General features: G+C 70.2%; 45 protein-coding genes and 1 riboswitch (1 of these 46 only partly in view). Of the genes, 9 read left to right on the forward strand and 36 right to left on the reverse strand.

The window, feature by feature from the left end; translation table 11 throughout:
- Positions 1–113: 113 nt before the first annotated feature.
- Positions 114–1301 carry a DUF6801 domain-containing protein gene (locus tag ACFW0G_RS29905; protein WP_378328763.1) on the reverse strand — a complete coding sequence of 396 codons (1188 nt, stop codon included), beginning with the start codon at positions 1299–1301 and terminating at the stop codon, positions 114–116.
- A gap of 493 nt (positions 1302–1794) precedes the next feature.
- On the opposite strand from ACFW0G_RS29905, the gene ACFW0G_RS29910 reads away from it, so the two are divergent.
- Both ACFW0G_RS29910 and ACFW0G_RS29915 read left to right on the forward strand, forming a co-directional pair.
- Positions 1795–3075, forward strand: a complete 1281-nt coding sequence (locus ACFW0G_RS29910; RefSeq protein WP_378328764.1) for a helix-turn-helix domain-containing protein — start codon at positions 1795–1797, stop codon at positions 3073–3075.
- Positions 3076–3908: 833 nt separating this feature from the next.
- Complete coding sequence (locus tag ACFW0G_RS29915; protein WP_378328765.1) at positions 3909–5090, forward strand: Fic family protein; 1182 nt, start codon at positions 3909–3911, stop codon at positions 5088–5090.
- 180 nt (positions 5091–5270) lie between these two features.
- Here ACFW0G_RS29915 and ACFW0G_RS29920 read toward each other — a convergent pair whose 3' ends face one another.
- The 4 genes from ACFW0G_RS29920 to ACFW0G_RS29935 form a co-directional block, all read right to left on the reverse strand.
- Positions 5271–6008 (reverse strand): hypothetical protein, encoded by a 738-nt coding sequence (locus ACFW0G_RS29920; protein WP_378328766.1) that lies wholly within the window; start codon positions 6006–6008, stop codon positions 5271–5273.
- Between the two features lie 912 nt (positions 6009–6920).
- Positions 6921–8279: an NAD-dependent succinate-semialdehyde dehydrogenase gene (locus tag ACFW0G_RS29925; RefSeq protein WP_378328767.1), complete on the reverse strand. Its 1359-nt coding sequence runs from the start codon at positions 8277–8279 to the stop codon at positions 6921–6923.
- A 123-nt stretch (positions 8280–8402) separates the two neighbouring features.
- On the reverse strand, positions 8403–9605 hold the full coding sequence (fahA, locus tag ACFW0G_RS29930) for a fumarylacetoacetase (protein WP_378328768.1): 1203 nt from the start codon (positions 9603–9605) through the stop codon (positions 8403–8405).
- Positions 9606–9829: 224 nt separating this feature from the next.
- Positions 9830–13147, reverse strand: a complete 3318-nt coding sequence (locus tag ACFW0G_RS29935; RefSeq protein ID WP_378328769.1) for a DUF885 domain-containing protein — start codon at positions 13145–13147, stop codon at positions 9830–9832.
- A gap of 299 nt (positions 13148–13446) precedes the next feature.
- Between ACFW0G_RS29935 and ACFW0G_RS29940 the strand changes: the two genes are divergently transcribed.
- Entirely contained in the window at positions 13447–14499 is a 1053-nt protein-coding gene (locus ACFW0G_RS29940) for an AsnC family protein (RefSeq protein ID WP_378328770.1), read from the forward strand.
- Between the two features lie 416 nt (positions 14500–14915).
- On the opposite strand, the gene ACFW0G_RS29945 is transcribed toward ACFW0G_RS29940, so the two are convergent.
- From ACFW0G_RS29945 to ileS, 16 genes are all read right to left on the reverse strand, one after another.
- The gene (locus ACFW0G_RS29945; RefSeq protein WP_378328771.1) at positions 14916–15095 is read right to left on the reverse strand and encodes a DUF397 domain-containing protein; all 180 of its coding nucleotides are present in this window, start codon (positions 15093–15095) and stop codon (positions 14916–14918) included.
- Complete coding sequence (locus ACFW0G_RS29950; RefSeq protein ID WP_378328772.1) at positions 15061–15960, reverse strand: helix-turn-helix domain-containing protein; 900 nt, start codon at positions 15958–15960, stop codon at positions 15061–15063. Before ACFW0G_RS29950 ends, ACFW0G_RS29945 begins: the two co-directional genes overlap by 35 nt.
- Before the next feature lie 102 nt (positions 15961–16062).
- A complete protein-coding gene (locus ACFW0G_RS29955) occupies positions 16063–16989 on the reverse strand; it encodes an RluA family pseudouridine synthase (RefSeq protein WP_378328773.1) in 927 nt (308 codons plus the stop codon).
- Positions 16986–17651: a signal peptidase II gene (gene lspA / locus ACFW0G_RS29960; RefSeq protein WP_378328774.1), complete on the reverse strand. Its 666-nt coding sequence runs from the start codon at positions 17649–17651 to the stop codon at positions 16986–16988. The genes ACFW0G_RS29955 and lspA overlap by 4 nt, the downstream gene beginning before the upstream one ends.
- Before the next feature lie 24 nt (positions 17652–17675).
- Entirely contained in the window at positions 17676–18278 is a 603-nt protein-coding gene (locus ACFW0G_RS29965) for a hypothetical protein (protein WP_378328775.1), read from the reverse strand.
- A gap of 76 nt (positions 18279–18354) precedes the next feature.
- Entirely contained in the window at positions 18355–19716 is a 1362-nt protein-coding gene (locus ACFW0G_RS29970) for an aminotransferase class V-fold PLP-dependent enzyme (protein WP_378328776.1), read from the reverse strand.
- A gap of 39 nt (positions 19717–19755) precedes the next feature.
- Positions 19756–19870: riboswitch (SAM riboswitch) on the reverse strand.
- A gap of 85 nt (positions 19871–19955) precedes the next feature.
- Positions 19956–20645: a M23 family metallopeptidase gene (locus ACFW0G_RS29975; RefSeq protein ID WP_378328777.1), complete on the reverse strand. Its 690-nt coding sequence runs from the start codon at positions 20643–20645 to the stop codon at positions 19956–19958.
- A 144-nt stretch (positions 20646–20789) separates the two neighbouring features.
- Positions 20790–22268 carry a potassium/proton antiporter gene (locus tag ACFW0G_RS29980; RefSeq protein WP_378328778.1) on the reverse strand — a complete coding sequence of 493 codons (1479 nt, stop codon included), beginning with the start codon at positions 22266–22268 and terminating at the stop codon, positions 20790–20792.
- 107 nt (positions 22269–22375) lie between these two features.
- A complete protein-coding gene (locus ACFW0G_RS29985; RefSeq protein ID WP_378328779.1) occupies positions 22376–23071 on the reverse strand; it encodes an ArsR/SmtB family transcription factor in 696 nt (231 codons plus the stop codon).
- A 158-nt stretch (positions 23072–23229) separates the two neighbouring features.
- Complete coding sequence (locus ACFW0G_RS29990) at positions 23230–24861, reverse strand: penicillin-binding transpeptidase domain-containing protein (RefSeq protein WP_378328780.1); 1632 nt, start codon at positions 24859–24861, stop codon at positions 23230–23232.
- A gap of 116 nt (positions 24862–24977) precedes the next feature.
- The gene (locus ACFW0G_RS29995) at positions 24978–26150 is read right to left on the reverse strand and encodes a glycerate kinase (RefSeq protein ID WP_378328781.1); all 1173 of its coding nucleotides are present in this window, start codon (positions 26148–26150) and stop codon (positions 24978–24980) included.
- A gap of 32 nt (positions 26151–26182) precedes the next feature.
- Complete coding sequence (locus tag ACFW0G_RS30000; RefSeq protein ID WP_378328782.1) at positions 26183–27607, reverse strand: SLC13 family permease; 1425 nt, start codon at positions 27605–27607, stop codon at positions 26183–26185.
- A gap of 184 nt (positions 27608–27791) precedes the next feature.
- On the reverse strand, positions 27792–28451 hold the full coding sequence (locus ACFW0G_RS30005; RefSeq protein ID WP_378328783.1) for a response regulator transcription factor: 660 nt from the start codon (positions 28449–28451) through the stop codon (positions 27792–27794).
- A complete protein-coding gene (locus tag ACFW0G_RS30010; protein WP_378328784.1) occupies positions 28451–29890 on the reverse strand; it encodes an ATP-binding protein in 1440 nt (479 codons plus the stop codon). Before ACFW0G_RS30010 ends, ACFW0G_RS30005 begins: the two co-directional genes overlap by 1 nt.
- Complete coding sequence (locus tag ACFW0G_RS30015; protein WP_378328785.1) at positions 29883–30191, reverse strand: hypothetical protein; 309 nt, start codon at positions 30189–30191, stop codon at positions 29883–29885. Before ACFW0G_RS30015 ends, ACFW0G_RS30010 begins: the two co-directional genes overlap by 8 nt.
- 81 nt (positions 30192–30272) lie before the next feature.
- Positions 30273–33443, reverse strand: a complete 3171-nt coding sequence (gene ileS / locus ACFW0G_RS30020) for an isoleucine--tRNA ligase (RefSeq protein ID WP_378328786.1) — start codon at positions 33441–33443, stop codon at positions 30273–30275.
- 764 nt (positions 33444–34207) lie between these two features.
- Here ileS and ACFW0G_RS30025 point away from each other — a divergent pair.
- From ACFW0G_RS30025 to ACFW0G_RS30040, 4 genes are all read left to right on the forward strand, one after another.
- The gene (locus ACFW0G_RS30025; protein ID WP_378328787.1) at positions 34208–34732 is read left to right on the forward strand and encodes a DUF2165 domain-containing protein; all 525 of its coding nucleotides are present in this window, start codon (positions 34208–34210) and stop codon (positions 34730–34732) included.
- A 134-nt stretch (positions 34733–34866) separates the two neighbouring features.
- The gene (locus ACFW0G_RS30030; protein WP_378328788.1) at positions 34867–38850 is read left to right on the forward strand and encodes an AAA family ATPase; all 3984 of its coding nucleotides are present in this window, start codon (positions 34867–34869) and stop codon (positions 38848–38850) included.
- 214 nt (positions 38851–39064) lie between these two features.
- Positions 39065–40834 (forward strand): HSP90 family protein, encoded by a 1770-nt coding sequence (locus ACFW0G_RS30035; protein ID WP_378328789.1) that lies wholly within the window; start codon positions 39065–39067, stop codon positions 40832–40834.
- Positions 40834–43602, forward strand: a complete 2769-nt coding sequence (locus ACFW0G_RS30040) for a tetratricopeptide repeat protein (RefSeq protein WP_378328790.1) — start codon at positions 40834–40836, stop codon at positions 43600–43602. The genes ACFW0G_RS30035 and ACFW0G_RS30040 overlap by 1 nt, the downstream gene beginning before the upstream one ends.
- On the opposite strand, the gene ACFW0G_RS30045 is transcribed toward ACFW0G_RS30040, so the two are convergent.
- Positions 43574–44911, reverse strand: coding sequence for an MFS transporter (locus ACFW0G_RS30045; RefSeq protein ID WP_378328791.1), 1338 nt, complete (start codon positions 44909–44911; stop codon positions 43574–43576). The genes ACFW0G_RS30040 and ACFW0G_RS30045 overlap by 29 nt on opposite strands.
- A 64-nt stretch (positions 44912–44975) precedes the next feature.
- On the opposite strand from ACFW0G_RS30045, the gene ACFW0G_RS30050 reads away from it, so the two are divergent.
- Positions 44976–45725: an ArsR/SmtB family transcription factor gene (locus ACFW0G_RS30050; protein ID WP_378328792.1), complete on the forward strand. Its 750-nt coding sequence runs from the start codon at positions 44976–44978 to the stop codon at positions 45723–45725.
- 15 nt (positions 45726–45740) lie between these two features.
- Here ACFW0G_RS30050 and ACFW0G_RS30055 read toward each other — a convergent pair whose 3' ends face one another.
- The 11 genes from ACFW0G_RS30055 to ACFW0G_RS30105 form a co-directional block, all read right to left on the reverse strand.
- On the reverse strand, positions 45741–46373 hold the full coding sequence (locus ACFW0G_RS30055) for a hypothetical protein (protein ID WP_378328793.1): 633 nt from the start codon (positions 46371–46373) through the stop codon (positions 45741–45743).
- Between the two features lie 392 nt (positions 46374–46765).
- The gene (locus tag ACFW0G_RS30060) at positions 46766–47626 is read right to left on the reverse strand and encodes a DivIVA domain-containing protein (RefSeq protein ID WP_378328794.1); all 861 of its coding nucleotides are present in this window, start codon (positions 47624–47626) and stop codon (positions 46766–46768) included.
- 51 nt (positions 47627–47677) lie between these two features.
- A complete protein-coding gene (locus ACFW0G_RS30065) occupies positions 47678–47953 on the reverse strand; it encodes a YggT family protein (protein ID WP_345402452.1) in 276 nt (91 codons plus the stop codon).
- Between the two features lie 116 nt (positions 47954–48069).
- Positions 48070–48663: a cell division protein SepF gene (locus ACFW0G_RS30070; RefSeq protein ID WP_378328795.1), complete on the reverse strand. Its 594-nt coding sequence runs from the start codon at positions 48661–48663 to the stop codon at positions 48070–48072.
- 79 nt (positions 48664–48742) lie between these two features.
- On the reverse strand, positions 48743–49483 hold the full coding sequence (locus ACFW0G_RS30075) for a YggS family pyridoxal phosphate-dependent enzyme (protein ID WP_378328796.1): 741 nt from the start codon (positions 49481–49483) through the stop codon (positions 48743–48745).
- A gap of 76 nt (positions 49484–49559) precedes the next feature.
- Entirely contained in the window at positions 49560–50267 is a 708-nt protein-coding gene (gene pgeF / locus ACFW0G_RS30080) for a peptidoglycan editing factor PgeF (protein ID WP_378328797.1), read from the reverse strand.
- Positions 50268–50442: 175 nt separating this feature from the next.
- Positions 50443–51795, reverse strand: coding sequence for a cell division protein FtsZ (gene ftsZ / locus ACFW0G_RS30085; RefSeq protein ID WP_378328798.1), 1353 nt, complete (start codon positions 51793–51795; stop codon positions 50443–50445).
- Positions 51796–52012: 217 nt separating this feature from the next.
- Positions 52013–52780, reverse strand: coding sequence for an anti-sigma factor domain-containing protein (locus ACFW0G_RS30090; protein ID WP_378328799.1), 768 nt, complete (start codon positions 52778–52780; stop codon positions 52013–52015).
- The gene (sigK, locus tag ACFW0G_RS30095) at positions 52777–53373 is read right to left on the reverse strand and encodes an ECF RNA polymerase sigma factor SigK (RefSeq protein WP_378328800.1); all 597 of its coding nucleotides are present in this window, start codon (positions 53371–53373) and stop codon (positions 52777–52779) included. Before sigK ends, ACFW0G_RS30090 begins: the two co-directional genes overlap by 4 nt.
- Complete coding sequence (locus ACFW0G_RS30100; RefSeq protein ID WP_378328801.1) at positions 53366–54061, reverse strand: DUF1365 domain-containing protein; 696 nt, start codon at positions 54059–54061, stop codon at positions 53366–53368. The genes sigK and ACFW0G_RS30100 overlap by 8 nt, the downstream gene beginning before the upstream one ends.
- Before the next feature lie 50 nt (positions 54062–54111).
- Complete coding sequence (locus ACFW0G_RS30105; protein ID WP_378328802.1) at positions 54112–54621, reverse strand: DinB family protein; 510 nt, start codon at positions 54619–54621, stop codon at positions 54112–54114.
- 92 nt (positions 54622–54713) lie between these two features.
- Here ACFW0G_RS30105 and ACFW0G_RS30110 point away from each other — a divergent pair, with 92 nt between their 5' ends.
- The gene (locus tag ACFW0G_RS30110) at positions 54714–55421 is read left to right on the forward strand and encodes a heparin lyase I family protein (RefSeq protein ID WP_378328803.1); all 708 of its coding nucleotides are present in this window, start codon (positions 54714–54716) and stop codon (positions 55419–55421) included.
- Positions 55422–55485: 64 nt separating this feature from the next.
- Here the strand turns inward: ACFW0G_RS30110 and ACFW0G_RS30115 are convergent, their stop codons facing one another.
- From ACFW0G_RS30115 to murC, 3 genes are all read right to left on the reverse strand, one after another.
- A complete protein-coding gene (locus ACFW0G_RS30115) occupies positions 55486–56316 on the reverse strand; it encodes an NAD(P)H-binding protein (protein ID WP_378328804.1) in 831 nt (276 codons plus the stop codon).
- A 174-nt stretch (positions 56317–56490) separates the two neighbouring features.
- Positions 56491–57294 carry a cell division protein FtsQ/DivIB gene (locus tag ACFW0G_RS30120; RefSeq protein WP_378328805.1) on the reverse strand — a complete coding sequence of 268 codons (804 nt, stop codon included), beginning with the start codon at positions 57292–57294 and terminating at the stop codon, positions 56491–56493.
- On the reverse strand, positions 57291–57671 hold the 3' portion of the coding sequence (gene murC, locus ACFW0G_RS30125; RefSeq protein WP_378328806.1) for a UDP-N-acetylmuramate--L-alanine ligase. The gene runs 1035 nt beyond the window's last position; only the last 381 of its 1416 coding nucleotides appear in the window; its start codon lies off the right edge, out of view; the stop codon is at positions 57291–57293. The genes ACFW0G_RS30120 and murC overlap by 4 nt, the downstream gene beginning before the upstream one ends.

A 57671-nucleotide genomic window follows, 5' to 3' on the forward strand; every position in this document is an offset into this window, starting at 1 on the left:
ATCTACACCTTTGTATTGGTGGGCTGCGTCTTTTTTTTTTAAGACACAGCCGCGGGGTTTGTGGTTGGTGGGCCCACCGGCGCTTGGTGGCCACACCACCCGGTTCCGGGGAGTTACGCCGTGATGGGCACGGTCGCGATGTGCTGGTCCTGGCCCGGATCCACGGTGCACGGCAGGGCGAAGGTGCCGAGCGCGGTCGCGGTTCCGTCGGACTTACGCGGGGTGACCGTCCCGTTCAGCTGCTGGCCCGCGGCGACGTCGAGGGTGCCTGCCTGGTAGAAGATCAGGCTCGGGACGTCCGGGGTGATCGATCCGCTCGCCGGGTCGGTCGGCGGGACGGGCGTCTGCGGGATCGAGCCGGGAATGCCGATCGTGATCCTGGTGGTGTCCAGGGTCGCGTCCACATCGGCGTACGCCCTGCCCTCGACCGTCGCCGCCTGGTTGCTCCGCAGCAGATTCGCCGTCGCCGGGTTGAACTGGGCGCCGATCACCAGGTTGCTGATCTGGGCACGCTGGCCGACCGCGACCGTGTCGGGAATCGTGGCCTTGACATTGCCCTGGATCTGCTGGTTTCCGATCTGCGGGAACGTACAGGTGTAGGTGAGGTTCTTGTTCACGTCACCCAGCGGCCGCACCACGGATTCGGCTGTGGACGGGCCGGAAACGGGAATGTTCGCGAACAGCGTGTCCTGCGGCGGGTCGGTCGTCTTGATCGTGCACGGCACGTCCAGAATGCCGAGCGGTGTCGGTGTCCCGTCGGCTTTCCGAGTGTCGACCTTCGCGTTGAACTGCTGACCCGCCCGAAGCGTGATCGTGCCCGCCTTGTACACGACAAGATTCGGCATCGGGCCGGAAATAGTAGTGGTCAATGGACCACTCGGCGGAATATCGGCACGCGCGATGTTCAATCCGGGAATGCCGAGTGTCAGCTGTTTGCCGTCATAGTTCGCATCGACGTCCGCGGCGCCGGTACCCTGCGCGTAGGCGGTACCGAAAGCCCTGAGCGCGCCGACGATGTTGTCCTGCAGTGTGACGCTGATGTTCAGGTCGCCCGGCGCGATGCGCTGCCCGGCCGTACCCGAATCCGGGAGGGTGATCGCGACCTTCCCGGTCACGTCCTGCGGGCCCACCAGCGGAAAAGTGCAGCTGTAGGTGAGATTTTTCGTGACCTGTCCGAACGCGCCCAGTTCGTGCGCGGACGCGGATCCGGCGACGCCTGCCCCGAGCAGGGCCGCTGCCACACTCGCGACGACTGCCACGACCCGGCGGCGTCCCGAGGAAGAACTTATGCGACCTGACATCACGCAACCTCCTCCGCCACTCGTCGTTTGTCCGGCGAGGGCATGATTTTATTTCGCCACAAGAGCGCGATCGCATAATCAGCGGACGGCACCGGATTTCGTTAGCCGAATCCGGCCCGGCCGCAATACCTACCACGGAGTAGGTTACTTCCGCGCAACATGTGGGACAAGCCTGAATTATTCAGGAATCGGTCCAGAACAATTCTCGGAGGAACTTGTCACCGGCCTGACAAGTTCCGCTTCGGATGTTATCGTCGGAACGCGTCGTCGCGATTCGGGGAACTCGCACGCCGACTGGCCAATAAATCACCTGAAAGCGCAGCGGTTGGCAATAGTCCAACAGATTGGCCACGCTCGGCGTCGCTCCGAGCCCTCGCGTTGATCATTGACACTTCCCGAGATCTCGCAATATAGTGATCGACATCACAAATTGCTCAACCGACGACGTGCGGTCCGACGAATTCTTGTCACCGCCAGTAGGGGAAGAGCACCGGTGACTGACACGGACACCTCCGGGAACCCGCTGAACACCTTCGTGCCCGCGACACGGTTCGTGCCTTCGGCCGAACGGTCCGGTCTGCCCGCCATCGACAACCCGTGGCTGGCGCTCCCCCACAATCTGGCGAACAAGTTCCGGCCGGGCGCACACGATGTGGCGCAAGAGATCCTCGCGGCGATACAGCGGGCGATCCCGGCGTACGCGCGTCCGCTGGAAGGCGCGTTCGGCAAGGTCATCACCGAAGGAATCGACCGCGCGGTCGTCCAGTTCATCGAGCGCGTCGCCAATCCCGCGAACCCGCACGAAAACGACGCCGACCTGTTCCGCAGGCTCGGCGAACTGCAGACCGTCGAGGGCGACGGCGTGGAAGCCCTGCAGAACGCCTACCACGTCGGCGCCAGAGTGGCGTGGCAGCGCATCGCCGATTTCGGGCAGGCCGCGAATCTGTCGCTTCCCACCGTCTGTTTGCTCGGCGACATGCTGTTCGCCTACGTGGAAGAAATGTCGGCTCTGTCGGTCCAGGGTTTCGCCGCGGCCAAGGCGCGCACAGCCGGCGTGCTGGAACGGCGCCGAAGACGGCTGCTCAACCTGCTCCTCGACGGGCCTTCGGTATCGAGACGGGAACTGGCCGACCTCGCCGAACTCGCGCGCTGGAAACTACCCGCGCAGGTGATCGCCGTGGCGCTGGCCCGCGACGGCGCGCAGCCGGACCTGCCGGTGCTGGCCATGGACGACCGCGTTCTCGCCGACCTCGACGGCGACGAGCCGTGCCTGGTCGTCGCCGCCCACGAAGACCGGCTGCCCGACCTCGAAACGGGACTGGCCAGTGGCAAGGCCGCGGTCGGCCCGCGGGTACGGCCCGCCGACGTCGCGGTCTCCCTGCGGCACGCGCGCCGTGCGCTCGACCTGGTCCAGCGGGGCATTCTCCCGGACGCCCCGCTGACCTGGTCCGATGACCATCTCACGACGTTCTGGCTGCTCGCCGACGAATTCCTGGCCCGCGCGCTCGTCGCCCGCAGCCTCGCCCCGCTGGCCCGGCTGACCACCAAGCAACGGGCCAGGTTGAGCGAAACCCTGCTGGCCTGGCTGGAAACCCGGGGTGGCGCCCCGGAAATCGCCCAGCGGCTCGACATCCATCCGCAGACCGTCCGCTATCGCCTGCGGCGGATCAAAAGCCTCTTCGGTGACCGACTCGACGATCCCGACGAGCACTTCGAGCTGGAGGTCGCGCTGCGCGCCCAGCGGCTACTCGACACCGCTGCCCACACCGGCTGACGGGCCGAACGGGCGAGGCTCGGCGCGTGCGGCGGACCTGGGCCCCAAGATCACGACGTCGCCGGGGGTGGGGTCCGATCCGGAAGCGGGTGGTCTCGAACTTCGGGGACTTCGGCAGCGCGGTCATCGTGTCGACGGTGATCTGGTCCTCCGCCGAGAACACGTCCCCGTTCCGTCAGAAAATACGGTTCGCCACCAATCATGTCACGCTTGCGTGAATAGCCCGATACCGCACAATTCTTCACCAGGAGAATGATTCCCTGCCGCCTGAAGCCTTATGCGGTTCGCCGATCACGCGGACCTCGGGGCCCGTTCAGCCCGCCGCCGAGCGCCCCCTGTCCTCGCCGACGCGTTCGTGGGCCATCCGGGGAATCCTCCGAGCGCACCCCTCGCTACCATTCGAAGAAGATCGACTCCGCGACTTCATTGCTACCGGCGAGTTCATCTGGCTCCGGCAACACCAGCGTGGCACCCTTTCGAGCAGACGCCACCGCGTCAACGCTTTAACCGCGAACCAGAAGACCATCCCAGCCACCCATTCCGGTGAATTTCGCACGCTTCAGAGTGACTCGAGCTGCGTCAGTGTCTCGAGCGTGCTGATCCCGAAAACCCGAATCCGCTTGCACTGCCACATATCGACGCCCTCGCACAGCAAGGGAGATCTCGACCCACCCGGTCGTGAGCTGGGCAAACAGTGGCTTCCGGCACCTTCGGCCCGCGACCACCATGATCCCCGGCACGCCACGGAGAAGACCCCAGGACCCAAAGTTGATCTTGATCAGATCAATTTCACCATTTGCCGCCTTCCAGTGACTTCGTAGAGGCTCTGCGCCATGAAAGACAGCAAGGCCACCACCGGGATGTGGATCCGACTGGAAGACCCGGAGGGCTTTCCCGCACGGATCCACCGGGAAGGGGGTTGGGTACCACGTCCATTACCTTCGGAGCTGGCCCTGACACCGCTTACCTATCAAATACTGGCCGCTTCCGAGCAGGCGCTGGGACGACTGGACGAAGCCGCGGAACGGCTTCCGGATCGAGAGTATCTCGTTTACTACACGATGCTGCGCGAGGCGCAGAGTTCGGCGGCACTGGAGAACGCGCATGTGTCGCTTCGCGAAGTACTGCGTGCCAATCTGCCGGGCGTCAAGGCCGGACCGGACGTCGAGCCGATCTTGCGCTACCTCGAGGCGAGCCGCGCCGCGTTCACCAACGTGCGCGGCGGCGCGGAGATCGACCTGCCGTTGCTGGGCCGGATCAGTAGTCAGCTCGCGCCCGAACCCCCGGCAGCCGAACGATTCTGGCGCGCGGGTACGAGCTGGGTGGGTGGCCGTACCCGCGGCGAGGCCGTCCTCGTGCACACCCCGCCCGGCCCGCACCTGCAGGCCGCCGCGCAGCAATGGCAGGAATGGGTCGGCGCGCCGTGCGATCTGCCCTTGGTCGGCAAGCTCGCCATGGGACACCAGCAGCTGGAACTGATTCATCCCTTCGCGGGCGGCAATGGTTACGTCGCCCGTCTCTATGTCAGCCTGGAGCTGGTCCGCGCCGGTGTGCTGCGCGACCAGATCCTGCCCCTGTCCCTCTGGCTGGACCGCAACCGCACCGAGTATCACCAAAGGCTCCGGGAAGTCGTGGACACGGGCGACTTCGAGAAGTTCGTGGTGTTCTTCGCCGACGGCATCCGTCACTTGTGCGGGGAACAGATCGATTTGATCAAACGCATGGAGCAGCTGCGCGCGCGACATCTGGAGAAGGTCAACCGAAGCGGCAATGTCCGCAAGGTCGCGAGTGGGCTGATCGGCATGCCGTTCAGTAACCACCACTCGATCGCCGAACGCTTCGGCATGTCCCGCAAAGGTGCCAACGACGTGGCGAGAGAACTGGAACGCGCGGGACTGCTCAAGGTCGAGGCCAACAAACGATACAAGAAGATCTTCATCTGCGAGGAGGTGCTGGATCTTCTCAGCACACACGACCCGGTGGCCCCCGCCGAAGACCGCGAAGTCTTCGGCTAGCCTCCGCCCGGCCGATCGGCCCCGTTCCCGAGCACACCCACCACCTCTTTCCTGCCCAGGAAGTTCCCATGGAAGCTCCGCTGTCCCGGCATCGGCGTTCGTGCCACGGCCGCCACCGAGTGTCCCCTCGACCCCACTCACCACAACACCGGTTCGCCGTCATCGCGTTGCTCGCCTTGGCTATCGTTCTCGCGGTGACCTGTCTGCGACGTCGCCGCGTTCCGCTACGGGCAACACAGCGCCCTCCTCGGTGGCCAGCAGAGCCCGGACATACTCGGCGCCTTGGTCGTCGACGTCGACAAGACGAGCCAGCGCCCTGCTGAACGTGCGGCGGGCCGGTCCCGTCCGGCCCGCACCCCATTGGGCGCGCCCCAGCATGATCAACAGTTCGGCATGAGCGCTGTCGTCGATCCGGTCGTCATCCGCCGCGTAGAGGTCCGCCCGGCTGAGGTACTCCACCGCCGCCGCGGGTCGTTCGGCCAGCATCAGCACCGCGCCCAGCCGCTGCGAGGTCATCAGCACACCATGCCCGTCCTGCGTTTTCTCGTACACCGCAAGCAAGTCGAGATAAGCGTCCATCGCCCGATGCAGCCGGGCCCACCTGGTGTAGAGCGAGCCGAGCGCCTCCAGGACAGCGACCGCGCCGTGCGCGTCACCCCTATCCCGCTGAATCTTCAACGCCCGCACCCATTGCGCCTCGGCCCGCGGCAAGTCCTCGGCCTGCTCCGCGTGCCGAGCACTCAGCACCAGCAACTCGGCCAGTGCCGCCGGGTCGCGCGCCGTGATCGCCGCCCGCTCCCCCGCCGAAGCCAAGGCCGTGCTCCATCGCTGATCGGCTACCCGCCCCGCGGAGCCCCACCAGCTGCGGGCGAGTTCGACACCGTGCCCGGCCAGGTCGGTTCCGGCCAGCCATCGCACCACTCCGACCGCCGGCCACGCTGTCTGCGCGAGCCAACCTTGTGTCTCCGTCAGGGTTTCCGCGCCCAGGCGAACCGCGAGACGACGCGCGACCGCAAGTCTCTGTTCCGTGACAGCCGCGGAGGCGGATCCGTCGCGCAACGACGCTCGCGCGTGGTCACCGAGAACGAACCCGCCGGACGAACCCCGTGCCAGCCACCCGTCACGCGCCAACCGCTCGCAACGCGCTGCCGCGTTCGCCTCATCGAGACCCGCGCCGACGGCCACCAACGTGACGGGCAGTTCCCCCACACCACAGACAACGAACGAATTCAGGATCGCGGCGTCCTCTTCTCCCCACGACTCGAATGACCGCGCGGCCCTTTCGCTCACTAGCCAGCAACCTCCTCGGCAACCAACAAGCCCTGCCGTTGTCCAGTTTTGTTGCTTGCCTTGGCCGACTTCCCGAGGCAGCTGTCAGCGACCCGCCGGCTACCAGTCAGCTGTAACGCCACCTCCGCAGACTCACTCAAGCACCTCGGGAGCCGTCGACGCGACCGCTCCGGAGGTGAACCCGCCACTCCCGGAACCACAGTCACATCCCGGACACCCTAGACCAGCACATGCCGATGCGCGTGCATTCACCCGTGTGTTACCCGAGCACAACACCGGGGTGCGCCGCTGCGCGGACCTGCCCGCGCCCGTTTCCCGCCATTTCACCCATGCCGGACACACCGCCCCAAGCCGTCGCCGAGCCACCGGCAGCACAGTGTCCACATTGGATGCTTGCGCTGCTTCCGGCCCGGATGCCATGGGGGCGGCCAAAAATCGAAGTTCTCCTACGCGATTCAAGACGGGCAGCTCGCGTTGACAAGTTTCGGAGAACGGAACTCGACGGTTGTTTCCGCCCGGCCCCACACCGCTCGGCGGCCGCTACAGGCGGATGGATTTCTTGTTCATGAACTCTTCGATGCCCAGTGCGCCGAGTTCGCGGCCCATGCCGGAGCGTTTGATCCCGCCGAAGGGCAGGTCGGCCTGCGAGCCGCCCGCCCTGTTCAGGTAGACCATGCCCGATTCGATCCGCCCGGCCACTCGCCGCATCCGCTCCGGATCGGTGCCGAAGACGCTGGCGCCGAGCCCGAACGGCGAGTCGTTGGCGATCGCGACGGCGTCGTCCTCGGACGCCGCGCGGAAGATCAGCGCGACCGGGCCGAAGATCTCCTCGTAGTAGGCGTTCATGTCGCGGGTGACGTCCGTGAGCACGGTGGCTTCGAGGTAGGCGCCGGGACCGACGCGGTTCCCGCCGGTGCGCAGCGTCGCGCCCTGGTCGACCGCGGTGCGGACCTGCGCGGCCACCTCGTCGGCGGCGGAGATCGAGGCCAGCGGCGGGAGGGTCGTCGCCGGGTCGGCGGGGTCGCCTGCCACGTAGTACTCGGCGACTCGCTTGGTGAAGCCGCTGACGAACTCGTCGTAGATCTCGTCCAGCACGATGATCCGCTTGGGGGCGTTGCAGGACTGGCCGCAGTTGCGCATCCGCGCCGTCGCGGTGGCCTTCACGGTTTCGTCCATGTCGGCGGTGTCCAGCACGATCAGCGGGTCGGAACCGCCCAGTTCCAGGACGCACCGCTTCAGGTTCCGGCCCGCGTCGGCGGCCACCGCGACCCCCGCCTGCTCGCTTCCGGTCAGGGACACACCCTGGATGCGCGGGTCGGCGAGGATGCCGGGAACCTGCCTGCTGGACGCGAACGTGTTGACGTACGCGTCTTCGGGCACGCCCGCCTCGCGCAGGATCTCCTCGATCGCCTTCGCGGAACGCGGGCAGATCGAGGCGTGCTTGAGCAGGATCGTGTTGCCCAGCACGAGATTCGGCGCCACGAAGCGGGCCACCTGGTAGCAGGGGAAGTTCCACGGCATCACCCCGAGCAGCGCGCCGATCGGCTCCTTGGTGATGACCGCCTTCCCGCCCTTGATCGTCAGCGGCTCGTCGGCCAGGAGCGCGGGCCCGTGCTCGCCGTAGTAGGTGAAGATGTCGACGACGATGCCGATCTCGCCACGACCCTCGTTGATCCGCTTGCCCATCTCCAGGGTCATGATCGCGGCCAGCTCGTCGGCACGTTCGGCGAAAAGGTTCGCGGCGCGCAGCACGATGGCCGCGCGTTCGGCGACCGGGCGGCGCCGCCACGACGAGTAGCCGCGGTGCACCTGCCCGATGGCCGCCTGTACCTGCTCGTCGGTCGCGTTGGGAATCTCTTCGACCAGCGCGCCCGTGGCCGGGTTGGTGACTGAGTACATGGCGTACCGACCTCCGTGTGCTTGCTCCGGCGATGCTCGACCTCGTCTACGAAGACTGTATACCGGATACAAACTACCGCGAAATCAGCGTGTGCAGTGCCACACCTCCGGTACCGATGTGCCTCAGACGGCGGGAAGGACTCGCCCGCGCACCTCGCCGAAGCCGATCCGGGTGCCGCCGCGGCCGGGCGCCGTCCCGCTGATGACCACCTCGTCCCCGTCCAGCAGGAACTTCCGCGTCTCGCCGCCGGCCAGGTCGAACGGCTCGCGACCGCCCCAGCTCAGCTCCAGCAGCGACCCGCGCTGCTCCCGCTCGGGCCCGGTGACCGTGCCCGACGCGTACAGGTCACCGGTGCGCAGGCTCGCGCCGTTGACGGTCAGATGTGCGAGCTGCTGCGCGCCGGTCCAGTACTGCGTCGCGAACGGCGGGCTGGACACCAGGTGCCCGTTGAGCCGGACCTCCAGCGCGAGGTCGATCCCCCACGGCTCGCGGCCGCGCAGGTACTCGAACGGCTCCGGATCCTGCGCGGGCGGGGCGACCCTGGCGTGGCTGAGCGCGTCGAGCGGCACGATCCACGCCGACATCGACGTCGCGAAGGACTTGCCGAGGAACGGGCCGAGGGGTTGCGATTCCCAGCCCTGGATGTCCCGCGCCGACCAGTCGTTGACCAGGCACAGGCCGAACACGTGCGCGGCGAAGTCGTCGACGGGAACCGGAGTGCCCCAAGTGGACGGTGTGCCGACGACGAACCCGACCTCGGCCTCGATGTCGAGCAGCCGCGACGGGCCGAAGCTCGGTTCGGCCGCACTGCGCGGCTTGCGCTGGCCACTCGGCCGGACGATCGGCGTTCCGGACACCACCACCGTGCCCGCCCTGCCGTGGTAGCCGACCGGGAGCCGTTTCCAGTTCGGCGCCAGCTCGTCGTCGGTGATCCCGAGGATCCGCCCGGCGTTGAGCGCGTGCTGCTCGCTCGAATAGAAGTCGACGTAGTCCGCGACCTCGATCGGCAGGTGCGTGGTCACCTCCTCGCGCGCCACCAGGTGCGGGGCGGTCCGATCCGCGTGACGCGGCTCGGTGAGCCACTCCCGCACCAGCACCCGCACGTCCCGCCAGGTCGCGGGCCCCGCTGCCAGGAACGGGTTGAGCACTTCGGCGTCGAACAACGACGCGAACGCGGTGTCCGCCATCGCCGCCGACAGGTCCAGAACCTGGTCGCCGACGGCCACTCCGACGCGGCGACGAGTGTCGCCAGGCCGGGAGAACACGCCGTAGGGCAGGTTGTCCAGACCGAAGAGGGTGTCTTCGGCCAGGTCGAGCCAGGTCACGCGGTACTCCTTCGGTAGGGGTGGAGATGCGACCTTGCTGGTGGGGTGATGCCGTGAAGGACTCCTTACCGGCGCTCAGCGCTGTAAAGGAGGCCTTCACGGCCTTCGGTGGGGTCTGGTTTGGCGGGCTTGGATGTCGCGAACGCTCCGTTCGGGACGTTCATCGTCGGCAACGGAGCGTTCGCGACATCAGGCGATGCCATCGGCGCTGGGGCGGCGCCGGGTCAGGACGTGCGGGCGGCGATCCAGTCGGTGACGACGGTTTCCAGGACGGTGAGCGGCAGCGTCCCGTGGCCCAGCACGACCTCGTGGAACTCGCGGATGTCGAACCGGTCCCCGAGCGCCCGCTCGGCCTCGGCGCGGAGCCGCTGGATCTCCAGCCGTCCCACCATGTATCCCAGCGCCTGCCCCGGAATCGAGGCGTACCGGTCGACCTCGGCCTCGACCTCCAGCAGCGCCACCGGCGTGTGCTCCCGCAGGTAGTCCACCGCCTGCTGCCTGCTCCAGCCGAGCGCGTGCAACCCGGTGTCGACCACCAATCGCGCCGCGCGCAGGGAGTCCTGCATCAGCATCCCGAGCCGGGTCACGTCGCTGGAGTACAGCCCCATTTCGTCGGCCAGCCGCTCGGCGTAGAGACCCCAGCCCTCGCTGTAGGCGTTGACGTGCGCGATGCGCCGCAGCAGCGGCAGTTCGGTGAGATTCTGCCCGATACTCAGCTGGAAGTGGTGCCCTGGAACGGCTTCGTGGAAGGCGATCGCCTCGCTCGTGCACTTCGGCCTGCTGCTCGCCTCGTGGGTGTTCGCGAAGTACGTTCCCGGCCGCGAACCGTCCAAGGCGGCCTCGAGGTAGTACGCGGTCGTGCCGCCCGCCCCCTCGGCTTCGGGGACCGGCGCGACCACGCACTCGGCCGCCGGAACCGTCGAAAACCATTGCGGTGCAACGGCTTCTGCGCGTTTGATGGTGGCGCGAGCCGCGTCGAGCAGCTCCTCGCCGTCGCGCCAGCGCAGCTCCGGATCGGTGCGCAGCCGCTCGAAGATCTCCGCGAGATCGGTCGTGCCGAACACCCGCGAGCCCAGCTCGCGGTACTCGTCGGCCAGCTTCGCGATCACCTCGAGGCCGGTGTCGTGCAGTTCGCGCGGGGTCCTCGACGTGGTGGTCTCCACGCGGATCATGCCCTCGTACTTCTCCCGCCCACCGGGCACGTACCCGAGGCCCGGTTCGGTTTCGGGCCTGGCGTGTTCGGTGACCTCGTTCGCCAGGAAGTCGCGATACCGCTGGTAAGCGGGCCGCACGACCTCGGTGAGCAGCCGATCCCGTTCGGCCTCGAACCCTTCGACGGTCACGCTCGGGGTGACCCGCAGCGGGTCGTTGTCCGGGGCGCCGAGATAGCGGTCGACGTAGCCGACGCCGATCCGCACCAGGAAGTCCGCCGGGACGAAGCCCTCCTTCAGCGCCGCCAGCTGCCGCGCGATCACCGCGTCGAGGTACGGCCCGAGCGCGGCAAGCCGGGCGAGATAACCGCGGGCCTTCGCCTCGTCGTCCAGCACGATGCTGGGCAGGAACACCAGCGGGGTCAGCGCGGGTGAGCTGAGCCCGTCGCTGACCGAGAACTCGAACAGCCGCGCGTCGTGCGCGTCGATGACGTTGCGCGCCTGGGAGATCACGACGTCGCGCGTGAGCGCTTCCTCGGTGGGGAACGAGCCACGATCGAGCGCCTCGGCCCGCGTCACGATGTCGAGGCAGGCCTCGCGGTGCCGCGCCGCGGCTTCCGCGCTCGGATCGCCCAGCCGGTCGTGGTCACCCGGCAGCCCGAGCTGGGAAGGCCACAGCGGATCGGCCTCGAACAGCAACGCGGTCAGGTCCTCGGCGAGCCCGTTGGGAGTGTCGCCGTGCCCGGCGACCCAGTCGGACACCACGGTGTCCAGCACCGACAACGGCAGCGCGCCGCCGGAGAGCACGACGTCGTGGAACGCGCGAATGTCGAACCGCGATCCGAGCCTGCGCTCGGCCGCGGCGCGGATCCGCTGGATCTCCAGCCGCCCCACCATGTACGACAGTGCCTGGCCCGGGTAGGCGATGTACCGGTCGACCTCGGACTCGATCTCGACCTGCGCCATCGGCGTGTGCTCGACGAGGTAGTCCACCGCCTGCTGCCTGCTCCAGCCGAGCGCGTGCAACCCGGTGTCGACCACCAGCCGGCCGGCCCGCATCGACTCCACGGTCAGCAGCCCCAGCAGTGAGACGTCGTCGGAGTACAGCCCCATTTCCTCGGCGAGCCGCTCGGTGTAGAGGCCCCAGCCTTCGACGTAGGCGTTGAAGTCGCCGATGCGGCGCAGCAGGGGCAGTTCGGTGAGGTTCTGCGCGATGCTCAGCTGGAAGTGGTGGCCGGGGATGGCCTCGTGGAACGCCGTGGCCTCGGACGCCTGACGGAACCGGTCGGTCGCCTTGTGGGTGTTCGCGAAGTACGTGCCGGCGCGGGATCCGTCGATGGCGGGCGGCATGTAGTACGCGGGCGGCGCGCCCGGCGCCACCTCCTCGGGGATCGGTTCGAGGACCCAGGGCTGCTCGGGAATCGTGCCGAACCACTTCGGCGCCTCCGCCTCCGCGCGGGTGATCGCGTCGCGAGCGCTCTGCAGCAGCTCCTCCGCGCCCGACCAGCGCAGCGACGGATCCGTCCGCAGTTTGGCGAAGATCTCCGGGAGTTCGCGGGTGCCGAAGACCCGCTCCCCCAGCGTCCGGTACTCCTCGGCCTGCGCGGCGATCAGCGCCAGGCCGGTCTCGTGCAGCTCACGCGGGCAGCGGTCGGTGGTGGTGTGCTTGCGCGCGAACCGGGCGTAGATCTCCTCGCCGCCGGGCAGCCAGCACACGCCGGGCTTGTCATCGGGACGCCCGTGTGGCGCGATCTCGGCAGCGAGCACGTCGCGGTATTCGGCGAACGCGGGCCGCACGACGTCACGCAGCAGTTCCTCGCGCTTGGCGGCGAACTCCTCGTCCGGAGCGGGCTGACGCCGCAGCGGATCCGCCGACGGGTCGGCCAGGTAGCGATCCAGATGCGCCACGGCACTCTGTACCAGCCGCGCCACCGGGACCCGGCCGGCGGCGATGCCGTCACGATGCCGTTGCGCGGCCTGCCGGAGGTACTCGGGGACGGCGGCCAGCCTGCCCAGCTGCGCCTCGGCCGCGGGGCCGGCGGTCACCGAGACCATCGGCAACGCGGTGAGCAGCCCCGAGGCCGGTGCGATGAACAGGTCGCTCACGGTGAACTCGGCGGACCGGCTGTCGATCAGGTCGATCCGCCCCTGGGCGGAGCTGATCAGGACGTCACGGGTGACCCTGTCCTGGTTGTCGAGAGCGGCGTCGTCGAATGCCTGTGCCCGCTCGACGAACTCGACGAGCTTCGCCCGGTGTGCCTGCTCGGCGGCGTCGGTGAAATCGCCCAGCCCCGCCGCGTCCGAACGCAGGCCGAGCAGGGCGGGCGTCAGCGGATCGACGGTGAACAACTCCTCGACGAACTCGTCGGCGAGCGCGGCGACTGCGGTCATGGCGTGGGCCCCCAAAGGTGCGCGGATGGTGTTGTCTCCGACCCTAACCACAACTCCGGCGCCACCGCCGCTCTCCGGTACGAACGGTCCGCTCGTACCGGGTTTTGTCCACAGCGAGCGTCCCGGGCGGCTGGAACCGAGGGACGCCCTGGGTGCGTTGGCCGCACCGAGGGAGGCCCCCGGTGCGTCCAGCGCACCCAGGGACGCCCTTGTCGCAACCGGGCCTGGCTCCGTTGGGACCCGCCGGGCGCGGGCGGCCTTCGACGCGGCCGCGGGGGCGAGACGGTAGCGTTCCGGGAGTGGCTGTGACAGATCCCGTCGATACCCGCTTGCTCGCCGCGCTCGCCGACCTGGGCAAGGCCGCCGTGCACGAGCTCGCGGCGAAGGTCGGCATGGATCCGCGCGAGGTCGCCTACCGGCTGGTCGCGTTGTCGGGCAGCGGCCTGCCACTGCTGGTGGGCGTGGAAAGCGATCCGCAGGGCCTGCGTGCCGCCATCGCGGGAGCGCCGCCGTCGTGGGCGAACCGCCCGGTCCAGCCGCCCTCGCAGCAGACCCCGGCCCAGCAAGCCCCTGTTCAGCAGCGGCCGCCGCAGGTTCCGCACCCACCGCATCCGGTGCAGGGCGCGCCATCGGGCGCCTACACCGTGCAGGGTGCGCCTTCGGGGGCGTACACAGTGCAAGGCGCGCCGTCCGGCCCGTACGCGGTCCAGGGCGCGCCATCGGGCGCGTACACGGTGCAAGGGACGCCCTCGGCCCGCTACCCGGGGCCGCCGCCCGTGGCCCCGCCCCAGCAGCGTCCGCCCGCGCCGCAGCAGTTCGCTCCCGGACCCCCGCCCGCCGCGGTCGACCCGGCGTTCAGCACCTGGGGCCTGCCGCAGTCGTCGTCATGGGCACGCGGGGACGAACCGGCGCCGGCCCCGCAGGCGGCCGGGAAGCAGGGCCGGACCGGGGACGTGCTGGAGACGCAGGGGCTGGAGGGCGAGCAGCTCACGGTGCAGCTCCTGGAGGTCCAGGACCCGGCGGACTACCTGTTCGGCGCCGCGGGCTACCGGCTCGAGGACGGGGAACGCTCGGTCGTCGTGCACACCGAGATCACCAACCGCGGGAACATCCCGTTCGCCTCGCTGCCGGACAACTACCTCGAACTGCTCACCGCGGACGGCACGGCGATCGGCAAGGCACCGGTGTCGCTGACTTCGCGACCGCCGCACAAGATCGGCGTGCGCCCCGGCGAGACGCTGGGCGGCCACACGGTTTACGTGCTGCCGGACGCGACGCGCGTGGTGTCAGTGCGCTGGAGCCCGCGGCCGGAGCCGGACGAACGCAGCATCACCTGGTCCATCGAGGACTGATCACCCGGGACGACGGTGTGGTCCGTGGGGGCCATGGGCGGCGGGTGATGTCGCGAACGCTCGTTCGGGACGTTCAGCCTGGAGCCACCGGAGGACGAGGCCGAGGCGCCTTTCCTCGCGTAGCGAGACGAAAGCCCCTCCTCGGCCCGTGAATTTCGATCACAGGCTCCGTGCCCGACGCCGTGAAGGACTCCTTACCGGCGCTCAGTGCCGGTAAGGAGTCCTTCACGGCAGCGGACTTCCGGAGCTGTTTGGCCGAGGTGGTCCCGCGCGGGAGGGGCCGTGGTCTGTGAATGCCACATCGAGGGAATCTGACTCCCTCGATGTGGCATTCACGGACTTGAGGATACAGACAAAGGGGGACCAATCGGGCAGGACGGCGACGGAGGTGTCCTGTGTGGACAGTGGCGCGGGTGTCAGAGGCTGTGGAGCAGGGCGTACAGGGCGGCGGTGGAGAGGTGGAGGGTGCCGCCTTCGGGGGCCTTCGAGTCGCGGACCAGTACGTCCGGGCCGGGGAACGCCAGCTCGACGCAGTTCTCGTTTGTTCCGCTGTAGCTGCTCTTAACCCAGGTCAGCGTGGTGCGATGGGTCTTCACGCGGCTCTCCCGTATCCAGCAGGTTCGCCTGTCCGGCGATGTACTCCGTCGATTCTGCCGGATCGAGCGCACGGAGGAGCAACTGACGCGTCACCTCCTCGTACTGCTGGATTTCCGGACGTTCCTCCAGAAAGAGACTGGAGGTGTGGTTCCCCAGGAACACCACCGGGCCGCCCTCGGGCCGCCGGATGACGGCAAAGCCAGCGTCGTCGATCGCGGCGTGACCGCGGTCGTCGTTCGGGACAACATGGATGACGATGTTGGGTCGCTGCGCCATGGCGACCAAATGTTCCAGCTGGCGGCGTTGAACCGCGCGACCGCCGATCACCCGGCGCAGCGCGAATTCATCGATGATCGCCACCAAACCCGGAGGCTGGCGCCGCATCAGCACGGACTGACGCTGCAACCTGGTCACCATCCGGTTCTCGACATCACTGTCGTCGATCAAACCCGCCTCGACCATGATCGCCCGGGTGTACTCACCGGTCTGAAGCAGTCCGGGAATCACGATCGCCTCGAAGTTGGTGATCATCAGAGCGCGGGATTCCAGCGAGACCAAGGTCTCCACTCGCTCCGCGTAGGTCGGTGCGCTGCGTTGCCACCAACCGCGTTGGTCAGCCTCCCTCGCGAGGGCGATGAGCTTCGCGCGCCTCGGGCCGGTCACCTCGTAGACCGCCAGCAGCGCGGCGATTTCCTCGACCGCGATGGCGTTCTTACCGGTCTCGATGCGGCTGATCTTGCTCGCGGACACATCGATGCGCTCCCCGGCGGCACGCACGGTGAAACCGGCTTCTTCACGTAGTTCGCGCATCGCCGCGCCCAGTTCCTGCGCGCGGACTGTCGGATCCGAATCGGCCATCGCCATGGGAGTCATCATCACTCACGGAGAGTGGCGATGAACCGGTTTTCCGTGCGCGTCGGCACAATCCGCCCGAACGCGGGAGCTGTTTCAGCTAGTGCAACAAAATCAGGTTTCGTCGCGGAGGATCTTGAGCGCGCCCGACAAATCGTCCGGGTACTCGGCCTCGAACTCGACCCACCGGCCGTCCGCGGGATGCGCGAAGGCGAGCGTCCTGGCGTGCAGCCATTGGCGCGAGAGGCCCAGTTTCCGCGCGAGCACCGGGTCCGCGCCGTAGGTCAGGTCGCCGACACACGGGTGCCGCAGCGCGGAGAAGTGCACGCGGATCTGGTGGGTCCGGCCCGTCTCCAGCTTGATCTGCGCGAACGACGCCGCGCGGAAGGCCTCGGTGACCTCGTAGTGCGTGACGCTCGGACGGCCGCCCGTGACGACGGCGAACTTGTAGTCGTGGCGCGGATGCCGGTCGATCGGGGCGTCGATCGTGCCGCGCGTGGGATCCGGGTGGCCCTGGACGACCGCGTGGTAGCCCTTGTCGACGGTCCGTTCCTTGAACGCCCGCTTCAGCACCGTGTAGGCGTGTTCGCTCTTGGCCACCACCATCACGCCGCTGGTGCCCGCGTCGAGGCGGTGCACGACGCCCTGACGCTCGGCGGAGCCCGAGGTCGAGATCCGCAGGCCCGCCGCGGCCAGACCGCCGATCACGGTCGGGCCTGCCCAGCCGGGGCTCGGGTGCGCGGCGACGCCGACGGGCTTCGCGACGACGACGATGTCCTCGTCGTCGTGCAGGATCAGCATGCCCTCGACCGGTTCGGCGACGACCTCGATCGGCCGTTCCGGATCGGGCAGCGTCACTTCGAGGAGCCCGCCCGCGGTGAGGCGGTCCGACTTGCCGGCGGGACGTCCGTCGAGCAGCACGTCGCCCGACGCGGCGAGTTCCGCGACCACCGTGCGGGACAGTCCCAGCAGTTTCGCGAGCCCGGCGTCGACGCGCATGCCGTCGAGCCCGTCCGGGACGGGCAGCATCCGCGCGCTCACGCCTGTTCCCCGGCGCTTTCGGCGGCTGCCTTCTTCTTGTCCTTCGTCGAGGTCCCGTCGTAGTCCTTGCCCAGCAACGACAACAGCACGATCAGCACGCCGCCGACGCAGATCGCGGAGTCGGCGATGTTGAAGATGGCCCAGCCCTGGCCGTTCGGGGCGAAGGCGGAGATGAAGTCGACGACGTGGCCCTGCAGCGGGCCGGGCGCGCGGAAGATGCGGTCGGTCAGGTTGCCCAGCGCACCGGCGAGCACCAGGCCGAGCCCGATCGCCCAGCCCACAGAGCGCAGCCGGCGCGACAGCCACACGATCGCGACGACGACCGCCGCCGCGACCAGCGCGAGCACCCACGTCATGCCGGTGGCCATGGAGAACGCCGCGCCGGGGTTGCGCACCAGCTGCAGGTAGACGAGGCCGCCGAGGACCCGGACCGGTTCCTTGCCCTCCAGGTTCGCCGCGGCGAGGTTCTTGGTGACCAGGTCGATCACCCAGATCACGACCGCGACGGCGAACACGATGGCCACCGTGCGCCTCGGCAGCGCCTTCGACGGGCTCGCCTCTTCCGGCTCGGAAACCGCGGATTCGCTGGTCACGGCCGGATTCGGCGGTAGGTCCGCGGCCGGGGTCGTCTCGGGTTCGGACGGGGAGGACTCGGTGCTCACCGGTCCATTGTCCACGTCACGCGTTCAGTCCGTGTCGGCGGCAGGCTCCGGACGTCCCCGCCGCGGCCCGGCGAGCGCCACGAACGCCCCGGCCAGCAGCGCCACGGCCGAGACCAGGACCCCGGCGATGCCGGGCAGGAGCACCACCGCGGCCAGCACGAACACCGCCGTCACCACCAGCACGAGCACGCTCCGCTCGAACCAGGCGAGCAGGACGAGGCCGAGCGTCGCGATCATCGGGCCCCGCACGTCGGCGTCCAGGCGGAACTGCCAGTATCCGACGAGGTCGAGCAGCGGCACGGCCACCAGCGCGCCGAGCGTGAGCAGTGCGAACCGGCCGGTGCGCGGCGGGCTGCCCGCACGCCGGGCCAGGACGAAGTACCAGATCGCGACGCCGAGGACGGCCGCCGCCAGCACCCACAACCAGCCCGTGCCCGCGCCGGACCAGCCGTAGGGCGCTGAGACGCGCACCGCGACCGCGGTGGACTCGGTCATCGGGTACTCACGCACATTCGCGAAGTAGCCGAAAGATCCATTCGCCCTCGGCATCTCGGCCGCGACCAGGATCAGCTGCGCGAATCCCAGCAGCGCCAAGGGAAACCAGTACCGTGGCCGCGAATTTCCCATCGCGCCACGATAGCGGATCGCCCATGAGCTGAAGGGGACTTTCCGTGCATGGGATGCGACGAAAGTCCCCTTCAGCTCAGGCGCAGAACGGGGGCAGTGCGCGCGGATCGCCGACCGGCGCCCAGCGGCCGTCCTGCTTCGTGTACTCCCAGCGGGCGCCACGGGCGACGATCTGGCGCAGTGCGAGCACGAGCCGGTCGACGTGTTCGGTGGTGCTGCCGAGGCCGAGGCTGACCCGTACCGCCTGCTGCCCCGCTCCCCCGGCGACGCCGATGAGCCGCTTGGTCGCGACGTGCGCGCAGAAGGCGCCGTCGCGGACGCCGATGCCGTACTCGGCCGAAAGGACGGCCGCCAGCCAGCCGGGCTCGAAGCCGTCGACCACGAAGCTCACCGTGCCGACGCGGTCCACCGGCGCGTCGAACAGCCGCAGTTCGGCGCAGCCCGGGATCGCGGCGAGGCCCTTGCGCAGCCGGGCCAGCAGGACCTCCTCGTGTGCGCCGACGGCGTCCCAGTGCGCGGCGAGCTGCTCGCACGCGACGCCGAGGGCATACACGCCAACGGTGTTGGGCGAACCCGCCTCGTGCCGTTCCGGTCCGGCGTTCCAGACGACACCGAGGTCGTCGGCCTCGCCCGTGACTAGCTTGGTCGCGCCGCCACCGGCGAGGTAGGGCTGGGCGGCACGGAGCCAGTCCGCGCGGCCGACGAGCGCACCGGCACCGAACGGCGCGTACAGCTTGTGACCGGACAGCGCGACGTAGTCGACATCCAGTTCCCGCAAGGAAATCCGGCGATGCGGGGCGAGCTGGGCGGCGTCGAGCGCGATCCGGGCGCCGTGGCGGCGGGCCACCGCCGCGATCTCCGCGACGGGCAGCAGCTCACCGGTCACATTGGACGCTCCGGTGACGACCACCAATCGGGGCCCCTGCGGGCATTCCGCGAGCGCTTCGTCCACAGCGGACACCGCGGCGAGCCGGGTGCGCGGGGTGGGGATCCGGCGGACGTTCGGCCCCCTCCACGGCAACAGCGCGGCGTGGTGTTCGGTGTCGAAGACGACGACCGAGGTGTGCCGGGGCAGGCTGCGGGCGAGCAGGTTGAAGGAATCGGTGGTGTTGCGGGTGAACACCACGGTGTCGGTCGAACGCGCGTCGACGAACCGGCGCAGGATGTCGCGTGTGCGCTCGTAAAGCCGCGTCGAGACCTGCGAGGCGAACCCGGCGCCGCGGTGCACGCTCGCGTACCAGGGCAGGAACTCGTCGACCGCGCGGCGCACGGCGTCCAGACAAGGCGCGCTCGCGGCGTGGTCGAGATTCGCGTAGCCGATCTCGCCGCCGGTGACGAGCGGAACGCTCAGCCCGGCACCCGCGACCGCAGGAATTCCTTGCGGCGCAACGGTAACCGTGGTTTCGGTGGTGTTCTGACGATCGACGGCGAGTGTCATCGGGTGCCTCCTCGGCGGTCCGGGGGACCCCCGGCGAGGGGCCCGCGCTTGCCCGCCGCACCTCGCGACAGGCCCGGTCCTCACCCGGGGCACCCCACCGCGGTTGGAGGGTTGCCGGCCAGCAAGCCGGGGCTTAGCGCTGGCACTCATGACCTGACGACGAAGATAGCCGACACCGCGCGCGCCGATCCAGCCCCTTCCGGGTGACTGAGACGGCCGTCACTCTCCGGAATTGCGGTCTACGCCGTCACCCGGAAGCGGCCCGGCAGCCGCGCGACGGACTGGTCGCTCAGGTGCGTCGCGGTCCCCTGGTACTGGCCGGCGCCCGCCGCGAACCGCCATCCGCCCAGCTCCTTGCCGTCGATCGGCTCACCGAGCGCGGCGGCCAGCTCGCCGGAGACCTCGGCGTAGGACAGCCCGCTCCAGTTCCCGCGAGCGCGCCAATCCCTTGCGTCGCCGGAGTTCCCGGACGCCGTCGTGGCGGGCAGCGTCCAGAGCGTGAAGTGAACATGGGCACCGGTGGTGCTGCCGCCGCAGGGCAGAGCATTGCCGGTGGAGCCGAGGACGGCGCCGGGCACGACCCGCTGTCCGTCGGCGACCTGGATGTTCTCCATGTGGTAGTACCCGGTGCGCCAGCCGCCGTCGTGGTCGATGGTCACCCAGTCGCCTTCGGCGCAGTGCTGCAGGTGCACGATCCCGGCCAGCGGGGCGCGGACGGTCTTGTCGGCCGGGCTGAAGTCGATGGCGTTCTTGACGCCGCTGCCGCCGTCGTCGGAGTGGATCCCGGCCGAATACACGAGCTGGCCCGAGGCGAACGGCAGGGCGAAGGCGGGAAACGTGTCCGCGGCGGAGGCCGTGGGGGCCAGGAACAACGCTCCTGCCGTCGTCGCGGCGGCCAGACCGGCCCAGCGTGCGCGCATTTTCAGCATCACCGTGTGTACTCCTTAGCCCGAGAAGCTCACCCATTCGAGGTAGACGATGCGAGCGCACGTTAGCCCGAAAGGATGCGTCAAGGGAACACACGGTGGAGATTTCTACGGAAAACCACCAACCATCGAGGCCGGTTTTGTGAGCTAGCGCCCGGATTCGCCCTTCCAGCGGGCCAGGCGGCCTGCCCGGTCCACGGCCCGCAACCGGCGTTCCGTGGCACTCCGGGCCCGTTCGGTGGTCACCACCAGTAACTGGTCGTGCTCCTGAAGACGGCTGGTCTTCTCGGGCGTGAACCCGGCGCCGTCGCGCACCACGAGGCTGACCGTCGCCCCCACCGGCAGCCGCAGCTCCGAGAGGTACACGCCGTGCAGCCGCGATCCGGCCTGGATGCGGACCTGCAACAGCTCGGCGCCCAGCTCGTCGAGCGGCGCGGAGTCGACCTCGACCTCGTGCGGTTCGGCGTGCCGGGCAAGGCCGAGCACCCGCGCGAGCGGGCTCAGCGTCGCGCCCTGCACCAGGGTCAGCACGATGACCAGCACGAACACCGCGTCGACCAGCCGCTGCGCGCCCGGCACGCCCTGGGACAGCGGGATCATCGCGAGCACGATCGGCACCGCGCCGCGCAGGCCGGCCCACGACAGGAACACCTGTTCCCGCCACGGCACGCGGAACGGGAGCATCGACAGCAGGACGGAGAGCGGACGCGCGAGCAGCAGGACGACGGCGCCCGCCACGAGGCCCGGCACCAGCGTCTCCAGCAGCCTGTTCGGCGAGGCGAACAGGCCGAGCAGCACGAACAGCCCGATCTGGGCGAGCCAGCCGAGGCCTTCGGCGAAGGACAGTGTGTCGGATCGGTGCGGCAGCCGGGAATTGCCCAGCACCAGCCCGGCGACGTACGTCGCGAGCAGGCCGGAAGCGTGCGCCAGCTGACCGCTGGAGAACGCCAGGACGCACACCGACACCGTGGCGAGCGGATACAGACCGGTGGCGGGCAGCGCCGCTCTTCGCAGCGCCAGTGCCCCGAGCCAGCCGAGCAACAGGCCGATCACCAGCCCGGCGGCCAGCTCGTAGACCACCAGCAGCGGCAGCGTCCAGTCCACTGTGGACCCGGTGGCCAGCACGACGACGGCGATGTAGGCGGGCGCGTCGTTGAGGCCGGATTCCAGCTCCAGCATGCCGACCAGCCGCTTGCCGACCCCGGCGTTGCGCAGCACGGAAAACACCGCGGCCGCGTCGGTGGAGGCAAGCACCGAGCCCCACAGCAGCGCGAGCCGCCAGTCGAGGCCGAGCAGCCAGTGCAGCGCGCTGCCGGTGACCGCCACGCTCGCCACGACGGCCAAAGTGGACAGTGCGATTCCAGGCCCCAGCGCGGGTTTCACCGCCTGCCACCGCGTGGTGAGCCCGCCCTCGGTGAGGATCAGGACCAGCGCGGCGATGCCGAGCGACTGCGTCAGCTCGGGATTCTCGAAGCGGACGCCGAACCCGGCTTCGCCCAGCAGGACGCCGATTCCCAGGTACAGCAGGAGCGAGGGCAGCCCGAGCCGGACGGACAGGCGCACGGCCACCACCGAGGCGAGCAGCACGATCCCGCCGACTCCGAGCAGCACGGGAAGCTGATCCATGTCGCCTCCCTTCCCGGTCGCCGTGGGCTCTCAGGATAAGGAGGCGGGGTGCTCACACGATCGTGTACCGACGCCCAGTGACGCTCACCCGGTGTGTTAAAGAAACATCAAAATGCGGGCTCTTCCAGCGTGTCGAGGTCGACACCGAGCGTTGCGAACGGTTCCGCCGCGGCGGGCAGCACCCGCATCGCGCGCGCCTGGTGACCCCGCTCGACCCAGCCCGCCGCCAGCGCTCGCTCCAGCAACGCCGCGGGCGCGCCGCCGCCGAGGTGCTCGCGGCGCTCCGTCCAATCCAGACAGTCGCGCAGCAGCGGCCGCCGCCCACCGTTCGGGAGGTCCACGCCCAGCTCAACCAGCACGTCGTGGCCGCGAGCCGTGAGAGTGAGCCCCGAGCCGACGTCGACCAGCCCGCGCGCGATCATCCCGTCGCGCAGCGCGACGCCGAGCTTCCCTGCCAGGTGGTCGTAGCAGGTGCGGGCGAACCCGAGCTTGCGGACGCGGACCGAGGACCGCAGGCCGGTGACCGGGCGGCGGTCGGCGTGCTGCGCGAGGTGCTCGATCAGCTCGGCCACCCGCGGGTCCGCGATGCGGACGTAGGCGTGCCGTCCCTGTTTCACCCGCGCGACGAACCCGGTTTCCTCCAGCCGGGTGACATGCTCACTCGCCGTCGACACCGCGATCCGCGCGGCCGCGGCCAGCTCGCCGACGGTCCACGCACGGCCGTCCAGCAACGCCAGGCACATCGTCGCCCTGCTCGGGCCGGCGAGCACCGCGGCCACCTCGGCCAGTGCGATGGTCTCCATGTCCTCCACCGTAGAAGCCGGACCGTTCGGCCGTGGCCGAACCGTGGGCCCCGGTGCGAACGAGCTGAAGGACGCTTTCAGTGCGTTGGCCGCACTGAAGGACGCTTTCAGTGCATCGAGCGCACCGAAGGCGTCCTTCAGCACATCCGACCAGCGGATCAGTGGACGGCGTTGAGGAAGGTCGCGGCGAGGGAGACAGCGGGATTCGAGTCGTTCGCGCCCTCCAGCAGGACAGCGAAGGCGACGTCGCCGCGGTAGCCGACGAACCAGCCGTTGGCCTGGCCGTCGGCGCCGAACTCCGCCGTGCCGGTCTTGCCGTGGACCTGCCCCGCCCCGCCCGCCGCCTTTCCGGTGCCGGTGGTGACGACCTCCCGCATCATCGACCGCACCGCGTTCAGCACCCCGGCGGACGGCGGCGAGTACGGCTTGGCGACCGTGGTGTCCAGCCCGTGCCACAGCTTCGGCGTCACGGCCTTGCCCGACGCCGCCGTCGCGGCCATCAGCGCCGCGCCGAACGGGCTGACCTGCACGTCCCCCTGCCCGATGCCGTCCTCGACCAGCCGGTCGTTGCCGGTCGCGGGCACGACCTTCCCGGCCTCGGTCTGCAGGCCGGGGATCTCGAAGTCGGCGTTGAGCCCGTACTGGTCGGCGGCCTTGACGAGCCCGTCCGCGGGCAGCCGCGAGGCCAGCCTGCCGAACGTCGTGTTGCACGAGAACGCGAACGCCTGGTGCAGCGGGACCGTGCCCTTGTCGAAGTGGTTCTCGTTGGGGATCGTCCGGGTCCCGATCTGGTCGCTACCCGGGCACGGCAACGCCGTATCGGCCGTCGCGAGGCCCTGTTCGAGCGCGGCGGTGGCCGTCACGATCTTGAAGGTCGACCCCGGCGCGTACAGCCCGCTGAACGCCTTCGGCTCGGTGCCCGCCGCCGCGTTCTGCGCCACCGCGAGGATGTCACCGGTGGACGGCTGGAGCACGACCATGATCGCCCTGCCCCGGTAACCGTCCACAGCGGACTGTGCGGCGTTCTGCGTCGCGACGCTCAGCGACGCGGTGAGCGGCTTGCCCTCACCGTCCTCGTCCTGGCCGTACAGCGTTTCGAGGTTCTTTCCCGACGCGTCGACCCGCTGGACGGCGAACCCGTCCGACTTCGCCGTCGTGGCCTGCGCGGCGAACACACTCTGCAGCAGCGGCGCCGGGTTTCCCTCCGCGGGCTTGTTCCCCGCCTGCCCCGCCATCACCAGCGGCTTGCCGTCCCGGTCGACCACCGCGGGCCGATCCACGGGAGCGGTCGCGGCGACGAGCCGCTGCCCCGGCTCCAGCTTCGGGTGCAGCAACGCGGGGACCCAGTGCAGCCGCCAGCCCTGCGCGGCCTTCGTCAGCTCGAACGGGACGTCGTAGGTCCAGGTCTTCCCCGGCCGCAGTGTCCACGTCATGGCGAACGTGCCGCTGGTCTTCGCCGCACCGGCAGGTGTCGGATCGAGCCTGCTCAACGTCGCCGTGGTCTTGGTCGGCATCAGCGCGTTGCGCGCGTCCCGCAATGCGACCGCGGCCGCCGCGGGATCGTCGGTCAGCGCGCCCGCGGCGTCGGGATTGGCCTCGGCGAGGTCCTGCAGGTACTCCGTCACCAACCCCGTCGGATCCACCGCCACCGGACCCGGCTTCCCCGCCGGCGCCGCGTCGCTCGCCGGCGCTTCGTTCCCACTGGTCAAGACCACTACCGCGGCCGTGACGATCGCGACCACCCCGACCGCGCCGCCGATCAGCACTCCCCGTTTTCTGGCAGGACCCACTTTCCACCCCTCCCCTTTGCGCGCGACCCCCGCGCACGATCGCCCAGCCTGCCCATGGTTGACCAACAGGTCACGATTCCTGGTGGGAAAGCGACCTACCCGAATCCTTTTCGTGATCAGCCGCGCGCCAGCGTGGCGCCGACCAGCACGAGCCGCAGCGCCCGCTCGGTAGCGTCGGTCACCAGTTCCGCCGTCCGGGCGATGGCCTCGGCCAGCGGCAGCGGCGCGGGCAGGATTCCGGCGAACGCGTCGATCCCGGTGTCGTAGGCGTCCCGTGCTCCCGCGCCGATCGTGCCGGCGAGCGCGACGACCGGTTTGCCATGCCGCTTTGCCCGGCGGGCCACCTCGCCGGGGACCTTGCCGAACGACGACTGGGCGTCGATGGCGCCCTCGGCGGTGATCACCAGATCCGCGTCGTCGAGCGCGGCGTCCAAGCCGGTATGGTCGAGCAGGACGTCGAAACGCGGCACGAGCCGGGCCCCGAGCGCACCGGCCAGTCCGGCACCGAGACCGCCCGACGCTCCGCCGCCCGCGACCGTGCGCAGGTCGACGCCGCCCTGGTGTTCCAGCAGCTTCGCCCAGTGCTCCATGGCCACGGCCAGCGAGTCCACCCGCTCCGGTGTCGCACCCTTCTGCGGACCGAAAACCCTTGCCACACCGCGGCTTCCGGTGAGGACGTTGTGCGGATTACAGGCGACCACGACGTCCACATCGGACAGACGTACGTCCAATCCGGACAGATCGAGCTGGACGACGTCCGCGAGCGTCGTCCCGTCCGGCCGCACCGGGTCGCCCGCCGCGTCGACGAACCTCGCCCCCAGAACGTGGAGGGCACCCGCGCCGCCGTCACAGGTCCCGGAATCCCCGCAGCCGACCAGGATCCGCCGGCACCCGGCGTCCAGTGCGGCGGCGATCAGCTCGCCGACGCCGTGGGTCGTCGTCCGGCCTGGGTCCCGCAGCCCCGGCGGCACCAGGCGCAGGCCCGCCGCCGCGGCCATCTCGACGAACGCGGTCCGCGGCCCGGCACCGCCGAGGATCGCGAAATGCGCGGCGACCGGATCACCCACCGGACCACGGACGATCGCCGGCACGAGTTCACCGCCCGTCGCGACCGCCAAGGTGCGCGCCGATCCCTCGCCGCCGTCGACCAGGGGGACGAGGTCGACCAGCGCACCGGGAACGACCCTGCGGATTCCCGCCGCGATGGCGTCGGCGACCGCCTCCGCGGACAGGGACTCCTTGAAGCCGCTCGGGGCGACCAGGAAACGGGTGGGGGTGAACGTGCTCATGACGCGGTCCTTTCAGTCCTCAAGCGACTGTCCTAACGGGATAGTGGGAGACCGAGCAGTGGCCATACCCAGACGGCGAAAGCGAGAACGAGCAGGACGACGAGCGGTCCGAGCACGGCCGAAAGCCGCGCGAGATCCGCCTTGCCGTAGCCGGGGACGCCCGGTACGGCGGCGAAGAGGGCGACCGGCTTCGCCGACGAGGGCAGGGTGTGGCAGAACCCGGCCGCGACGGTCGACGCGAACGCCACCGCCGCCGGGTTCAACCCCGACGCGGCGGCCAGCGGGAGCACCAGCGGCACCAGCACCGACGACCGGGCCGAGCGAGACTGCAGCACCAGATGCGCGGCGGCGCTGAGCACGACAACCGCCGTCAGCAGCCCCATCGGCGACCCGCCCTGGCCGAAGACGAGGCCCGCCAGCCACCGCGCCGCGCCCGACGTCGCCAGCGCGGTACCGAGCACGGCCGTGGTGGCCATGAACACCAGCAGCGACCACGGAACGGAACCGAGCGCGGGGCTCATGCCGATCGTGCCGAGGCGCGGTGCCGTGATCAGCAAAGCGCCGAGCAGCGCGACGAGTGCGGGCGAGAGCCCGTGCCAGGATTCCGTGCACCACAAGGAAATCACCAGTGCCAGCATGGCCAGCGCCCGCCACTGTTCCGCGGTGAGGCGGGTTTTCTCGTGCGGGATCGACAATCGGATCCGGCGGTCCTCGCGCGTGGTGGTCGTCAGGAGCACGACCTCGGCGGCGAGATGGGAAGCGACCACCGCGAACGGCAGACCGAGCAGCAGCCAACGCCCGTAGCCGATCCCCTGCCCGGTAGCGGCCGCGAGCAACTCGCTCGTGATCACGTGCGCGCCCGCGCCGATCAACGTCGCCGACGCCGACAGGAGGATGACCGCGGGAAACAGCAACGCCAACGCGCGGACGAGTTTCCGTTGTCCGGCAAGGACTTTCGCCAGCACCACGAAAACCGGCAACGCCAGCGCGGCACGTCCCGAAGTGGCCGGGACCGCGAGCGCCGTACCGATCAGGGTCAGCGTGACCAGATGGACGAGCTGTCGCGGAGTGCGCGCCTTCGCGGCCAGTGCCATGGCGGCCTTCGCGGGCAGGCCCGTCGCGCCGAGCCCGGCGGCGAGGACGAACGCCGCGACGAGCAGCCAGATCGTCTCACCACCGAGCGCGTCGAACACGGTGGCCGCCTTGACCACCCCGGTGAACGCGAGGACCGTCGCGGCGGCGAGCCCGACGAAGTTGTCATCGAGCCTGCCGGAGACCCAGGCGATCACCGCGACCGCGAACACCGCGAGCGCGATCCGGCCGTGCGTGGCGAGCCCGGCTCCTTGCGGTATCAGGATGATCGCGGTGACGAGCACGGATCCGGCGGCGAACGGCCAGAGCGGAACGCGTCGGTCGGTCGCCGCTCCGGATTTCAGCACGGCGGTCGGGTTGTCCATGCTTCCCAGCGTTCCGCCGGTCGCTGAGCCGCACGTGAAGACCGGATGAGAGGCTCTTCATCTCATCGGACGAACGCCCCAATGTGGCATCGGGTGCGCTCAACGCACCGAACGCCACATTGGGTGCGTTGGACGCAGCGAACGCCACATCGGGGCGCTTTGGCCACTTCGAGAAGCGCGGCTATCAGACCAGGCGGTAGCCCATGCCGCGCACGGTCTCGATCCGCGACTGGCCGAGTTTGCGGCGCAGGGTGCGGACGTAGACGTCGACCACATTGGACCCCGGGTCGAAGTCGTAGCCCCACACGTGCGAGAGGATCTGCTCCCGCGCCAGCACCTGGCCCGGATGCCGCAGGAACAGCTCCAGCAACGCGAACTCCCGCGCCGTCAGGTCCACAGTGGACTCCGGCAGCGACGCACGGCGGGTCCGCAGGTCCAGCGACAGCTCACCGTGCCGCAGGACGCCGGCCTCCGGCTTCGACTCCCCCGATCTCAGCCGCAGCCGGACCCTGGCGAGCAGTTCCTCGAACCGGAACGGCTTGGTCATGTAGTCGTCGGCGCCGCCTTCCAGGCCGGCGACGGTGTCGCGCACCGAGTCCCGCGCCGTCAGGATGATCACCGGTGTCTCGATCTTCGCCGCGCGCATCGCCTGCAGCACCGCGAACCCGTCCCGCAGCGGCAACCCGAGATCGAGGATCACCAGATCGAAACCGCCGACGATCGCGGTGGCGAGGGCGGCGTCACCGTCACCCACGACGGTGGTCGTAAAACCGTTGGCACGCAACCCCTTTTCGACGAAGGAAGCGATACGCTGCTCGTCCTCCGCGATCAGGATCCGCCCCATCACGTCACCTCCGACTGGTCCTCGACGGCTCCCACCGGCAGCGCGACGCCGAATGTCGCGCCCGAGCCCGGTTCCGAGCGGAACCACGCACGGCCGTGGTGGGCCTCGGCGATGGCCTTCACGATGGCCAGCCCGAGACCGGCCCCGCTCCGCTCGCCGCTTTCGCCGCGGACGAACCGTTCGAAGATCCGCTCGGCTTGCTCGCCGGGTACCCCTGGGCCGCTGTCGGCAACCCAGAACGACACCGTATCGCCCTCGATCGACGAGCCGACGCGGATGAGCGTCCCCGCCGCCGTCTGCTGCACCGCGTTCTGCGCCAGTTGCAGTACCGCCTGCGTCACCCGCTGCGGATCGAGTACCGCGTCGCCCTCGCCGACGGATTCCAGCGTCCACCTGCGATCGGCGATCGCGCGGGCCTTCGCGTCGATGTCGCTCGTCAGCTCCGGCACCGAAACCCGTTCCGGGCGCAGGAAATCCGGCTGCTCGGCCTTCGCGAGCAGCAGCAGGTCGTCGACGATCCTGGCCATCCGGTCGAGTTCGTCGGTGCACAGCCGGACGACCTCCGCACGCTCGGCCGGATCGTCGCCCATCACCTCGAGATGCCCGCGGATGATCGTGATCGGCGTGCGCAGCTCGTGCCCGGCGTCGTCGAGGAACTGCCGCCGGGTGCTGAACGCGCGTTCCAGCCGGTCCAGCATCGCGTTGAACTGCTCGGCCAGCGCGGCGATGTCGTCCCGGCCGTGCACCGGGATGCGGTGCGTGAGGTCGTCCTCGGTGAGGTCCGCCGCGGCCTGGCGCACGGTCCGCACCGGTGCCAGGATCCGCCCCGCCACCAGCCACGAAACCCCGGCGGCGAGCACCAGCGCGACCAGGCTCACCCACAGCAGCGTCCGGACCGTGCTCGCCGCGTCCCCGCGCAGGTGATCGACGAAGTACCCGGCGACGAACCACGCGTGCCCGCCCGGCGAACCCGGCGCCACCACGTCCACCCGCAGGAACCGCAGATCCCCGCCCGAGGTGGCGATCGTGCCGGTGCCGCCGGGAGCGTCGATCACCTGACGCAGCAACGGCTGGTCGATCCGGACGTGCTTCACCGACTGGTCGACCTGCTTGAGCGCGTCCAGCTGCGTCCCGGTGTCGACGACGCCGAGCAGCACCTCCGCCTCGTGGATGTACTGCGTACGCAGGTGCCGGTCGAACAGCACCCACGGGTCCCCGATCGCCCGGCCGCCCTGATCGGTCCCGATCGCGGCGAACGTGCGGAACTCGCTCACGTCCTGTTCCAGCGCCCGGTTGATGCGGTTGTCGACGGCCGCGAACTCCGACACCGACACCAGCAACACGACGGTGGCGAGCCCGGCCGTCATCAGCAGGACGAACCAGCCCATGATCCGCACCCTCGCCGGGATCCGGCTGCCGCGCGCGGCACGTTCAGTCATCGAAAGGCCAGATGTCGTCCAGCGGCCCGTCGTCGAAGGGGCCGTCGTCGTGGTCGTGATGGTGGTCGTGGTCGTGGTGATCGGGGCCGTCGTCATCGTCGTCCACCGGCGGCGGGGGCGGCAACTGCCCCGGCACCGGAGTGACCGGGGCCGACGGCGCTGGAGCCGGGGACTCGCCGATACGGACCACGGACGGCACGCGCGGCGGGTCAGGAATGGACGCCGCGAATGCGGCGACACCGGCACCGATCGGCAGGGCGAACACGGCCACGAACGCCGCGATACGAGGAACTCGGCTCATGCCTTGACCCTCGTCAACTGCGGCGAAGGCCGGATGAGACGAAGATGAGGACTTCTTCATCATCCGGCCTTCGCCGGAGAATTACGCTTTCGCCACCGCGACGGTGACCTTCACCCCGTCGCCCACCGCGCCGGTGGACCCGTCGGTCACCGGGCCGTAGGACACGCTCACTGCGAGGGTTTCCGAAGCCACGAACTCCTCGTGCTTCCGTGCCGCCGCCGCAACCTCCTCCGGCGCGTCGACGACCAGGGTGATCCGGTCGGCGACGTCGAGGCCCGCGTCGCGGCGAGCCTGCTGGACGACGCGGATCAGGTCACGCGCGACGCCTTCGTCGGCCAGATCCGGGGTGACCTCGGTGTCGAGCAGCACCAGCCCGGAGCCGCCGGGCAGCTCCGCCGCCGCGCCACCGCCCTTGGCCACCAGCCGCCGCTCGTACTCGCCTTCGACGAGTTCGATCCCGGCGGCCACCACGGCCCCTTCCGGTGTCGTGCTCCAGTCGCCCGCCTTGACGGCCTTGATCACCGCCTGGACGTCCTTGCCCAGCCGGGGCCCGGCGGCCCGCGCGTTGACCGCGACCTCGAACGCGCCGTGCGCGGCGACGTCGGTGGTCAGCTCGACCTCCTTGACGTTCACCTCGTCCCGCAGGATGTCGGCGAACGGCCGCAGCGCCTCGACGTCTTCGGCCGCCACGGTCAGCTTCGCCAGCGGAAGCCGCACGCGCAGCTTGTTCGCCTTGCGCAGCGACAGCGCCGAGGACGCGACCTGGCGGACGCGGTCCATCGCCGTCACGAGCGCCGCGTCGGCGGGCAGGTCGAGCGCGTTCGGCCAGTCGGTCAGGTGCACCGAGCGGCCGCCGGTCAGCCCGCGCCACACCACCTCCGACGTCAGCGGCAGCAGCGGCGCCACGACGCGCGAGGTCACCTCCAGCACGGTGTGCAGGGTGTCGATCGCGTCTCGCTCCCCCGCCCAGAACCGGTCGCGCGAACGCCGCACGTACCAGTTCGTGAGCACCTCAAGAAAGACACGGAGGAGCGCGCAAGCTCCCGCGACGTCGTAGGTGTCCATCGCGTGCTCGACATCGGTCACCAGCTCGTGGGTCTTCGCGAGCACGTACCGGTCGAGGATGTGCCGCGAATCCGTCCGCCACTGGCCGTCCACGCCCTCGGCGTTCGCGTAGAGCGCGAGGAAGTAGTACGAGTTCCACAGCGGCAGCACGGCCTGGCGCACCGCGTCGCGGATGCCCTTGTCGGTGACGACGAGGTTTCCGCCGCGCAGGATCGGGCTCGCCATGAGGTACCAGCGCATGGCGTCCGAGCCGTCGCGCTCGAAGACCTCGTTGACGTCCGGGTAGTTCCGCAGCGACTTCGACATCTTCTGCCCGTCCGAGCCCAGCACGATGCCGTGCGAGACGCACGTCCGGAACGCCGGCCGGTCGAACAGCGCGGTGGCCAGTACGTGCAGCAGGTAGAACCAGCCGCGGGTCTGGCCGATGTACTCGACGATGAAGTCGCTCGGGTAGTGGTGCTCGAACCATTCGGCGTTCTCGAACGGGTAGTGCACCTGGGCGTACGGCATCGAACCCGAGTCGAACCAGACGTCGAACACGTCCTCGATCCGGCGCATCGTCGATTTCCCGGTCGGGTCGTCCGGGTTGGGCCGGGTCAGCTCGTCGATGTAGGGCCGGTGCAGATTGTCCAGCCGCACCCCGAAGTCACGCTCCAGTTCGTCGAGCGAACCGTAGACGTCGGTGCGCGGGTAGGCCGGGTCGTCCGACTGCCACACCGGGATCGGCGAGCCCCAGTACCGGTTGCGGGAGATCGACCAGTCGCGCGCGTTCTCCAGCCACTTGCCGAACTGGCCGTCCTTGACGTTCTCCGGGTACCAGGTGATCTGCTGGTTCAGCTCGACCATCCGGTCCTTGAACTCGGTGACCGCGACGAACCACGAGGACACCGCGCGGTAGATCAGCGGGTTGCGGCAGCGCCAGCAGTGCGGGTACGGGTGCTCGTAGGTCTCGTGCCGCAGCAGCAGCGCGCCCTGCTCCGCCGCCGATCCGGTGCCGTTCCTGAGGTCCCGCACGATGTTCGCGTTCGCGTCGAACACCTGCTGGCCCTGGTAGTCCGGCACGGTGGCGTCGAACTTGCCCCGCGCGTCGACCGGCGTGACCGGGACGATCCCGGCGGCGTCGGTGACGACCTTGTCCTCTTCACCGTAGGCGGGCGCGATGTGCACGACACCGGTGCCGTCCTCGGTGGTGACGTAGTCGGCCGAGAGGACGCGGTGCGCGTTCTCGTGCCCGGTGAAGTACGGGAACGGCGGCGCGTAGCGGGTTCCGAGCAGTTCGGCGCCGGTGTAGTGCGCGACGACCGTCGGCTCCTCGCCGAGCTCACGCGCGTACGCGGCGACGCGGGCTTCGGCGAGCAGGAAACGCTTGCCCGGGAAGCTCTCGCTCTCGACGACGACGTACCGGACCTCGGGATGCACCGCGGTCGCGAGGTTCGACGGCAGCGTCCACGGGGTCGTGGTCCAGATCAGCAGGTACGTGCCGTCGAGGTCGCTGTCGTTGCCCTCCAACCGGAACCCGACCGTGACGGCCGGGTCCTGGCGGCTGGCGTAGACGTCGTCGTCCATCCGCAGCTCGTGGTTGGACAGCGGCGTCTCGTCGCGCCAGCAGTACGGCAGGACGCGGTAGCCCTGGTAGACGAGTCCCTTGTCCCACAGCTGCTTGAACGCCCAGAGGACCGACTCCATGTAGGACAGGTCGAGCGTCTTGTAGTCGTTGTCGAAGTCGACCCAGCGGGCCTGCCGGGTCACGTAGTCCCGCCACTCGTCGGTGTAGCGCAGCACGGAGGCTCGCGAAGCCTCATTGAACTTCGCGATCCCCATCTCCTCGATCTCGGACTTCTCCGTGATCCCGAGCTGGCGCATCGCCTCGAGTTCGGCGGGCAGGCCGTGGGTGTCCCAGCCGAAGCGGCGGTCGACCCGCTTGCCCTTCATCGTCTGGTAGCGCGGGACGAGGTCCTTGACGTACCCGGTGAGCAGGTGGCCGTAGTGCGGCAGGCCGTTGGCGAAGGGCGGGCCGTCGTAGAAGACGTACTCGTTGTTGCCGTTCTCCCCCGCCTCGCGGGCATCGATCGAGGCCTGGAACGTCCGGTCGGTCTCCCAGTAGGCGAGGACCTGCTTCTCCAGCGCCGGGAAGGACGGCTGGGACGGGACGCCTTGCTCACCGTCCAGCTGGGCCTGGGGGTACATCCGATGCTCCTCGGGGCTCGTCGCTCGCGTACGGACCACCGGCACGGACCGGTCGCCCACACGGGGACGAGACGCCACCGGTTCCGGCGCGTTCCGCGGTACCACCCCGCTTGCCCGGCACACGCTCCCGGGCCACTCGTTCGACGGCTGTCACGGGCCGCACCCGTCCGGTTCTACTGGGGACGCGTGGCGCCCTGTTCTTCCGGAGGCTCCCCGGTGATGGCCGGATCGACACCTGCTGTGTCCAGGTTAACCCGGGGACGCAACCGCCTTTGCGCCGACCCGGCGACGCGGCCGCCCGCCGGGGACGAGAAGGGGCACGAAATGCCCCCTCGACATTTCGTGCCCACCACCGCCGCGTCGGCGGATCCGCCCGTTCCCGCATTTCCACGCGCATTCCGGAAACGGTCGCCATTCCATTCAGCGGTACTTCGGCGAAGCCGGGGCTCGCCGAACCGGCGGTCTTCTCGAATCCAGTTTCGACCGGCTCCCCGCGCGACGTCAAGCTACATTCGTAGCACCACGGGACGCGCCAGGATCAAGCTTGCCATCCACGACGCCACACACCGTGACGCCACCACCGCAGGCTGCACAGATCCGCTGGTCAACGACATGATCCGATTTTCCGGTCCGGAGAACGGACACGTCGGGACACTGGCCGGCCGCGGCGGGCCCGCCGCACCCGTCACCCATTTCGCTCAATCGACAGAAAACAGCGTCCCGGCGGCTTTCCCCGCCTGCCCGAATTCCAGTAAGGTCCGGGCATGTCTCTCCTTCGCGGCCTCTCCAGCCTGCGCACCCTGCTCACCGCATTCACCGGGATAACGGCGCTCTACATCGGGCTCGTGGCTTTCGGGAACATCACCGACTTCGACACGAACAAAGCATTCGTGCAGCACGTGTTCGCCATGGACACCACATTCCGGTCGCCGCACGCGATGTGGCGCGCGATCACCAGCCCCGGCCTGGCCACCACCGGCTACGTCGCGATCATCGCCTGGGAGACGCTGACCGCGCTGGTCCTCGCCGCCGGGTTCGTCGCCTGGCTGCGGAAGAGCACCACGGACACCGCGCGGCGGCTCTCCCGGCTCGGCTGGCTCATGCAGGTCGTGCTGTTCACCTGCGGCTTCATCGTGATCGGCGGCGAATGGTTCCAGATGTGGCAGAGCAGCAAGTGGAACGGCATCCAGCCCGCGTTCCAGAACACCGTCATCGCCGCGATCGGCCTCGTCCTCGCCCACCTGCCCCAGCGGCGCGCCGCCGAATCCCCCGTCCCGGCGGCTCCGTGAACCGGCGGACACCGCCCGCCCCGCGCTGATAACCTCGGCTTCCTTGTCCACGCCGGAAGCCGCCGGGGCGGCGGGAGACGAGGTGCCGGTGCGAACACGCACCGGTGGTACCTGGGGGAGGAAGGTACCGATGTATGCGTACGCCCGGTCCGGTATTGGGCCCGCGAGGAGTCTTCGCGGAACGTTTCGCACTGCTCTACGCCGAAGCCGGCGACCCGCCGCTGAAGCGGGTGGCGGAGTCGGTGAACCGGCAGAACCTCGTCGACAAGCGGGGGCAGCCGCTGCGCGCCACGCCCCAGCGGGTCAGTGACTGGCGGCGCGGCCGCAACGTCCCGGCGCGGTTCGCCGTGCTGGCCGCCGTTCTCGATGTCCTCATCGGACAGGCCCGCAAGACCCGGCCGTCCCCGAGCCTGGAGGGTCTCTACGACCTGAAGGCCTGGCGGCGGCTGTGGGAGCGGGCGCTCGCGGCGCCGGTGGACGACGCCGACGGGGCACCGGACGGCGCCGGGGAGAGCCCGCAGGACACCGGCGCCGGTGTCTGCCCCTATCCGGGCCTGTCCTCGTTCACCCGGCAGGACGCTGGCTGGTTCTTCGGCCGGTCCCGCAGCACGACAGCGCTGCTGAAACGGCTGGCCGGCGCGGTCGAGACCGGCGGGATCGTCATGCTGGTCGGCGCTTCCGGGGCGGGGAAGTCCTCGCTGCTGCGGGCGGGACTGCTGCCGGCGCTGGCCGACGGGGCCCTCCCGGTGGACGGCTCCGGGGACTGGCCCTCGATGGTGCTGACGCCTCGCGACCATCCGGTGAAGGAGCTGATCACCCGGATTCCCGGCCTGGCCGACGTCGTGGACGCCCCGCCGGACGACGCCCGGTTCGCCGAACGGGTCCGGAGCGCCGTCGCCGCGCACCTCGCGGAGGAGGCGGGCACCCCGGCGCGGCTGGTGCTCGTGGTGGACCAGTTCGAAGAAGCCTTCACGCTGTGCGCCGACGAGGAACAACGCCGCGCCTTCATCGCAGTCCTGCACGCGGCCTGCACCCCCGGCGACGCGGGCGACCCGGCCCCCGCCCTGGTGGTCCTGGGCCTGCGCGCCGACTTCTACGGTCCTTGCCTCGACTTCACGGAACTCTCGGAAGCCTTGCAGGAGCGGCAGTCCACCCTCGGCGCGATGACCGTGGCGGAACTGCGGGACGCGGTCACCGGCCCGGCGAAGTCCGTCGGCCTGAGCCTGGAACCCGGGCTGGTGGAACTGCTGCTGCGCGACATCGGCGCCAGCCGCAGCGGGCCGGCGCACGGCGCCTACGACGCGGGCGCGCTGCCGCTGCTGTCCCACGCGCTGCTCGCAACGTGGCAGCGACGCCAGACCAGCAGGATGACCATCACCGGCTATCGGGCCGCGGGCGGCATCCACGGCGCGGTGGCGGCGACCGCCGAGCGGGCCTGGGCCCGGCTCTCCCCCGAGGCCCAGCGGATCACGCACTCGATGCTGCTGCGGCTGGTGCGGGTCGGGGACGACATGCGCGACACCCGGCGGCGGTCCACCCGCGAGGAACTCGTCGAGGCGACGGACGATCCCGCCGTCGCGGAGGAGGCCCTGGAGGTGCTCGCCGCGGCCCGGCTCGTGACGCTGGACGTCGATTCCGCCGAGATCAGCCACGAGACGTTGCTGTACGCGTGGCCGCGGCTGCGTGCCTGGCTCGACCAGGACCGGACCGGGAACCTGGTGCGGCAGCGCCTCGACGAGGACGCGGCGGCCTGGCAGGACCACGGCCGCGACGCTTCCCTGCTCTATCGCGGCGCGCGCCTGGAAGCGGCGCGGCAGGCCGCGTCCACCCATCCCGCCCACGTGACCGCGGCCGCGCGGGAGTTCCTGGCGATGTCGGTGCGGCAGCGGCGGCGCAGCAGCTGGACCCGCCGGGCCGCCGTCGCACTGGTGGCGGTGTTCGCCCTGATCGCCGCCTCGACCGCGGTCGTGGCGCTGCGGCAGCGGGACGACGCGGAGTTCGGGCAGCTCGTGGCCGAGGCCGACCGGGTCGCCGACACCGACCCTTCGCTGTCCGCGCAGCTGGCGCTGGTAGCCCACCGGCTGCGTCCCGACGACCAGTCCGTCACCGCGAAACTGCTGTCCACCCAGCAGATCCCGCTCGCCACTCCCCTGCCGGGCCACCGCGGCTCGGTGTACCAGACCTCCTTCAGCCCGGACGGCACGCTGCTCGCCACCGCGGGCTACGACGGCGCGGTCCGGCTCTGGGACCTGCGCGATCCCACCGATCCGAAACCGCTCGGGCAGCCGATCACCGGGCACACCAGCTGGGTCACCTCCGCGATCTTCACCGCGGACGGCCGGACGCTCGTGACCGCGGGCGACGACCACACCCTCCGGCTGTGGAACGTGACCGACCCGGCCCACCCGGTACCGGCCGGCCGGGCGACGTCGAGCGGCGGCACGATCTACTGCGTGGCGCTCAGCCCGGACGGAAAGACCCTCGCGACCGCGGAGGACGACCACACCGTCCAGCTCTGGGACATCACCGATCCCGCCCGGCCCACTCCGCTCGGCTCCCCGTTGAGCGGGCACGGGGATCACGTGCGCACGGTCGCGTTCAGCCCCGACGGCCGCACGCTCGCGTCCGCGGGCAACGACCGCACCGTGCGGCTCTGGGACGTCAGCGACCGTCTCCGTCCCGTCCCGGCCGGCCCGCCGCTGGCCGGTCACGAGGACACCGTCCACTGGGTCGTCTTCAGCCCGGACGGCCACACCCTCGCCACGGGCAGCGACGACAAGACGCTCCGGCTCTGGAACGTCGCCGATCCCGCGCACGTGACGCCGCTCGGCAGGCCGCTCACCGGGCACACCGCCGCGATCTGGCAGGCGGCGTTCAGCCCGGACGGCCGCACGCTCGCCTCGACCGGCGGCGACACCCGCCTCTGGAACGTCACCGATCCGGCGAACGCCCTCCCGATAGGCAAGCCGTTCTCCCAGGACCACGGCGGGTTCACGCTCGCCTTCGCCCCCGGCGGCCGGTCGCTCGCCGTCGGCAGCGAGGACGGCGTGACGCGGCTGTGGTCGCTGCCGGCGGGGATGCTCGCCGGGCACTCCGCCGGGGTGACCGCGGCCGGGTATCGCCCGGACGGGCGAGCGCTGGTCACCGGATCGGCCGACCGGACGGTCCGGCTCTGGACCGTCACGGGGACGGCCCGCCCCGTTCCCGCCGGGCCGCCGCTGACCGGGCACACCGCCACGGTCAACTCGGCGAGGTTCAGCCCGGACGGGAAGATCCTCGCGACCGCCGGCGACGACCAGACCGTGCGGCTGTGGGACGTGACCGACCTGGCGCACCCGCGGCCGCTCGGCGAACCGCTCACCATGACCACGCGGTACGGCAACATGGCGGTGTTCAGCCCCGACGGCCGCCTGCTCGCCACCGGCGGCGAGAACGACCAGACCGTCCGGCTCTGGGACATCACCGACCCGGCCCGCCCCCGGCCGGTCGGGCCACTGCTGCCGGGTCACCCCGCCTATGTCAGCTCGACGGTGTTCAGCCCGGACGGGAAGACCCTCGCGACCAGCAGCGTCGCGAACACCGTGCGGCTGTGGGACATCACCGATCCCGCCAGGCCCGTCCCGCTGGGCGAGCCGCTCGCCGCGCACACCGCCACCGTCCGGTCGATCGCGTTCAGACCGAACGGGACCACCCTGGTGACCGGGGGCGACGACCAGACCGTGCGGCTGTGGAACGTGACCGACCCGGCGCACCCGCGGCCGCTCGGCGACCCGATCACCGGCTACACCAGCGCGCCGATGGCCACGGTGTTCGACCACGACGGCGCCCGGCTCGCCACGGCGGGCGCCGAAACACTGCGGCTGTGGAACATGGCAGATCCGGCGCGTCCGGAGTCGCTGGGACAGCTCACGGTCGCGGCCAAGCTCGGGAACGCGGTCCGCTTCAACCCGGCGGACGGCTCGCTCGCCACCGGCGGGAACGACGGCGTCGTCCTGCTGTGGGACCTGGACGTGGACCACGTCATCCAGCGTGTCTGCGCCGCCACCCGCAACGTCCTGACGCCGGACCAGTGGCAGCGGCACCTCCCGCAGATCTCGCCACTGTCCCCCTGCGGCTGAGTGCCGTAAGTCCGCAATAGACTGTCCACAAGGGATCGAACGTGACACTTCCACTGTGGATGTCCCGGCGAAGCGGCGCCGGACGGTGCCGCGTACCGAAAGTCGGTGACGCAGAACGGCTCGTTCTCGATACGATGGCGGCTGACGTGCTCCGTCTCAGGCGTGCTGAGGCCGTGTTGAGCCGACGTCGCAACGCCATGGGGGAACATTCACGGTGAGCCGTAGTTTTCAGGTAGATCTTCGCGGTGTCGTCGACCTGCTGAGCCAGCACCTCTATTCGAGCCCGCGGGTCTACGTCCGGGAGCTGCTCCAGAACGCCGTCGACGCCGTGACCGCGCGGCGCTCGGCCGATCCCACGGCACCCGCCGGCATCGCGATCGAGGTCGACGGTGGGACGCTCCGGATCACCGACACGGGAATCGGCCTTTCCGAGGCACAGGTGCACGAACTGCTCGCGACCATCGGCCGGAGCTCCAAACGGGACGAACTCGGCTACGGAAGGCACGAGTTCCTCGGCCAGTTCGGCATCGGGCTGCTGTCCGCTTTCCTGGTCGCCGACGAGGCCCGCGTCGTCACCCGCTCCGCGCACGGCGGCCCGGCGGTGACGTGGACCGGCCACGCGGACGGCACCTACGCCATCGGTCCCGGTGAGCGGGAAACGGCGGGCACCACGGTCACCCTCACCGCGCGCCCCGGCGCGGAGCAGTGGTTCGTCCCGGAGACGGTCACCGGCCTCGCGGCGCTGTACGGCTCGATGCTGCCGTTCGAGATCACCGTGAACGGCAAGGCGATCAGCGGCGCGGGCACCCCGTGGCGGGCCGACGACCGGGCAGCCGGGCACCGCGCCGCGGACCTCGTCGGCTACGCCCAGGAAACCTTCGGCTTCACCCCGTTCGACGTCGTCGAGCTCGACGTCCCCGAGGCCGGGCTAACCGGTGTCGCCTATGTGCTGCCGTTCCCCGCGAACCCCGCCGAGCACGCGGGACACCGCGTGTACCTCAAGCGGATGCTGCTCGCGGAGAACGCGCCGGGCCTGCTGCCGGACTGGGCGTTCTTCGCCCGCTGCGTCGTGGACACCGGCGAGCTGCGGCCGACGGCGAGCCGGGAAGCGCTGTACGACGACGAGCAGCTCGCCGCCACCCGCGAAGCACTCGGCGACCGGTTGCGCGGCTGGCTCGTCGGTCTGGCAGGTACCCATCCCGAGCGGCTCAACCGGTTCCTCGGCGTCCACCACCTCGGCGTCAAGGCGCTGGCACTGCACGACGACGAGATGCTGCGGCTGGTCGACGAGTGGTGGCCGCTGGAAACCAACGCCGGCCGCATGACCCTCGCCGATTTCCGTGCCCGGTACGGGGTTCTCCGCTACTGCGCGACCACCGAGGAGTTCAGCCAGCTGGCCGGTGTCGCGGCCGCGCAGGACGTCCCGGTGATCAACGGCGGGTACACCTACGACAGCGAACTCGTCGAACGCATGCGTGTGCTGGAACCCGGCCTGCTCGTCGAACGGCTCGACCCGAGCGACATCACCACGGCCTTCGCCGAACTGGACACCGCCGCCGCACTCGCCACCCGGCCGTTCGTCGCGGCGGCACAACGGTCCGTCGACCGGCTCGGCTGCGAGGTCGTGCTGCGCGAGTTCGAGCCCGTGACGCTACCGGTGCTCTATCTCGTCGACCGCGCCGCCGCGTTCGCCGGCGAGCTGCGCGCGACCAAGGACAAAGTGGACGATCTGTGGGCCGGGGTGCTCTCGGCCTTCGAGAAGCCGGAACAGGACCGCCCGCAACTCGTGCTCAACTACCGGAATCCCTTGGTACAGCGGGTTTCCCGGCTCCAGGACGCGGAGCTCACCGCACTGGCCGTCGAATCGCTCTACGGCCAGGCCCTGCTGCTGGGTCATCACCCGATCCGGCCCGCGGACTCCGCGCTGCTGAACCGTTCGTTCCTCGGCCTGCTCGAGCACGCCGTCCCCGCACAGGAGCGCTGATGGCCGCGACCGACGAAGCCCTGTGGGAAAAGCTGTGGGCGTCGCAGCGGCTGCCGCGTGGGAAGGGCCAGATCACCGCGCTGGAAAGCGTGCTCAGGACCGCCGACGCCGAAGGCTCGCCGGAGCTTCGGTACGCCGCCCGGATCTTCGTCATCAGCGCCTATCAGCAGGGCGGCGAGCCCGCCAAGGCGTTCGTGCCGTTCTCGTGGTGCCTCGCGGTGTACGACCGCGGCGAGGCCGATCCGCGCTGGGACGATCACCTCTACTGGGCCTTCAAGTTCCTTGTCAGCTCGATGACGCGGTTTCCCGAGATGCCGCTGGATCGCACGTACGCCGTCCTCGACGACATGGAACGCCGGTACCGTGTCGCCGGGCACACGATGAACCCCGTGCACCAGCACCGGGAACTGGTCGCCCGGCACGTCGGCGAGCACGAAACGGCCGCCGAACAGTACCGGCTATGGACGGCGTCGCCGCGCGGCGAGATGTCGGACTGCGTCGGCTGCGAACCCAGCGCGAAGGTCTGGCACCTGAGCCGGTACGGCCGCTTCGAGGAAGCCATCGCGATCGCCGAACCGGTGCTCGGCGGCGTCTTCACCTGTGTCGAGCAGCCGCACACCGTCCTGACCTCGCTGCTGCTCCCGTATGTCCACACTGGACGGATGGCGGAGGCGGCGCGGGCACATCGGCAGGCCTACCGCGCGATCCGGCACGACCGCACCCAGCTCGGCGACGTGAGCGACCACCTCGAATTCTGCGCACTCACCGGCAACCACGCGCGGGGGCTGGAACTGCTCGAGCGGCACCTCGGCTGGCTCGCCGAGGCGCCCAGCCCGTACACCGAGATGGAGTTCTCCGCGACGGCGGCGCTGACCCTGCGGCGGGTGGCGGAGTCCGGGCACGGCGACGCGAAAGTGAAACGGCCCGGCGGGGAGATCTCCGTCAAAGCCTTGCACGCCGAACTTTCCGAACGCGCGCTGGCGATCGCGACCCGCTTCGACGCCCGCAACGGGACGAGCGAACAGGGCGACCGGATCCGCTCGGTCCTCGCCGCCGAACCGCTCGTCGAACACCTTCCGCTGTCCGGGCCGGTGTCCCGTCCGGCTGCGACATCGGAGCCGGTGCTCGCGGAACCGTCCTATCCGGACACTCCGGCGGCGCTGGCGGATCTCGCCGAGGAGCGGTACCTGCTCGACGACGACATCGCCGCCGCTGCCGCGTGGGCGAGGTTCGACGAGGTGTGCCCGGAACCCACCGGAGAGCTGCTGGCCAGACGAATCGCCGGGGCCGCCGCCGCGATCGTGGGCGAGGACGTCGAAGCGGCCGAACGCGACTGGACTCGCGCGGCCGAGCTGTTCGCCGAGGCGGGCGACGAGATCGCCCGGCATGCCGCGTCGAGCAAGGCCGCGCTCGCCCGGTGCCGGTCCGGTGACAGCGATTCGGGTCTGTCCACACTCGGCACCGCTGTGTCGGCACTCGCCACGCTGGGCGATCAGGACCAGTACGTCCGCGCGCTGCTGCGGTTGTCCTTGGGGCAGCTCGCTTCCGGCGATGCCGACGCCGCGCTCGACGTGCTCGGCCGGGCCGAGGACGCCGTCGCCGCGTCGGGATCCGCCGAACTGACCGGACGGATCCTGCTGCAGCGTGCCGACCTGGTCGCACGGAGCGGCCCGGAAAATCTTGGTGCGGCAAGGGAACTGGCGGAGCGCGGGGCGGCGGTGTTCACCGAGGCCCGCTCCCCCAACCACGCGGCGAGGGCGACGATCGCGGCGGCACGGATGAGCGCGGCACTCGGCGAACTGGACTACGCCTACACCGCGGCGGCGAACGCCGAGGCCGCCACCGACCCGGAACTGCGTGCCCAGGCGCGGTTCACCCTCGGCAGGCTCGCTCTCGACCTCGACCGCCCCGCCGACGCGGTACAGCACTACCGCGACGCGGTCGCCGACCTGACCGCGGCCGGGGACAGCACCGGCGCCGCCCACGCCCGGGTCGAGCTCGCGGCCGCGAGCGATCGGCTCGACCGTCCGGAGGAGGTCGCGGACGCGGCGGAGGACGCGATCGACGTCCTGGAGCGCGTCGGCGACGAAAGCGAGCTGGCGCGGGCCCGTTACCTGCTCGCCGGGGCGTACCGCGCGCTCGGTCAGCGGGAGCAGGCATGTGCCCTGCTGGAGCCGGTGATCGAGCACTTCGACGCCGCCGAGCATCCGCCCGCGGCCGGGCAGGCGGCCGAGACCGCCGCGGACATCCTCGACGAACTCGACCACGACGCCGAAGCGGCCGAGCACTACGTCCGCGCCGCGGAGTACTTCCGCACCGCCGAACTCCCCCTCGACTCCGTACGCAATCTCCGCTGCGCGACGCTGTCGTGGCTGTGGGCCGGAGAACCGGACAAGGCGCTCGAAGCCTTGGCGGCGGCGGAAAAGTGCGCCGACACGCTCGACGGCGACGAGCCGATCGTCCGGTGGGAGCGCGCGATGGTCGGCTACAACGGCGCTCGCCTGCTGGCGAACTGCGGCCGTCCGGACGACGCGCTGGAGCGGGTGGCCACGGCCGCCGAGTTGCTGCGGGGCGTCGGCGCGACGACCGAGGCCGCGTTCGCCGACGCGCTCCGCGGACGGCTGCTCACCGACCTCGGCCGCACGGCGGAAGCACGGGAAGCGGTGGAAGCAGCGCTCGCGGGTCTCCCGCCGGACGCGGACCGCCAACGCGAAGGCCTCGAAGCGCTGCTTGCCGAACTCACCGGACAGGGATCGTCACCAGCGTGACCGCGATCGCGGCCACCCACAGCACCGCGGCGGCGAGGCCGACGATGTGCAGGCCCGCGAGGAACGCGTCGTGGTGCGCGGGTTCTCCCGCCACCGCACCGAAAACCGCGACGCCGAGCGCACCGGCCGCCTGCCGGGCAGTGTTGTTGACGCCGCTGGCGATCCCTGCTCGCTCGGCTGGGATCCCGGCCACGGCGGCGGTGACCACGGCCGGGGTCAGCAGGCCCATCCCGACGCCGAGGCCGAGCATCGTCGGCAGCAGGGCCGGATACCCGCTGTCCGGCCCGATCCGGAGCAGGTTGAGCAGGCTCAGCGCACCCAGCGCCAGGCCGGAAAGCATCAGCGGCCGCGGGCCGAACCGCGCGGCCAGCCTGCCGGACAACGGGCCCAGCGCCGACAGCGGCAGGAACATCGGGAAGACTTCCAGTGCCGCGACAAGGGAATCCGCGCCGAGCACGCGCTGAAGGTACAGCGTCAGCACGAGAATGCTGCCGAGGCCGACGAAATTCATGGCCATGGCGACCAGGTTCGCGCCCGCGGTGGCGCGCGACCGCAGCAGGTTCAGCGGCAGCATCGGGTCGGCGGCGCGGTGTTCGATCACCACGAACGCCACCGCGGCCACGACCGCGAGCACCGCCGCCATCGCGTTCGCGTCGATGACCGCGAAGACCCCCGATCCCAGAGCCAGTGCCGCGGTCAGCGCGCCCGCAACGTCGACCCGGCGCCGGGCCGCCGGCACGTGTGGCGGCACGAACCGTTGTGTGGCAAGGATCGCGAGCACCACCACCGGGACGTTGAGCCAGAACACCGGCCGCCAGCCCCCCGCCGCGACCACGAACCCGCCGAGCAGCGGGCCCGCCGCCAGCGCCACCGCGGAGATTCCCGCCCAGGCACCGAGAGCACGCGCCCGCTCACGACGTTCCGGATAGGCGCCGGTGATGACGGCGAGGGTGCCGGGCAGCAGCAGCGCCGCGCCCAGCCCCTGTCCGGCCCTGGCCAGGACCAGCCACGGCACCGAGCCCGCGAGCGCGCACAACGCCGACGCCGCACCGAAGATCGTCAGTCCGATGTGGACGATCCGGCGGTGGCCGAAGACATCGCCGAGCGTGCCGCCGGTGAGCAGTAACGCCGCCAGAACGACGGAGTACCCGTCGACGACCCATTGCTGCGCACCGAGCCCGGCCCGCAGTTCGGTGCCGATGGTCGGCAAGGCGACATTGACGACGGTGACGTCGAGCTGGACAAGGAACATCCCCGCGCACATGGCGAGCAGCACCGGGGTTTTCGAGCGGACCGCGTGGGTGATCATGTCCCTAGTGGACACCCGCGAAACTTCCATCGCGGTGGAAGTGTCCGCGCGGCATGCTGGAGGCATGGAAGGTGACGCCGATATCGCGCGCACGGCGGCGTTGTTCGCCGACCCCGCGCGAGTCCGGGTGCTGATGGCGCTGAGCGACGGCCGGGCGCTGGCCGCGTCGGTGCTGGCCGCCGAGGCCCGGCTCTCCGCGCAGGGTGTCAGCGCGCACCTGGCGAAACTGCGCGAGGCCGGGCTGGTGATCGCGGAGAAATCCGGACGGCACCGCTTCTACCGGCTGGCCGGCCCGGACACGGCGGACGTGCTGGAGACCTTGGCGCGGCTCTCCCCCACGCAGCCGGTGACCTCGCTGCGAGAAGGGACACGCGCGCAGGCCTTACGTGCGGCCAGAACGTGCTACGACCATCTCGCCGGTCGGCTCGGTGTCGCGGTCACGGCGGCGTTGCTGGAGCGGGACGCACTGGTGACGCTCGACGGCGAGCCCAGCACCCGGCGCCGCGAAGGCGACCAAATCTCAGCACAGCTCAAGAAACATCCATACGCGCTGGGCCCCCGCGCCACGCACGTGTTCGGAGATCTGGGCGTGGATCTCGACGCGGTCGCCGCCCAGCGACGGCCGCTGCTGCGCTTCTGCCTGGACTGGAGCGAACAACGGCACCACCTCGCGGGCGGGCTCGGCGCGGCGGTGGCGGCCCGGTTCGCCGCACTCGGCTGGGTTCGCGAACGTGGGAAGGCACACCGCGCCCTGCGGGTGACCGACGCGGGCGCGACGGGATTGCGGGATCGCCTGGGAATCCGGCTTTCCTGAAGGGTTTCCGGCGCCTCAGCGGTGCGCGGCCGCCAACGAGGTGTCCGGGGTGCAGCGGCCGCACGGGGTGAAGCCGAGCTGGCGTGCCTCGCCGACGGCGATCGGGATGGTGTCGCGCCCGGCGAGCCAGCCGCAGTCGGTCAGGTGATACCGCGGGTGTTCGTCGACGACGACCACCTCGTCTTCGAGTTCCGAGACGACGGCGAGGTCGTCGGCCGAAGTCTGTTCCTCGGGTGGGTCGCCGTCCCGCACCGCGGGAGCGGCCGCGATCGTCGAGGTTTTCTCGGCGTCGGAGGCGTCTTCGGAGACATCGGGCTCGGGTGTGTCACCCGGGTCGCCGAGTTCACCGGCCTTGGGGAGCAGGGTGGTCTGCTCGACGTCCTTCTCTTCCGACGTCTCGCCGGTTTCCGTTGCGGGCTCGGCGTCTTCGCTGTCTTCACTGTCCTCAGCGGACTCGGCCGTCTCGGCGGGCTCCGCTCCGGCGGCCGCCGCGCGGCGCCGCCTGCGCAGCCAGTCCAGGACGAGCGACAGCCCGGCGAGGACCGAAAGCCCGATGGAGATCCAGGCCCAGAGCGAGGTGGCGGTGATGAGTGCCGCGACGAGCAGGCCCAGGGCCGCCAGGACGAGAACCAGGACGATGTAAAGCACGCTGAATTACAGCACGCCCCGGCCCCAGCCCCCGTCACGACCCGCCCACGACACGTAATCGATGCCACAAGCACCACGCAGCAACGGCCCGCAGGTACCGGACGCGTTCCGATACCTGCGGGCCGATCACACTACGAACAGCCGAACAACACGCCCAGCGCAGGCAAACCCCCACCCGCTACTTGCCAGGCCACACCACCGGGAATCCGAGAGCAGCCGCCCATAAGCGACCCCCACCAACGATCCGGGAGCCTGCGCCCGAAGCGACCACCACCGGGGGTCCAGGGGGCTTGCCCCCTGGCGGGGGTTTGGGGGTTCGACCCCCAAAAGACACCTGACCGAGGGCTTGGGTGAGCGTGTTCCGCGAACACACCTCACCCCTACCCCCTCGGTCAGCCCGCTTCAGCCCGCGGGCCGAACGAGTAACCCTGTCCGCCGCCGGAAGCTCCCGCTCCCTGGGACGAGTTCGAGGAGGCCGACGCCGGTGCGGCGGAACCGCGGTCGTCGAGCTCCCGGAGCTGGGACTCGAGGAACCCGCGCAGCCGCGTGCGGTACTCCCGCTCGATCGTGCGGAGCTCCTCGATCTTCTTGCCCAGCGCGCCCTTTTCGGCGTTGAGGTTGTTCATCACCTCGGTGTACTTGCGCTGCGACTCGCGTTCCATCGTGGTCGCCTTGTCGCGCGCCTGGCGCTCCAGCGTCTCGGCGCGCGTGCGCGCGTCGTTCAGCATCGTCTCGGCACGGGTCCGCGCCTCGTTCACCATCGAGTCCGACTTCGCCCGCGCGTCCGAGAGCAGCTGCTCGGACTTCGTCCTGGCCTCGGCCAGCATCCCGTCCGACTCGGTCTTGGCCTCGGCGGTGAGCCGGTCGGCCATTTCCTGTGCCAGCCCGAGGACCTTGGCCGCCTGCACGTTCGGCTCGCCGTTGTCGCCGACCATGCCGTGTGCCTGGGTCTGCTCCAGCGGCGAGGTCGGCGGCGGCACCGGGGCCAGCCGGCGCGACGGCTCGTCACGCACGGGCGGCGGCCCGCTGACCGCGTTCACCTTGGCGTTCTCGAGCTCGCCCCGAGTGGACTCGAGCTCGGCGTCGAGCTGCTCCACCTGCTGCCGCAGCTCGTTGTTGTCCTCGATCAACCGGGCAAGCTCGGTTTCCACCAGGTCGAGGAACGCGTCCACCTCGTCCTCGTTGTAGCCCCTCTTGCCGATGGGCGGCTTGCTGAACGCGACGTTATGCACGTCAGCGGGGGTCAACGACATCAGATCACCTCACGCACTCCATGGCCTGCAGGGTCACCCAAGTCTCCCCGACTACCTGGGATTCGCCAGTTGCATCGCGAAGAACACAACCAACAGCAGCACCATAATCGATAAGTCCAGCCCGACGCCGCCGATCCGCACCATCGGGATGATGCGGCGGAACAGGCGAACCGGCGGGTCGGTCACTGTGTAGATGGTCTCGAGCGTGACCGCAACCCCTCCGGCGGGACGCCACTCGCGCGCAAAGGTGCGCACGAGCTCGATCACGATACGCGCCGTCAGCAACAACCAGAACGCGAACAGCACGTACCACAGGACCAGCCACACAGCTTCCACGTTCACCACTGTAGCCGGGAGGGCCGACAGAACACGCAGCTAAGGGCGTCGACGCGGAGATGAGTCGACAAAATCACGTCTGCTTGCGCTCAGCGGTTCATCCGACTTCAGCCGCGCAGGAACAATCCGCCCTCGGCAATCCGCCGACGGTCTTCCGCGGTCACGTCGATGTCCGGCGGTGAGAGAAGGAACACCTTGTTGGTGACCTTGTCCATCGCGCCGCGCACCGCGAAGGCGAGCCCCGCCGCGAAGTCGACGATCCGCTTCGCGTCCGAGTTCTCCAGCTCGGTGAGATTGATGATGACCGGGTTGCCCTCACGGAAGTGCTCGCCGATCGTGCGGGCTTCGGTGTAGCTCGACGGGTGCACCGTGATGATGCGGCTGAGGGCGTCCCGGTAGGCGCTGCGGGCCTCCTGCACCGGCCGGAGCCGGGCGACCGGCTCCGGCTCGCGGTCGACGGCGAGCGCGCCGTGCACCTGCGGTTCGGACCGCTCCCGAGCCATTACGGAACGTGACCGAGCGGGTGCGACCGGCTCCTCGTACGGGTCCACCTCGTCGCGGTACCGTCCCCGGGACCGCGGCTGTTCGTACCCGTCGTAGTCCGCCGACCGGTCGTCGCGCCGGTAGTCCTCTTCGTAGTACTGGTCCTCTTCTGCGGGCACCATCCCGAAGTAGGCCTTCAGCTTCTGCAGCGCGCTCATGCCTCTCCCTAGCCCTAGCCGCTCCCGCACCGTGCGACCCCGCCCGGTGGACACTCACCGTGACCATCGGACGGGCTCCCTACGGCGAGGCTAAACCGCGCCCGCCGAGCAACGCGGTTCCGACACGCACACAGGTCGAGCCGTGCGCGATCGCCTGCTCGAGATCATGGCTCATTCCGGCGGAGACTTCTGCGGCATTCGGGTGATCTTCGCGAAGTCTCTCCCCCGCGCGGGCGAGCCGGGCGAAGGCCTCGGCCGGATCGGCACCGAGCGGCGCCACCGCCATCAGCCCGCGTAGCCGCAGGTCACCCACCCGCGCGAGATGGCCGGCCAGCCGATCGAGGCCGGCCAGCGGACAGCCGCCGCGCGCCGGATCGTCGTCGAGACTCACCTGGATCAGCACGTCGAGCGGGTGTTCCCGGTCACCGGTGTCCCTCGCCACGTGGACCGCCTTGGCGAGCGCGTCCACGAGCCGTTCGGAGTCGACCGACTGGACCTCGTCGGCCCAGCGCACGACCGAGCGGGCCTTGTTGCGCTGCAGCCTGCCGACCATGTGCCAGCGCAGCGCCGCTTCGGGTCGCAACTCGGCGACCTCGGCGCGCTTCGGCCCCGCGTCCTGGTCGCGGTTCTCCCCGACGTCGGTGACGCCAAGGTCGGCCAGCAGCGCGGCGTCCAGTGCGGGGAACGTCTTCGTGACCGCGATCAGGCGGACCTCGTCCCTGGTGCGCCCGGCGGCGGTGCAGGCGGCGTCGATCCGCTCTTCCAGCGCTGCCAAGGACTTCGCGAGTTCGGCCTTCCTCGCGTCGGAGTCGACGCTCATGCGATCGACTCGCTTCGCGAGACAGTGTTCGATTCCTTTTGGCGCATGATGTCCATGATTCGCTCGCAGGCGTCGCTCATGCCGGATCGACCCAGGTGATCCCGGCGATCCGGCCGGTGGTGCCGTCGCGGCGGAAGCTGAACAACGTCCTGTCCTCGGCGGTGCAGCGCGGGTCGAGGCCGATCCGGCCGACGCCGTGGTCGGCGAGCTGACGCCACAATCCCGCCCGCAGATCGAGGCCCGGCGTGCCCTTGCGGGTCTTGCAGGCGCTGCCGGGCACGTGCTTGTCGACGTCGGCGGCCATGTCGGCGGGGACCTCGTAGCAGTCGCCGCAGATCGCGGGGCCGAGCAGTGCTTCGATCCGGTGCGTCTCGGCGCCGAGCGCCCGCATCCGTTCGAGCGCGGCGGGCACGACACCGACGCGCGTGCCGACTCGCCCCGCGTGCACCGCGGCCACGACGCCGGCCTCGGCGTCGGCGAGCAGTACGGGAACGCAGTCCGCGACGAGCACCACGAGCGCCAGCCCCGCCTCGGCGGTCACGAGCGCGTCGGTGCCTTCGGCGGCCTTCGTCTCGGAGCCGTCGACGACCGTCACCGTCCGGCCGTGCACCTGTTCCATCCAGGCCAGGCGATCCTCGCCGAGCCCGAGTTCGGCGGCGAGCCGCTTGCGGTTGGCGAAGACGTTCCCGATGTCGTCGCCGACGTGGTCACCGAGGTTGAAGCTGTCGTAGGGCGGCGCGGAGGCTCCGCCCGCCCTGGTCGTGACCACCCGCCGGATCCGCAAGTCCGCTCCTCTTTTCCCCGGGAAAGTGTCCCGTCGCCAAGCCTAGTGCCGAGCGCGCGGCGCCCTTCAGCGGCTGGCCGGGTGCTGAAGGACGCTTTCAGTGCATCCAACGCAGTGAAGGACGCCTTCGGTGCGTCGAGCGCACCGAAGGCGTCCTTCAGCAGCTTCCGGAAGATCAGCGCCGCATGAACGGGGGCACATCGACCTCGTCGTCGGACGGGTCGTCGTGCACCGGGGCGGCCCGGTGCGGCAGGCTGCCCTGGCCCGAGCTCGAGCCCAGCGGCGAGTAGCCCCGCGAGCCGCCACCCGGCTGCGGAAGGCCACCGGGGGTCGAACCGTGCGTGGCGCCGTGGCCCGAGGAACCGTTGCCTGCGGGCGGGATCGGCGAGTGGGTGCGGGTCGAGGGCACCGGGTAGCCGCTCGACCCGTTGGACGAGGACGGGACCGGGGTCGCGCCCGAGGGCGACGGCGTGCCGCCGGGCGGGGTGGACCCGCCGCCGACCTGCCCGGCCGAGGCCGAGGCGGTCGAACCGCCCTGCCGCGAGCCGAACGTCGAGGGGTCGAGCTTCTTGTGCGTCGGCGCGCCCGCGTCGAACCCGGCGGCGATCACCGTGACGCGAACCTCGTCGCCGAGCGAGTCGTCGATGATCGTCCCGAAGATGATGTTCGCGTCCGGGTGCGCGGACTCCTGCACCAGCGACGCGGCCTCGTTGATCTCGAACAGCCCCAGGTCCGAGCCGCCCGCGATGGACAGCAGCGCGCCGTGGGCGCCGTCCATCGAGGCCTCCAGCAGCGGCGAGTTGATCGCCTTCTCCGCGGCCTGGATCGCCCGGCCCTCCCCGCGCGCGGAGCCGATGCCCATGAGCGCGGAGCCCGCGCCGGACATGACGCTCTTGACGTCGGCGAAGTCCAGGTTGATCAGGCCCGGCGTGGTGATCAGGTCGGTGATGCCCTGGACACCGGACAGCAGCACCTCGTCGGCCGAGCGGAACGCGTCCATCAGGGACACGCCGATGTCGCCGAGCTGCAGCAGCCGGTCGTTCGGGATGACGATCAGCGTGTCGCACTCGTTGCGCAGCGCCTGGATGCCCTCCTCGGCCTGCTTGCCGCGGCGCTTGCCCTCGAAGGTGAACGGCCGGGTCACGACGCCGATCGTCAGCGCGCCGAGCTTGCGCGCGATCTGCGCGACCACGGGCGCGCCACCGGTGCCGGTGCCGCCGCCCTCACCGGCGGTCACGAACACCATGTCGGCGCCCTTGATGACCTCTTCGATCTCTTCGCGGTGGTCCTCGGCGGCCTTCTGGCCGACCTCGGGGGCGGCGCCGGCGCCGAGGCCACGGGTGAGTTCACGGCCGATGTCCAGCTTGACGTCGGCGTCGGACATGAGCAGTGCCTGCGCGTCGGTGTTCACCGCGATGAACTCGACACCCTTGAGGCCGACCTCGATCATGCGGTTCACGGCGTTCACGCCGCCGCCGCCGATACCGACGACCTTGATCACCGCAAGGTAGTTGTGCGGGGGCGTCATCGGGTCCGCCTTCCTGATCGTTGTGCCCGTGCTGCCCGTCGGCCCGGCAAACCCTCAACCTCAACTCAAGAATGAGAGTTATGTCAACTGCCGACGTTGAGCAGGACGGTAGGCACCACGCAGGCCGGAATCCAGTAGCCACGCCGTGCGGAGCAAAGGTGTTTTCCCACAACGCGTTCCCCGGCGCAAGAGCAGGAGGCCCGCGGAAGGCACAAGATCACCCCGGCATGGGCATCACGAGCACGACGTCCGCCGACGGCGCGCCGGTCGTCGAACCGCCCGCGCGCTCGATGCTCAACGCGACTTTTTCGGCGCCACGCAGGCCGTTCGCCACGATCATCGATCCGGTCGGGCCGTCGTTGAGCAGCCCGGCCGGGCGCGGCGCGCCCGCGGACGGCATGAGCCAGGCCTGGTAGACGCGGCCCGGCGGCCGGGGCGGCAGCCCGGTGTCCATGAACACCAGCTGATCCATCGACCGCGACGCGACCACCGTCCCGCCGCCGCCGATCGACGCCGACCCGTGCCCGGTCTTCGCGTCCGGCGCGGCGAGGACTCGTGACACCGGCGCGTACGCGGCCTTGGTCCGGTCCAGTTCCTGACGCGCGGCGACGAGATCCTGGTTCTGCGTGTACGCCACCGCCCCGCCGACCCCGGCGAGCGCGAAGCCGATCACCGCCGCCGCGACACCCCAGCGGGACGCCTTGCCGGCGCGGCGCGGGGGCGGCTCGTCGGCGGGATCACGGCGTCCGGACGGCGACAGCTGGCGGGTGGCGTGCATCGTCGCCAGCACGCGGTGCTTGAGCGCGGGCGGCGGTGGCTCGGCCATCGCCATCCCCAGCCGCGCGGCGGTGGCCCGCAGTTCGCGGACCTCCAGCGCGCAGGATTCGCACTGTTCCAGATGCCGCCGGAACTCCGCACGCTCCACATCGGACACCGCGTCGAGCGCGAACGCGCCGGCGAGGGTGTGCATCTCGGGACTGGTCACGACCCCACCCCCAGGCAGTCGCGCAGCCGGATGAGCCCGTCGCGCAGCCGGGTCTTGATCGTGCCCTGCGGGGTGGCCAGCACCTCGGCGACCTCTCGATACGTGTAGCCCTGGTAGTACGCCAGCAGGACGGACTCCCGCTGCAGTTCGGTCAGGTGGTCAAGGCAGCGGCGGACCTGCGAGCGTTCCAGCCGCGCCGTCACCGATTCGGCGACTTCGTCGAACGGCCTGCCCCGCGCCGCTTCGAACGTCGCCTTCTGTTCCCGGTCGGTGCTCGCGCGCGCTGAGCGGACACGATCGACGGCACGGCGGTGCGCCAGTGTCATCGCCCAGTTCAGCGCGCTCCCCTTCGCCGGGGAGTACCGCGTCGCCGTGCGCCACAGCTCGACGAGCACCTCCTGCGCGACCTCCTCGGACTGCGTGACGTCGCGCACGATGCGCCGCACCAGCCCGAAAATCGGCCCGGCCAGGACGTCGTAGAGCTGCTCGAAGGCTCGCTCGTCCCCCTTCGCCACCCGCACCATGAGGTCCTCGGCCGTGAGCCCGGACGGGCCGACGGCCGACAACCGGCGGGGACGCGCGGTCTCATCCATCGAGCTGACCTCCGGCGTTCCGCGGGGTACCGGCCGTGATCCGCGCCCCGATGCCGTCGCCGCGGGCCGGCCGGTGTGGCAGCGAGGGCCGGGCCAGCACGGTGCGGACCAGCCACCACCGCGTCACGGGGCGGCGAACCCCTCGCAGCGTAGCGACAAACGGCGTCCGGTCCTCCTGCTCGGACGCGACGGTCACCGCGAGCAGGGATTCCGGGTTCGGCAGATGCATCCGGTATTCACCGTCCATTGCCGGGAACGGCGAGACGGCGAACCGCTCGCCCGCGCCGGGACGCAGCAGATAGGCGTGCCTGCCGCGGCGAGTGTCGTGCACCTCGGCGACGACACAGGCGAGCGCGCCGTCCGGGCCGTGACACCAGAAAACGGTGATGGGACTGAACGCGTGGCCGAGCGAGCGTGCCCCGGCGAGCATCAGCACCCGGCCGCCGCGCAGGTCGATCCCCCTGCCCGCGAGCCAGGCGTCCAGTTTCGCGCGGATGCTCGCCCTGCCGCCGGGCGCGAAGTGGTCCCGGCCGTCGAAGCGCGCGAAAGGCCGCAGCCACCAGGGCAGCCGGGGCGGGGCGTCGAGGTCGACGAGCCACAGGTAGCTCCGGTGGGCGGACGCGTGCGGCGGCCCGGCCCGCCGGACATACGCGACCGTGGCGTCGTACAGCGCGGTGATCGTGTGCACGCAAGGGCTTCGGGACTGGCGCGTGCCCGGATTGGCTCCGTCCCCGGCGGCTACTCGCCGGTGCTGCCGTCGATCAGTTCCCGCAGCAGGTCGAGGTGCCCGGCGTGCCTGCCGGTCTCCTCGATCATGTGCGCGACCACCCAGCGGACGGTGAGCCGCTTGCCGTCGCGGAACGGGAACTCGTCGGAGAAGCCGAGCCGGGCGACGACTTCGCGGCTGTTCCGGCATTCCGCTTCGTAGGCCGCGACGAGTTCGGTGAGCGGGACGTCCGGGTCGAGCCGGAAGTCGGCGTCGCGGTCTTCGGCGAGGATCGCCGCCCAGGTGTCCGGCTCGCCGCTGAGGATCACGCGGAACCAGTACTGCTCGACGTAGGCCAGATGCCGGACGAGCCCGGCGATCGTGGTCAGTTCGCTGGGCAGCAGCGAACGCCGGGCCTGCTCGTCGCTCAGTCCGGACGCCTTCAGCACCACCGTGGCGCGCAGGTAGTCGAGGAACCCGGTCAGCTGCGCGCGTTCGTCGCCCAGCAACGGTGGTTCCGGTCGTGCCTCGTTCTCGGTCACGGCCCCAGTCTTCCCGATCATCACCGGCATTAGGCGCGTGCGCCCGATCGCCGGTACCGCGACGTTGACACAGTGGCCTATACCTCGGATGTATGAAACGTTCCGCAGTAGCTCTGCTGACGTCCGGACTTCTCGTACTGTCCGCCGCCCCGGCCAGTGCCTCGGTGCTCTGGGACGGCGATGCGGCCAGGGGAACCGGCGTCTTCGGCAATATCAACGGGGAATGCGCCAGCCCGGGCAGCGTGTCGACGGTCAAGGACCCGGTGAAGGGGACGGTGTTCCGCTACGCGAAACCGAGTGGGAGCAACCGGTGCGAGAGCCGGGGAATCAAGGTCGACGGGAGCAAGTACACCTTCCGCAATGGTCAGACCTTTTACCTCGGCTGGTCCTTCAAACTCTCCAATACCGTGAACAACAACGCGGTGTTCCAGTGGAAGTCCTACGGCAACCACATCCAGAACTATCCCGTGGTGCTCAAGATGATCGACGGCAGGCTCTCGTTGCTGCAACGCCAGCCGGACGTCACCAGGGTCATCTGGGACACGCCGATCGCCGCGAACGAATGGCACAAGGTCGTGCTCGGCCTGCACCTGTCGGACCAAACCACCGGGGGCTGGGTCGAGCTGTACGTCGACGGCGCGCAACAGACCTTCACCGACGGCGGGAAACGCTGGGCGTGCCGCACGTTCGACAGCGTCAACGACCCGAAGTGGGGTGTCTACGGCGCGGCGGGCAGCACGGTCGAGAACTACGTCGGCGGCCTCAAGATCGGGACTGCCTACGCCGACGTCTCGGGCTGAGCAGCCACCATGGCGGGCACGGGAACGGCGGGCTTCCGCGCCCCGCCGTTCCCGCGCCGGCGGGTTACCGGAACGCGTCGGCGTTCTTGACCGCCCACTCCGCGTAGGTCATTCCGGGCCTGCCGGTGATCCGCTCCACCTCGCCGGTCGGGACCTGCGGATTCGCTGCCACCCGGCCGAAGCCCTCCACCAGCCAGTCGACGATCTCCTCGGGTATCCCCTGCGCCGCCCACTCCCGCCGATGCTCGTCCGGAGTCAGTTCCACGAACGCGATTTCCTTGCCCAGCGCGGCGCCGATGGCCTCGACCTGCTCACGCTGGCTCACCGCCGCGGGACCGCTCAGCTCGTACGTCTTGCCGACATGCCCGTCGGAGACCAGCGTCCGCGCGGCCACGGCGGCGATGTCCCCGAGGTCGATCGGCGTGATCCTGGCGTCGGCGTAGCTCGTCCGGATCTCTCCGTTCCGCACCATTCCGGCCCAGCCGAGGGTGTTCATCATGAACGCGCCGGGCCGCAGGAAGGTCCAGTCCAGTTCCGCCGCGCGCACCGCCTGCTCGACGGCCTCGAACTCGTGGCCGCTGGACATTTCGTGGCTCTCCCCGACGCTGCTCCCCGACAGCGCCACCACCCGGCGAACGCCTTCCTCGCGCGCCAGCCGGGTGAACTTCTCCACGGTGCGCGCCATCGGCGCGAGATAGACCGCGTCGACTCCCTTCAATGCCAGCGGCAGCGTCGAGGGCTTCGCCAGTGAACCGACGACCACCTCGGCCTCCGGCGGCAACGCCGCCCGCACCGGATCCACCGTGAGCGCCCGGACCCGCTCGCCGGCCGCCACCAGTTCGTCGACCACCAGCCTGCCGACGTTTCCTGTCGCGCCCGTCACCAGGATCGTCACGTGTTCCCCTTATGTCGTATGCCGTACGAAATCGGAGCCGATAGTACGGCATACGGGAACCGCCAAGCCAGTGAAATCGGGGGGATGCTGAAGGACGCCTTCGGTGCGCTGAACGCGCTGAAGGACGCTTTCAGTGCACTGGATGCACTGAAAGCGTCCTTCAGCACTCGCTCGCTACGAGATGGTGGGGAGTTCCGGCGCCGAGACGTCGTAGACCTTGCCCGGCTGGGTCAGCAGCGCCGCGAGCACCTTCGCCTTGCGGTCGGCCTGCTCGGCACTGCCCCAGCGCACGGTCTTCCCGTCGGCCAGCGTGAACTCGACGCTGCCCGGGGTCTTCGCCGACGCACTGGTGACCTGCTTCTGCAGCGGCTGCGGGATCATCCCGAGCACCGCGGTCACCGCGCGGGTCACCGGATCGTCGACGGACACCTTGGGCAGCTTCAGCTGCGGGATCCCGGCAGGGCGGATCTTCACCGTCTTGAACACGACCCCGCCGCCGTCGACGAGGTGGAACCCGTCGCCGCCGGGACCGCTGTCGAAGAAGGCGATCGCGGTCCGCTCGGTGACCGCGATCTCGACGGTGTTCGGCCACGAACGGGAGACCTCGACGGTGGCGATCCCGGACAGCTCGGCGATGCTGTCGCGAATACCGTCGACGTCGACCCGCAGCATCGGCTTGCCGTCCGGGACGCCCGCGGCCGCGCGGATCTGGTCCGCGGAAACGCTCTTCGCGCCCACCACCTCGACGTTCTTGACGCCGAGCAGCGAGCTGAAGAACAGCAGGTACACCCCGCCGATGACGGTGAGCACTATCAGCAGCGCGACCCACCGGCGCCGGATCTCCTTGCGCCGGTTCGGCCGCGGCCGGGTGCGCTGCCGCTCGGCCTCCGTGCGCCGCCCGCGCCTGCTGCGGTCCGGGGGCGCGCCCGTGCGCCCGGCCTCCCTGGCCGGGCCACGGCGCTCCCGCGTCGAGGTCACCCCTGACCGCCCCGCCGATCCAGTTCGGCCAGGATCTCCGGGCCGAGCTGCGTGACGTCCCCGGCGCCCATGGTGACCACCAGGTCGCCCGGCCGCGCCAGATCGGCGACGAGCTTCGCCGCGACGTCGAAGGCGGGCTGGTAGTGCACCGGCACGCTCACCTGGTCGGCGATCAGCGCGCCGGTCACCCCGGGCTCCGGTTCCTCGCGGGCGCCGTAGACGTCCAGCACGACGACCTCGTCGGCCAGCGACAGCGCCGCGGCGAACTCCTTCGAGAACGTCTTCGTCCGCGAGTACAGATGCGGCTGGAACACCACGACGACCCGGCCCGACCCGGCCGCGTGCCGCACGGCGCGCAGCTGGGCGTCGACCTCGGT

The organism is Amycolatopsis sp. NPDC058986, from assembly GCF_042741125.1.
In the GTDB taxonomy this organism is placed as follows: Bacteria; Actinomycetota; Actinomycetes; order Mycobacteriales; family Pseudonocardiaceae; genus Amycolatopsis.

Excerpts from the sequence above, each read along its gene's own strand:
- ACFW0G_RS29905 (WP_378328763.1), bottom strand. The coding sequence starts at position 1,301 with ATGTCAGGTCGCATAAGTTCTTCCTCGGGACGCCGCCGGGTCGTGGCA.
- ACFW0G_RS29915 (WP_378328765.1), top strand. The coding sequence starts at position 3,909 with ATGAAAGACAGCAAGGCCACCACCGGGATGTGGATCCGACTGGAAGAC.
- ACFW0G_RS29925 (WP_378328767.1), bottom strand. The coding sequence starts at position 8,279 with ATGTACTCAGTCACCAACCCGGCCACGGGCGCGCTGGTCGAAGAGATT.
- ACFW0G_RS29935 (WP_378328769.1), bottom strand. The coding sequence starts at position 13,147 with ATGACCGCAGTCGCCGCGCTCGCCGACGAGTTCGTCGAGGAGTTGTTC.
- ACFW0G_RS29950 (WP_378328772.1), bottom strand. The coding sequence starts at position 15,960 with ATGGCGATGGCCGATTCGGATCCGACAGTCCGCGCGCAGGAACTGGGC.
- ACFW0G_RS29965 (WP_378328775.1), bottom strand. The coding sequence starts at position 18,278 with ATGGGAAATTCGCGGCCACGGTACTGGTTTCCCTTGGCGCTGCTGGGA.
- ACFW0G_RS29970 (WP_378328776.1), bottom strand. The coding sequence starts at position 19,716 with ATGACACTCGCCGTCGATCGTCAGAACACCACCGAAACCACGGTTACC.
- ACFW0G_RS29975 (WP_378328777.1), bottom strand. The coding sequence starts at position 20,645 with ATGCTGAAAATGCGCGCACGCTGGGCCGGTCTGGCCGCCGCGACGACG.
- ACFW0G_RS29980 (WP_378328778.1), bottom strand. The coding sequence starts at position 22,268 with ATGGATCAGCTTCCCGTGCTGCTCGGAGTCGGCGGGATCGTGCTGCTC.
- ACFW0G_RS29985 (WP_378328779.1), bottom strand. The coding sequence starts at position 23,071 with ATGGAGACCATCGCACTGGCCGAGGTGGCCGCGGTGCTCGCCGGCCCG.
- ACFW0G_RS29995 (WP_378328781.1), bottom strand. The coding sequence starts at position 26,150 with ATGAGCACGTTCACCCCCACCCGTTTCCTGGTCGCCCCGAGCGGCTTC.
- ACFW0G_RS30000 (WP_378328782.1), bottom strand. The coding sequence starts at position 27,607 with ATGGACAACCCGACCGCCGTGCTGAAATCCGGAGCGGCGACCGACCGA.
- ACFW0G_RS30005 (WP_378328783.1), bottom strand. The coding sequence starts at position 28,451 with ATGGGGCGGATCCTGATCGCGGAGGACGAGCAGCGTATCGCTTCCTTC.
- ACFW0G_RS30010 (WP_378328784.1), bottom strand. The coding sequence starts at position 29,890 with ATGACTGAACGTGCCGCGCGCGGCAGCCGGATCCCGGCGAGGGTGCGG.
- ACFW0G_RS30015 (WP_378328785.1), bottom strand. The coding sequence starts at position 30,191 with ATGAGCCGAGTTCCTCGTATCGCGGCGTTCGTGGCCGTGTTCGCCCTG.
- ileS (WP_378328786.1), bottom strand. The coding sequence starts at position 33,443 with ATGTACCCCCAGGCCCAGCTGGACGGTGAGCAAGGCGTCCCGTCCCAG.
- ACFW0G_RS30025 (WP_378328787.1), top strand. The coding sequence starts at position 34,208 with ATGTCTCTCCTTCGCGGCCTCTCCAGCCTGCGCACCCTGCTCACCGCA.
- ACFW0G_RS30030 (WP_378328788.1), top strand. The coding sequence starts at position 34,867 with ATGCGTACGCCCGGTCCGGTATTGGGCCCGCGAGGAGTCTTCGCGGAA.
- ACFW0G_RS30040 (WP_378328790.1), top strand. The coding sequence starts at position 40,834 with ATGGCCGCGACCGACGAAGCCCTGTGGGAAAAGCTGTGGGCGTCGCAG.
- ACFW0G_RS30045 (WP_378328791.1), bottom strand. The coding sequence starts at position 44,911 with ATGATCACCCACGCGGTCCGCTCGAAAACCCCGGTGCTGCTCGCCATG.
- ACFW0G_RS30050 (WP_378328792.1), top strand. The coding sequence starts at position 44,976 with ATGGAAGGTGACGCCGATATCGCGCGCACGGCGGCGTTGTTCGCCGAC.
- ACFW0G_RS30060 (WP_378328794.1), bottom strand. The coding sequence starts at position 47,626 with ATGTCGTTGACCCCCGCTGACGTGCATAACGTCGCGTTCAGCAAGCCG.
- ACFW0G_RS30070 (WP_378328795.1), bottom strand. The coding sequence starts at position 48,663 with ATGAGCGCGCTGCAGAAGCTGAAGGCCTACTTCGGGATGGTGCCCGCA.
- ACFW0G_RS30075 (WP_378328796.1), bottom strand. The coding sequence starts at position 49,483 with ATGAGCGTCGACTCCGACGCGAGGAAGGCCGAACTCGCGAAGTCCTTG.
- ftsZ (WP_378328798.1), bottom strand. The coding sequence starts at position 51,795 with ATGACGCCCCCGCACAACTACCTTGCGGTGATCAAGGTCGTCGGTATC.
- sigK (WP_378328800.1), bottom strand. The coding sequence starts at position 53,373 with ATGGATGAGACCGCGCGTCCCCGCCGGTTGTCGGCCGTCGGCCCGTCC.
- ACFW0G_RS30110 (WP_378328803.1), top strand. The coding sequence starts at position 54,714 with ATGAAACGTTCCGCAGTAGCTCTGCTGACGTCCGGACTTCTCGTACTG.